Origin of the sequence: Halomonas sabkhae (assembly GCF_030409265.1) — a bacterium.
GTDB lineage: Bacteria > Pseudomonadota > Gammaproteobacteria > Pseudomonadales > Halomonadaceae > Halomonas > Halomonas halmophila.
This window is the reverse complement of the sequence record NZ_JAUFPM010000015.1, coordinates 168,696-223,177: the sequence shown is the minus strand read 5'-3', so window position 1 is coordinate 223,177 and position 54,482 is coordinate 168,696. Positions and strand designations below refer to the sequence as shown.

Below are 54,482 nucleotides of genomic sequence, written 5' to 3'. Positions count from 1 at the left end.
GGCCTGGTGGCAGCGACGCAGGACCCTGACAAGCGAGCCGAGCTGCAGCGGATCAACAGCGAGCATCGCCGTGAGCTCGAGCGTATGCGCCTTGATGCTGAGTCTGCCCAGGCCGCCGAGGTGACAGCCCGGCTCACCGAGACCAACAAGACGATGCGTGCCGAGCTGCAGCACGACGGATGGTACAAGTCGGGATGGCGTCCGCTTGCCGGCTACGCATTCACTATCTCGCTCTTCGGGCTAGCTGCGGTCGTTATCGCCGCCATTGCTCGTGACCCATCACTGCTCTCGGAGCAGTACGTCATGGCCGTGCTGGCCTGGCTGATCGGCACGCTGGGAGCCGCGGTCGGCATCAACGTGCGGGAGCGCTCGAAGGACAAGGCTCGGCAGCTGGGTCAGGCTCCTGGCGGCTTCATGGATGCGATCAAGGCCAAGTGAGATCCCGCGGCGATGATCTGCCGCCGCGCCCGCCCTTTGGGTCCTCCTGGCCGGGGCCATGCGGCCTACGGGGCAGCGCAGTCGCAGAATTTGGCTATTTACGAGCATTTTTCAGGGCGAGGTTGTTGTTTCGATGTCGAGGTCAGCGCAGCCCGCACCAGACCCTTCATGGCTGAACAAGAGCCAGATGGCGGCGAGCCTGGGAATCTCGGTGCAAGCCTTTGATAAATGGGGCGTTAAACCCGTCGCCAGGATTGGCCGAAGCGTCTACTTCGACTGCCGGTCAGTGCTCGATGCCAAGCTCGCCGAGCTGGAGGCAAAGCACCAATCATCGCAACCGGACGGTGCCGACGAGGGCGAGTTCGATCCATTGCTGGAACATAAGCGCGACCAGGAGGAATACCTGCTGACCAAGGAGCGTCGCATCGGCCAGCAGCAGAAGAACGAACTGGCCGCGCGGAAGGTCGTTCCCTCGGAATTCGCCATCTTCACCTTGTCGAAGGTCGCGGCGGAGATCGCCGCCATCCTCGACACGCTTCCGCTGGTCATGAAGCGCAAGCATCCCGATCTGGAGACACGACACCTCGACACCCTGATGCGGGAGTTGGCGCGCGCCCGCAATCAGGCCAGCGGCCTGGACGAGAAATTGCCGGAGCTGCTGGATGACTTCTTTGACAGTATCGACTCAGCAGCTTAGGGAGTGGCGCCGATCGGTTCGTCAGGGTCTGCTTGCGCTCTATCGCCCCGAGCCGCTCACGGCGGTGGAATGGGCTGATCGGAATTTCTACCTGTCGAGCGAGTCGAGCTACCACGAAGGCCGCTGGACCACGTTGCCGTTTCAGATCGCCATTCTGAACAGCATGGGCAACGACGAGATCCGCACGGTCAACGTCGTGAAGTCGGCCCGTCTCGGCTACACCAAGATGCTCCTGGCGGCAGCGGGCTACCTGCTGGAGCACAAGAAGCGCAACATCCTGACGTTCTCGCCGACCGACACGGACGCCGAGAGCTTCATGAAGACGCACCTGGAAACCATGGTGCGCGACGTTCCGGTGGTGCTGGACCTGGCGCCCTGGCACGGCATGAAGCATCGCGACAACACCCTGTCGGCCAAGCGCTTCGCCAACGGCAAGCAGGTGTTCGTGCATGGCGGCAAGGCCGCCCGCAACTACCGCGAGAAATCGGTCGATGCGGTGATCTACGACGAGCTCGCCGCCTTCGACGAGGACATCGAGAAGGAGGGCAGCCCGACCACTCTTGGTGACAAACGCCTTGAAGGGTCGACGTTCCCGAAGTCGATCCGTGGCTCGACACCCAAGGTGCGTGGTCAGTGCCAGATCGAGGCGGCGGCCGACGAGTCACCTCACCAGCTGCACTTCCACGTGCCGTGCCCTCACTGTGGCGAGGAGCAGGTGCTGAAGTGGGGCGGGCCGGACGCCGAGTTCGGTATCAAGTGGGACGAAGGCAAGCCAGAGACGGCCTTCTATCTGTGCGAACACAACGGCTGTGTCATCCGGCAACACGAGCTGCAGGACGAGAGTCGCGAGCACAGTATCAAGGGAGGCATCTGGGTGTGTTCGGAAACGGGTATCTGGACTCGAGACGGCATCGACTGGTTTGCCGCTGACGACGAGCCGATACCCACGCCGGACATCGTGGCCTTCTATCTCTGGACTGTTCTCAGCCCGTTCACGACCTGGGAGCGGATCGTCCGCGACTTCCTCAAGGCCAAGAGCTCACCATCGAAGCTCAAGACATTCGTGAACACCACTCTGGGCGAGACCTGGGAAGACGAGCTCGGCGAGAAGCTCGAGTGGGAAACTCTGTACGGTCGACGCGAAGTATTTCCGCGCGTACCGGATGCCGCCGTGGCCCTGACCGGCGGTATCGATACGCAGGACGACCGCTACGAGGGGCGTGTCTGGGCCTGGGGGCCGGATGAGGAAAGTTGGCTGGTGGATCGCTGGATCTTGTATGGCGACCCTGCTGGACCCGAGCTCAAGCGTAAGGCAGCGCAAAAGCTGCATCAGGGATACCAACGTCCAGACGGTAACTGGATGACCGTGATGCGCTGGGGCTGGGACGCCATGGGCCACTACACGGACGAGGTATACGCCATGAGCAAGCAGCAGGGCCTCTACTGGGTGGTCCCACTGCAGGGCGCCAACGTGGCTGGCAAGCCGATCGCCAATTTCCCGCGCAAGAAGAACACCAAAGGCGTGTTCCTGACGACAGTGGGAACGGACAACGCCAAAGAGCTGATCTATAACCGCCTGAAGCTGCAACCGCAGCCAGGCGAGGCCGTCCCGGGCTGTGTGCACCTGCCGGCCAATGATGACGTCTGCGACGAAGACGAAATCAAGCAGCTCACCGCCGAGATCAAGATCGCCAAGATCGAGAAGGGGCGGCGCGTCTATCGCTGGGATGCCGGCGGCCGGCGCAACGAGTCCCTGGATTGTTTTGTCTACGCCCTGGCCGCGTTGCGCATCAGCCAGCAGCGCTTCGGTCTGGACCTCAACGACACCGCCACGCTGGCGCCGCGACCCAAGCGACGCCGTAGCCGCGTGACCCGAAAGAGCAGCTTATGACCACCGAGACCTATACCGAACGCCTGGCCAAGGTGCGCGAGGCCATCGACCAGATTCTGGCCGGTTCGCAGAGCTGGATGCTGGGGAATAAGCAATATACCCGCGCTACCCTTAGCACGCTCTACGACATGGAGCAGCGCTACGCCAAGCTGGCTGAACGCGAGCAGGCGGCAGCCAACGGTCGGGGTGGACGCAGCCGCGTTCGCTACATCGGGATCTGATCATGGGACTGTTCCAACGACTGACCTCATCGAGCGGGCTGGATGCGCGGCGCGAGGAACTGGTGCGCCAGGAACTCGATAAGCTGGCGGAATCGCAAGGCACGACTCGGGCCAACACCGGCAGCGAGACCCGCCATCGCGGAGCTAGCCGCATGATCCGCTCGATGCTCAGCTGGCTACCCGGGCTCGGCAGCCCCAAGCAGGATACACCGACCGGCGAGCGCGAAACCCTGATCAGTCGCTCGCGTGATGCCTACCGCAACCACATGCTGGCGCGCGCGGCCGTCAATCGGGCTGCCACCAATGTGGTCGGCATGGGGATTACCGTCCGCCCCAATGTCGATGGCGCTGCCCTGGGGCTGAGCGACGAGGAAGCGGATGCGCTGAACGACCAACTGGCGCGAGGGTTCAGCCTGTGGGCCGAGAATCCGGCCGAGTGTGATGCTGAGGCCAGCCTCGACTTCTACATGCTGCAGCGCCTGGCGCTGATCAGCGCTCTGGTGAGTGGCGACGTCTTTGCGTCTACCCCAGATGACCAGCTTCCTGGCTGCCTGTTTGGTACCAAGCTTCAGCTGGTGGAGGCCGAGCGGGTGGGTAATCCGCTCAGTGTTCGCGACACACCGACCGAGATCGATGGCATCCGCGTCAATGGCCTGGGGCGGCCCACGCATGTGCGCATCTGTCGTGGTTATCCCAGCGATCATACGACCTCGCAGGAGTGGGATTGGCACGCCATCTTCGGCAGCCGCACCGGACGCCGCCGCATCCTGCAGCTGATGAACGAAAAGGGTCGCCCGGGGCAGGTGAGAGGCGTTCCCTACCTGGCGCCGATCCTCGAGGCGTTACAGAAACTGGAGCGCTTTACCCAGGCCGAACTGACCGCGGCGGTCATCAGTGCCATGTTCACCGTAGCCATCAAACACGACCCTACCGAAGACCCAGCGTCCTACTCTCCGGGACCGATGTGGACCGAGGACAGTGATGATCCCAACAAGCCGGAGCGGCCGGTAGTCACGTCCAATCGGGAGGAAGCCAGCGACGGTGACAACCTGACTCTGGGAGAAGGTGCCGTCTGGGACCTCGAGGAGGGGGCCGAGCCGGTACCGATCAGTCCGAATCGACCCAATGCTCAGTTCGATCCGTTCTTCGTGGCGGTGGTAAAGGAAATCGGCGCGGCCCTGGAGCAGCCGTCCGAGGTGCTGCTGATGCACTTCTCGACGAGTTATACCGCCGCCCGCGCCGCGTTCAATCAGCTCTGGAAATTCATCAAACAACGCCGACATCACCTGACTGTGCAGTTCTGCCAGCCGACCTACGAGCTGGTAGTCGATGAGATGGTGGCGCGCGGCATGGTCGATCTGCCGGGCTATCGCGACCCGGCCCGGCGTCGGGCATATGTGCGCGCTCTGTGGATCGGTGAGCCGCTGGGCAGCCTGAACGAGCAGATCGACGCCAAGGCCGCGACGGAACGGATCGCCAACGGCACCAGCAACGAGCACCTCGAGACCATGGCCCTGCACGGCGAAGACTGGGAAGACGTCCACCGTGACCGGGCTCGCGAGATCCGTCGCAAGAACGAAGACGGCGTGCCGCTCTACGTCGGCGGCCAGGTCCATGAGCCCGACGATCCGGACCCGAACCGCGCCAACGACGATACCGACTGACCCGCCATCCGGCGGGTTTTCACGAGGAGAGCATCATGCGCACCGCCTTCGATCTGGCGGCCAGCCGCAACTGGCTGATGACCGCCGAGGCGCTGGATACCCTGCTGGCCGTCGCCGATCGGCAGGGCGACGTCGAGGCCCTGGAGGCCCGCCTCGGCCGCCCACTGGACAACACGCGCAGCGTCAGCGTGCGCGACGGCGTGGCCGTGATTCCGATCACCGGCCCGGTCTTCCGCTACGCCAACCTGCTCACCGAGATCAGCGGGGCCGTCAGCACCGAGATGCTGGTCAAGGACATCCAGACCGCGCTCGATGATCCCAGCATCAAGGCCATCGCACTCAACATCGACAGCCCAGGTGGAGAGGCGACCGGCATCAACGAGCTGAGCGACCTGATCTACAACGCCCGCGGGCAGAAACCGATCAAGGCCTACGTCAGTGGCCAGATGGCCAGCGCGCTCTACTGGATCGGTAGCGCCGCCGACGAGGTGATCGTCGACGACACCGCCCAGCTGGGCAGCGTCGGCGTGGTGCTCAGCCTGCGCAAGCGCGAGGACCGTCCTGGCGAGAAGAGCTACGAGATCGTCTCCAGCAATGCGCCCAATAAGCGGCCCGACCCCGAAACCGAGGCCGGACGTGCCCAGCTGCAGGCGCGCACCGACGAGTTGGCTGCCGTGTTCCTGGACAAGGTAGCCCGTAACCGGGACCTGCCTCGCGACGAGGTCAACGATCGGTTCCGCCAGGGCGGGATCGCCACGGGCGCCCTGGCCGTGGAAGCCGGCATGGCCGACCGCCTCGGCTCCCTGGAATCCCTCATCGCCGAGCTGGCCGGCTCATCCGCCAGCAGCCAACCGAGGAGCAACATCATGACCACCGTGAAGACTACGGCCGAGCTGCAGGCCGCGATCGAGGCCGGCACCGACCCGAAGTCCATCAAGATCGCCGAGCCCGAGGCCGTCGATACCGACAAGCTCAAGGCCGAGGCCGCCGAGGCCGAGCGCACGCGCTGCAAGGGCATCCTCGACCTGGCCTCGCCGGGCTTCGAGAAGGAGGTGGCGACGGCCATCGACGAAGGCACCAGCGTCGAGGCCACTGGCCTGAAGCTGTTCAAGGCTGCACAGGATCGCGGTATCAGTCTGGATGGCATCCAGGGAGATGCCACCACTGCACATTCGGCCCCGCCACCGAGCGATGACAAAGAGGCCGAGGAGCGCAAGTCGGCTGTCTCGGCCATCACGGCTGCCTGGAAGTAACAGCGGCCGGCCCCTTCGCAACGATTAGAGGAACTCGATCATGTCTGGCATGACCACTACTGCTCATCCCCAGGTCGCTCGCCTGCTGGCCGGTGATTTTCCGACCCGCTTCATGACCGTGACCATCGAGGCCGGCCAGGTGCAGCCCGCTGGCGCTGCGCTCGGCGAAGTCACGGCTAGTTCGGAGTACAAGCTCTCTGCCACAGGCGCGGGCGATGGCAGTGAAACCCCCAGCGTCGTGCTGTGGGAAGACGTCGACGCGAGTGGCGGCGCCGTCGAGGCCGAGGTGCTGATCTGCGGTGATGTCCGTTTCAGTGAACTCACCCTCGGTAGCGGCCACACCGAAACCTCGGTAAAGAAAGCGTTTCGCAGTGTCTCGCTGTTCGTGCGTTAACCCATCCATCGCTGAGGCCGCCCCGGCCCTTCATCACCGACTCACTGACCCCAGGAGAATCCCATGGACCTGTTCGAAACTCGCACGATGCTGGAGGCCGTCGAGCAGATGAAGCGTGCCCGGCGCTTCCTCGGCAACACCTTCTTCGGCGGCGACCCGGTCAACTTCGTGACCAAGCACGTCGACATCGACATCTACAAAGGCCAGCGCAAGATGGCGCCCTTTGTCCGGCCCAACCGCCCCGGCATCGTGGTGGATCGCACCGGCGCCACCATGCGTAGCTATGAGCCGGCCTACATCAAGCCGAAGCTCGAGACCAATGCCGGCCAGCTGCTCAACCATCGCGGTGTCGGCGAGCAAATCTACTCCGGCCGCACCCCGCTACAGCGTGCCGGCGAACAGCTTGCCCGTGACATGCAGGACCTGGATGACCAGATCAACCGCCGCGAGGAATGGATGATCGCCCAGGCACTGACCACCGGGCAGGTCAACGTGGTCGGCGACGGCGTCGACGACGTTGTGGACTACCAGATGTCGTCCTCACACATCATCACCGAGGGCACGCCCTGGACCGACGCTGGTGGGACGCCAATCGCCAACCTGCGCAAGTACAAGCGTAAGATCGCCAAGGATAGCGGCCGCACCGGTAGCACTGCCGTGCTCAGCGTCGAAGCTGCCGATGCCCTGATCGACAGCGAGGACACCCAGAAGAAGCTGGATACCCGGCGCATCGACCTGGGCATGATTCAGCCCGATCAACTCCCGGACGGCGTGACCTATCTGGGGTATCTGCGCGACCCCGGCGTGGACCTGTTCGTCTACGAGGAGTGGTACATCGATGCCAGCGGAAACGAGCAACCGATGATCCCGGCCGGCGGCCTGATCATGGGCCCCACCTCCAGCCGCTGCACAATGCTCTACGGCGCCATCCAGGACATGGAGGCCATCGAGGGCGGGATGTTCGATGTGGCGCGCTATCCCAAGAGCTGGGTGGAGAAGGATCCGTCAGTGCGCTGGCTGATGATGCAGGCCGCGCCGCTGCCCGGATTCCACGAGCCCGACGCCTTCGTCTACGCCACTGTGGCGTAACCCGAGCCCCGCCACAGCGGGGCCAGCACATCATCGGCAGATCAGACAGGAGGCCGACATGGCCAAGTACATCGTGGCTCGAGGCGAGATCCACCGTGGCACCGAAGTGGTTGCGCGTGAGGGCAAGTCCTACACCCCCAAGAATGCCGCGGAAGAGGAGCGGCTGCTGGCGCGCGGCATCATCGTGCCCGAGCAGAGTGAAGAAGAGGAGGCCACCCAGGATGAGGGTGGCGCCGAGAAAGCACCTGCCAAGGGAGGTGGCCAGAAAGGCGGGAGGCAGCGTAGTAGCAGCGCAGGCGGGCAGGCTGGCGAATGAGCCGCTTCGATGACGATGTCCGCGTGGACCTGCGTGGCATCTATGCCGATGCCGGCGACATCGCGGACTACCAGGGCGCCTCGACCGCCCCGGGCATCCTGGTCGTGATCGACCGTGACTGGCAGGTCTACGACAAGGATCAATTGCCCATGCGGGTTACCACGATCAGCGTCATGAGCGCCGACGTCCCGCAGTCCGAGCAGGGCGATCAGATCAACGTTGCCTCGGACCGCACCTGGACCGTGCAGGAAGTGCTCGAGGATGACGGCCATGAGCGGCGGCTCTGGGTGTCCTGACAGGAGGTAGGTGAAATGCTGAACCTCAAGTACGACATCCGGGACTTTCAGGGCCTCAAGAAGCGCTTTGGGAAAGAGGGGGCCCAGAGCGTCGAGAAAGCACTGATCTGGTCTACCAATCGCATGGCCGATCGCGCGGCCACCTATATCTCGAAGGACCTGCGTGGCACCTATGCGATCAAGGCCCGGGAGATCAAAGGGCACCTCAAGATCCACCGGGTGCGCCGCGACCCGACCCGGGCGCTACTGTACACCGGTAAGCGGTTGCCCCTTGAGCAATTCGCGCCCAAGCAACGCTGGGTATCGGTCAGTCCGCGCCGCAAGGTTCGATCGGGGTCGCGCAAAGGCAAGCTCGCTCGACGTCGCGGCGTTTCAGTTCGCGTCCGCAAGGACAAGGGGCGGCAATTGGTGCCCGGTGGCTGGTACGCCAAGGACCATATCCTGAGGCGCGCCGATCAGGGCGATAACGACAGCCAGCCGCGCATTCAGTACGGCCCCTCGGTGCCGGGCATGGTGGCCTACCCAGAAACCATCGAGGGCGCGCAAGACCTGGTGAGGCGTGAGCTACCCAAGGAATTCAGCGGACGACTGGACTATCTCCTCAGCAAGAAGGCAGGGCAGTCATGACCGACCCCGACATCATCGATGCGATGCTCCAGCGCGTGCGTGACCAGTGCCCCGGCCTGGCCAACGTCGACGAGGCGTGGTTTGCCGCGCCGATCGACAATTTTGACGCCGACGTCCCGGCAGCGCTGATCTACCTCGCAGAGGACAGCGCCGCCGGCGAACCGGAAACCATCCGGCCCACCCAGCGCATCACTCTGAGCTACGGCATCTGGCTCGTCACCAAACGTTCCGATTTCCGTTCCCAGCGCCAGGCCTTGCGACAAGTATTGATGGGGTGGGAGCCGACCGAGGAACACGAGCCCGTGGCGTATCGCGGCGGACAGACAACCGACATCCGCGGCGAGCTCATCTGGTGGCGCGAATTCTGGAACGTCGACACTTGGCTGCGTGGCTGACGCCCACAGCTCTACTCACTCAACGGCCCGCCTCGTGCGGGCTTTTTCATGTCAGGAGGTTCTCATGCCCAACAAAGGCGGCCGTTACGAAATCCGTGGCGGTAAGCGGGTGCTCGTCGAACGCACCAAGCCCGCGCCCCGCCCCAAGGCCACAGCCCAGGCCGACGCCAAGCCCGACGCCAAGCCGGCGCCGAAGAAGTCCAGCAGCGACGTGACGGAGAAGAACGATGGCTAAGAAGTGGCGTAAGCGCTACGTCGTGGTCAAGGTCGAATCGGTCTACGGTGAACCCAGTGCCGACATGACTGATGCGACCATCCTCGAGGTGGTGATGCTCGACGGCGGCAACCCCTATGCCGGCGACACCGCGGCGCGCGAGCGCATGCGCAACGGTCTCGGCGCCTTCGAGCAGGTGAACACCGGGCCCTATGTGGAGCGGCAGGTCCGTGTGCCGTACGCCGGTTCCGGGACGCCCGGCGAACCTCCGGCCTATAGCCCGTTGCTGCGAGCCAGCCGGCTGAGCGAGGACATTACCGCCGACACCAGCGTGGTCTATCAGCCCGTCAGCGAGGATGAGGAAAGCCTCGAGATGTGGTGGATAGAAGACGGACAGATGCAGCATTCCAGTGGTGTCCGTGGCACCTGGTCGCTGACGGCGGATAGCCAAGGGCTGCCCTATATCCAGTTTGACCTCACCGGTCTATACAGGAAGCCCGAAGCTGTGGCGGATGCATCGATGGCAGACCAAGCGGTGCAGGCCAAGGAGCTGCCAATCAACAAGCAGAACACCACGGCCAGTGTCGACGGCCACAACGCCTGCATGTCCTCGCTGTCGTTCAGCATGGGCAACACGGTGGAGTACCGAAATCTGGTCAACTGCGAGAGCGTGGAGATCACCGGTGGAGAGTCCACAGGCTCTACCAATATCGAAGCGCCGAATCTGGCTACCAAGGACTATTTCGCCGCAGTGGAAAGCCACAACGGCGTGACCCTGGTGCCGGTTAATCTGACCCACAAAGATGCCTCTGGTGGCACCATCGAGCTCAAGGGCAACCAGGTGCAGCTATCGTCAATCTCACCCACCGACAACCAGGGCATCATGCATTACGACATCGGCCTGCGATTCCTGCCCACTGGCTCCGATGACAACGATTTCACCCTGACCTACAAGTAACCCGCTCACGCCGCCAGCGCGCGGCGTGCCAGGCGCTGATTCGATCAAGGACCCGACGCTATGACCTATGTGCTCAAGGACATTCCCGACATCTGGGTTGATGTCGAGATCCCCACTCCGGGCCTGGATGAGCCCGAAGCCCTGCAGGCGCGTTGGCGCCTCCACTCGTTCGACGACTACAAGGCCCGGGTCGAGCAGATCCAGGCCGGCGAACTCACTGACGAGCAAGTCGTCGAGGACGATCTCCTGGAGCTGTCGGGCGCCGAGACGGCAGACGGCAAACCGATGCCGCATTGCCAGGAGCTGGTGGATGACGTAATGAGCAAGACCTATGCCCGCAAGGCCCTGGTGCTCAGCTGGTACAAGGCGCAAGAGGGCAGGGCGGCCGCCGCCACAAAAAACTGAAAGCCGCCGGCCGGTGGTGGGCGGGCGCCGGTCAGGTGGAAGATGCCCGGGCCGCTGACGCTGAAGCGTTCGGCATAGCGCCCCCGGAGGACCCGGCCGACGAGACTCGCTGCGAGGTCTGGGCCGAGCACTGGTCTGCCCTGGAGCTGTTCATGGGACTGAGTACCCAGTGGCGCGTCGTCGCCGGCATGAATGGTGTCTTCATGTATGGCCTGGACTATCAAGCGCTATACGGCCACCCGCGCTATTCCCGGCTGGATTACGACGCCCAGGACGAGATGCTCGAGCAGATCCAGCAGATCGAGGCCGGAGCGTTGGAGGTGCTGAACTCCTAAAACGCTTTATACCCCCGCCTGCCTGTGTCGGCGGGCCCTATGACAGGACGCCCCATGGCGCCCTGCAATAGCCCGCACCCGTTCATGGGTAGTGCCTCGCCGCCGACTGCGCTAGCCTTCTCTGCTAGACGTCTAGTTGCAGGGGATCTTATGGCTAAGATAAAAGTGCATGCTGGTGATTTTTCGAAAATCAATGCTCAATATACTTTTGGCTCTTTCGTATTGAATGAACCAGGGAAGTGGACCTCTACTTCATATTCGTCCAATGATATAGAGGTGTTAGAGCAAGCAAGTGAGGAGAATGTAAAGCGTCTGGCTGGTACCGCTGGCTGGGGAGTGGCAGGCGCCGCGTTGCTTGGCCCGGTAGGTCTTCTTGCTGGCCTGATAGGTGGCGGGCGAGGAAAAGATGTGACGTTTGTAGTAAAGTTTAGCGATGGGAAAAAACTACTTGGGACAGTAGATAGCAAAGCATATACCAAAATGCAGGCTTCACTATTCTGACCTAGTAATCAACCCTTAGTACTAGAACCCGCTTCGGCGGGTTTTTTACTGCCTGGAAGATGAGGTAGACATATGGCCCGCCAGTACAAGACCGGCCTGATTATCACCGGCGATTCTTCCGGTGGCATCAAGGCCATCCAGGCGACCGAGAAGGAACTGGGCCAGCTCAACAAGGGGTTCGAGCGTGGCAGCCGGCGGGCCAAGCAGTTCGGGAAGGACGCCAACGAGACCAGTCGCGAACTGGAGTTCCTGCGCAACTCGGCGATGAGTGTCGGCACGGCCATCGCCGGCGCCTTCGCCGTCAACAACCTCGCAGGCCAGGCGCAGATGGTGGCGGAAACCGATGCGCTGGCGCGCGCCTTGAGCGTGTCCACCGGAGAGCTGCAGGCCTGGCAGTATGCCGGCCAGCAGGTTGGCATCCAAGGCGACAAGATGGGCGACATCTTCAAGGACACATCCGAGAAGATTGGCGACTTTGCTCGCACAGGCGGCGGCGAAGCGGTCGACCTGATTGAGCAGATGGGGCTCAGCATCCAGGAGTTGCTACGTCTCTCTCCTGATCAGCAGCTTCTCAGGATCGGTGAGGCCCTGCAGAATCTTTCGCCTTCTGAGCGGGCGACTTTCCTGGAGAGTCTCGCAGACGATGCTGTCCGGCTTCAGCCACTGCTGAAGAACAACGCCGAGGCACTTCGAGAAGCCCTGGATGAGGCCGATAAACTCGGTGTCTCCATGGAACGGGCGGATATTGAAGCTGCGATCGAGGCTAACCGCGCAATGCAGCGGCTGATGGCCACCGTACAGGGGCTTAGTAACGCGCTGCTGGCCGACCTGGGCCCGGGCTTTGCCGATTTCACCGGCGACCTGACTGATTTTATCCAGCAGGCCGGCGGGGCTGAAGAAATACTCGAAGGGGTGGGACAGGCTGCCGGCACTCTAGTGACAGTCTATCTGGCTCGCCGGCTGGGACCTGGTCTCCTGTCAGCCGGTGCCAAAGGCCTGACCATGGGGCGCAACATTGCTACCGGTCTGTACTTGGCCGCAGGTGCCACCGGCCCTCTGAACCGTGCCCTGGTCGTCACGCAAGCCCGTGTCGCAGCTACAGCGACGGCCGGCAGGGCTTTAAGTAGCGTGGTGACGTTGGTTGGTGGCCCGGCAGGCGCGCTGATGCTGGCGGCCGGCGCAGCGTACACGTTCCGCGATGAGTTGGGCCTCACCATCCCCAAGGTGGACGCCTCCTCTGAAGCGGTCCACCAGCTGACTGGCGAGCTCGACGACATGAGTCGGGCTGCCGCCGAGAACAAGCTCACGCAGCTGAATAATCAGCTCGCCGATCTCAAAGCCACTGCGGAAGACGCAGGGCAGGCCGCCCTGGACGTCGGAAAAGAGGACACCGGGCACGGCGGTGTCTTGGGTGCCGATGTTGCCGGCCAAGTCAAACAGCTGCAGGAGATCAGCGAGACCGCCAAGCCTGTGCGGCAAGACGTTGCCAACGTTGAGGAAGCGATCGGGCTCGTCGAGGATCGCCTCGAGCAGCTCAACGACACCGGCGACCGCACCCCGCCGACCCTGACCCGGATCAGCGAGGCATCCAAGGAAGCTGCCGAGCGAGAGAAACAATTCGCCAGTTCCCTGGCCACCCTCGAGGATCGCCTGTTCCCTGCCACGGCAGCCCAGCGCGACTTCCTACAGTCGCAGCTCCTGTTGCAGACAGGTTTGATGAAGGGCGAGATTGGCATCGATCGCTACCTCGAGGCTTGGCAGCGGCTGAACACTGAGCGGTCTCGCAATATCACCGGCGGATTCATGGAGAGAGTAGACACCGGTGGCCTGGCCAAGGAGGTCGAAGAGACCAGTGGTGCCGCCCGTGACTTGGGCCTGACATTCACCTCGGCGTTCGAGGATGCCGCGATTGAAGGCGAAAACTTCCGAGGCGTTCTCCAGGGGATCTTCGAGGACATTCAGCGCATCATCATTCGTCGATCCATTACTGAGCCTGCCGAGGACGCGATTTCCGGCGCGCTCGATGGGTTCAGTTGGGGTGATATTGGCAGCGCTATTGGAGGGATTCTCGGAGGCGGTGGCGCGACAGTCGACACCAGCGGCGTCTCCGCGATGGGTTTCAACACCGGGAGTTTTTCCGCCGGCGGTTATACCGGGGACGGCGGCACCCATGAGCCGGCGGGCATCGTCCACCGTGGCGAGTACGTAGTGAAGAAGAGCGTGGTAGAGCAGCCCGGCGTGTTGCCTATGCTCGAGCGGCTCAACCGCATGCCGGGCTATGCCGCCGGCGGCTATGTTGGCGGCCGGGCTATGCCGATGGCTAGTGGGGATCTGTCAGTCCATATCCACAACGAGGGCGGCGAAGCGATACAGGTAGGGCGCCGCGAGGAGCGACGTGGAGGCGATGGTCGCCGGGAGCTCCACTTGTGGGTCAATCGCGCAGTTGACCAGAGGATTGACCAACGATTCGCGGACGGCTCGCTAGATCGAACAATGCGGAACAATTACGGCGCCCGCCGACAATCGAAATAGGGAGGGATAATGCCCACATGGCCCGCCACGCTACCTGACTGCCCGGATTCCCCGGGCTACAGCGAGCAACCCCAGAGCCAGGTCACCCGTTCCCAGCCCGAGGTGGGGCCGGCGAAGACGCGACGGCGCTCCACCGCAGCGCCCCGCACCATTCCGGTGACCTATGGCCTGATCACCCGAGAGCAGGCGGATACTTTTGAGGCGTTCTTCGAGAACGACATCGGCGCCGGGGCGCTCCCGTTCGACTGGCCCCAGCCCCGGCTCGGTACCACGGTCTCGGCGCTGATCGTCGGCGACCCGCCGTATGAGCTCACTCCCGTAGGCAACGGGAAGAAATGGCGCCTAACCATGACCCTGGAAATCCAACCGTGAGGTGAAGCATGAGTGAACGAATTGACATGACACAAATTGAAGCGCTGTCGCTCACGCCGGATCAGCGCCTGCAAGCACAGATCGATGAGCAGAAGCGCTATATCGCAGCACTGGAGGAGCGGCTGAATGATCTGGAGATCGAGGCTCAAGCAGCTATCGATGCGCGCGCTAGTTTAGACAGCTCGCTCCGCGATGAAGTATCTCGACTTGAACGCGCAATCCAAAGCCCCGGGCGTTAACCCGGGGCGGGACTGTCAGATGTCTTTTTTAGCTTGTTCGGCTCCGATCTCTGCTAGTTGCTGGATCGTCATTTCCTGGAAATTCTCAGGTAGCTCAGGGGAAGTTCGGACAGCGGTGTGATCTCCGGCTCTGAACTCAACTGTTAGCCCATTCGCGCGTGATAAAGGCTGAAGCTGCATATTGATCAGTTTCCAGTCTTCCACGTAGCACTCTGACATATCTCACTCCATTAGCGATGTGCGAGCCCTGAGCCTCGCCCGGTGTAGCCGCGGCCATCAACTGGCCATTTCCACAGCCTGAACATCTATCCATACCCCGCCTCGAGCGGGGCTTTTTGTTTCTGGAGCCCCTATGTCCATCCGCCAGATCAGCGCCGAGGGGCTGCACGACATGTTCGCGCAGCACACCGACGCGGCGGTGTTCGCCCTGCTGACGTTCACCCATCCCAATATCGCCGAGCCGATCCGCCTGGTGAACAACACCGAGGCGATCACCTACGACGGCCAGACCTACGAGGGCTTTCCGTTCCACTTCACGCCGCCGGCCGAGGAAGAGGACCGCGAGGCGGTGGCCACCATCGAGGTCAGCAACGTGGACCGCCAGTTGATCGAGGCGTTGCGCACTATCCAGTCACTCGCCGGCGTCGACATCCAGGTGGTGCGCTGGAAACAGGGCACCGTCACCCGCGAGATGCACATCCCGGGCATGTACCTGATGGGCGCCGACATCAACGCCGAGACGGCGTCGCTCCAGATCTCGCACGCGTTCGACATCCTCAACGAGCCGGCCACCCAGGAAATTCTGTCGCCGGGAACCGCGCCCGGATTGTTCCAGTAGGCCCGCCATGATCGACGTCACCGAGTACATCGGCCTGCCGTTCGAGTCGGGTGGCCGAGGGCCACGCTATGACTGTTGGGGCATTTGCAGGCGCGTCTACGCCGACCACCTCGGCATCGAACTGCCCCTGCACACCGGCTACGCCGACACGCTGACCGACGACACGTCCCGGCTGATGGTCACCGCCCGCTCCGAGTGGCGCGAGGTCGCCGAGCCACAGCCCTACGACGTGGTGATGTTCCTCGTCGACGGCAAGCCCAATCACATCGGCCTCGTCATTTCTCCGGGTCTCATGCTGCACACGACCCGCCACAAAGACGCCTGTATCGAGAGTTACCGCGCCGCCCAGTGGCGCTCCCGCATCGAGGGATTTTACCGCTATGACCACGATTGTCGCCCACCCGAGCCCGGTTCGCTCTGACCTCTACACCGCTGAGATTCCTGACGGTACCAGTCTGGCCTCCGTCCTGGGCGACGTGCCGGAGAGCGTGCGGGCGCAGATAGACGGTGAGGCGATCCCGCGCGAGCGTTGGGAAGAGCCGCTGCCGGCTGATGCCCAGGTACTGATCACAGCAACGCCCGAGGATGATGGTATCGGGCGCGCTCTGGCGATGGTGGCCATCGCAGTGGCTGCCGCCTATACGGGCGGCGCGGCGGCAGGGGCGGCAGGTTTTGCGCAGGGTACGGCAGGCTATGCAGCCGTATCTGCCGCCACATCCGCTGCCGTCACCATGGCGGGCAGCCTGGCCGTCAATGCGCTGATCCCGCCGGAGATGCCCGAGCAAAACAATCCTGGCAGCGCGACGGTGCGCAAATCGATCACCGGTACCCGCAACCAGATCGACAAATATGGCGTCGTGCCGCGCGTCTACGGCAACCCGCGCTGGTATCCGAAGTTGGCGGCCAATCCAGTGACCGAGATCGCCGGCAACGACCAGTACATGCGCATGCTGCTGGTGCTGGGCTATGGGCCGCTGGAGATCGCCGGCAACCGCGTGGGCGCCGGGCATAGCGTGCTCCGCAACGCCGGCGTCGGTGATGCGATCACCATCGGCGAGACCAATCTCGACGAGTACGAGGACGTCGAATGGGAGATCGGCACGCCCGATCAGCTCAGCCTGATGTCCCCGGACATCGCCGAGGAGCAGGTCGGTGTCGCGCTCAACAAGACCGGCGAGGTGCGCGAGCATGAGTGGGTAGCCGATGATGTGCCGCCGGTAGTGCGCACCACGGCGCCGAATACGCGCGAAATCAGCATGGATCTCACGTTCCCGGCGGGGCTGTGGGTCACGACTGACAACGGCAAAACGCGTGGCTGCCGCGTTCGCTACTCGATCCGCTATCGCCGTACGGGTGAGAGTGCGTGGACGACGCTCGATGACAACTGGGTTATCAAGGACCACACGAAAGAGACGAAGCGGGTCAATCGCCGCTGGACCGTGCCGGTGGGGCAGTACGATGTCGAGCTGACCCGCGTGGCCACGTACCTGCGTGATGACAACTCCCCGCAGACCGACAGCACTTGGGCCGTGCTGCGCTCGGTGCAAGAAGGTCCGGCGTATACCGGCGATCATCTCCTGATGGCCCTGCGCATCCGCGCCACGGACCAGCTCAACGGCGTGATTGATCAGCTCCGCATCCGCACTCAAGCCGTGTTGCGCGTGTGGGATGGGTCCGCCTGGACGATGCAGGCCACCAGCAACCCCGGCTGGGCCTACATCGACGCGATGACAGGGGAGCAGGTCGGCAAACCGATAACTGACGACCGCCTGCATCTCGAGGACATCGCGGACTGGGCGGTTTTCTGCGGCGATCAGAATCTCGAGTATCACCACGTCCATGACGCCGATGAAACGGTGCTCGACCGTGCGCGCTCGATTGCCGCCGGCGGCCAGGGCTCGTTCGCGTTCCGCGACGGCAAGTTCGGCATCGTGTTCGACGATCCCAGTACGCCCACTGTGCAGGCCATCACGCCGCGCAACGCCAGCGGATTCAGCTCGAGCATCCAGTATAAAGACCTGCCGCACGCGATCCGCGTCAAATACGTGGACCCGGATACATGGTCCGATGCCGAGCGCATCGTCTACCGCGACGGGTACGATGCTACCAACGCCACGCGCTTCGAGGATTTTCAGCTCCAGGGCGTGGCCAGTGCTGACGAGGCATGGCACCACGGCCAGTATCATCTCCGCCAGGCCATCCTGCGCCCCGAAACATTCAGCGCATCCATGGACTGGGAGAACCTGGCGATCGTGCGCGGCAACCGCGTGCTGTACCAGTACGACGCCATTCTCGTCGGCCTGGGTAGCGCCCGGGTGAAATCCGTCAGCGGCACGACCATCGTGCTCGACGAGCGTCTGGAGTACACCGAGCAGCGTGCCTATGGCATTTCGGTGCGCGGCGTCGATGACGCCCAGGGCCGTGCCAAGCTCATCGCCAGCCAGGTCACCGGCGCCGAGATCGGCGAGACCGACACCTTCACGACCGTCGACAGCATCGATGTCGAGCCGGGCGACCTGGTGATCTACGGCGTGATGGGCCGCGAATCCATCGACGCCAAGGTCTCGAAAATCCAGCCTAACCAGGATTTCGGCGCCGACCTGACGCTCGTCAATGCCGCCCCGGACATCTACGACTACAGCTCCGCGCCGATTTTTGACCCGGGCATCACGCTGCCCATCGACCCTTCGAATCTGGCGCCGCCGGTGCCGCAGATCACGTCTGTGAGAGGCGATGAGACGGCGGTCAATGTCGACCCCAGCGGTACGCCGCAGCCCGTGCTCCGTGTGGCGTATGAGTTCCCGACCCGGGGCGGCTACCCGGCGCTGGACGTCGAGGCCCGCTATCGGCAGGACGACCAGACTCAGTGGGACTCATTCGGCCCCACCAGTGCCAGCGGTCATATGTCGATCCCCGGCATTGCCGACCAGGTGACGTACATCGTCCAGCTACGCTCCAGGCGCGGCGACCGTTATTCGGACTGGAGCGCCGAGGCAGCGTCCGGCGTGACCGGGCGCCCGGTGGCGCCCCCGGATGGCGTTGACGTCGAGGCCGGCAATTTCGTCATCACCCTGCGCCCGTACGGCCCATATCCTAATGCGCTGTGGGAGTTCTATCGTTCGCAGGCATCGCTAGCCCCTGAGAATGTCGAGTCCGCAGCGGTCCGGATCGGCGTCGGCTCCCAGATTACAGATAACGGCCTGCAGCCCGATACGACGTACTACTACTACGTGCGCGGGTGGAGTGCGTCGGCGGTCAGCGCCTGGTATGCGCTACAGGCAACGACCGATCTCAATATCAGCCAGATCATGGATGTGATCAGCGGCGAGATCCGAAAAGGCGATCTCTGGCCAGCGTTGCAAGAAGAAATCGACAGAATCGAAACGCATGAGAGTGAGATCAACGATGTTCAGGCTCGCGCCGATCAGCTTCGCAGTGATCTGACTGCCGAGGTGGGCCGCCTCGACGGACGGGCTGACGCCCTCTCCGGAGACCTCAGCACCGCTGTAGGGCGCATCGACGACATTGAGACAGATGTAGGGAATGCGGTTGACCGGATCACCAGTGTTGAGACGCTCGCGGAATCGAATGAGGGGGCGGTCAACAACCTGGCCCAGGATGTCTCGACGCTCGAGGGGCGCACCGACGATGCTGAGGCGTCGATCATCGAGACGCAGCGGATCGACGAGTTGAACGGCATTCTCGAAGCTGTCACCAGCTCGGTGTCGAGCGTTCAGAATGCCGTCGGCAGCGCATCCCAGTCCGTCGAGACGATCAATCGGATCAGCGAGGACGGCGTGCTGCTCCAGCGTCAGGAATTGCTGGAGGGTGAGTTCGAGGACGTCGACGGCCGGATCAATGACATCGTCAATCTCACGCTGTCGCCCGGCTCGGCACTGCTGACGCGGTTCGGTGAGATCGAGGGGAGTGTCGATAACGTAAACGGTCGCGTGACGAACGTCGAGAACCTCGACATCTCGCCCGATTCCGCGCTGATCACCCGGCTGAACGAGATCGAGGGCGAGGCCGGCAATGCCAGCGGTCTCGCGCAGGACATCGTCGACATGAACCTGGCCACCGACTCAGCGCTGGTCAGCCGATTCGAGACTATCGAGGGCACGGTCAACGACCCCGACACAGGCGTGGCGGCGGCCCATGCTGTCGCCCGCGATATTCGTCAGCTCAACTTGTCGTCCGCTACGGCATTGGTCAGTCGATTCGAGACCATCGAGGGCAATGTCAGCAATGCTCAGGGCTCGATCCAGGACATCCAGAACCTGGATCTCGCACCAGACTCTGCGCTGATCGAGCGGTTTAGCACCCTCGAGGGCACGGTCAACGACCCCGACACAGGCGTGGCGGCGGCCCATGCTGTCGCCCGCGATATTCGTCAGCTCAACTTGTCGTCCGCTACGGCATTGGTCAGTCGATTCGAGACTATCGAGGGCAATGTCAGTAATGCGCAGGGTTCGATCCAGGACATTCGGAATCTCAATCTCGCTACAGACTCCGCGCTGATTCAGCGGTTCGAGTCTGTTGAAGGCAGCGTAGGCAGCGTCGATGGGAGGGTCGACGAGATCATCAATCTGGATCTCGCTACGGACTCCGCGCTGATTGAACGCTTCAACACCGTCGAGGGTAGTGTTTCCGGGGTCGATGGCCGCATCGACGACGTTGTGTCGCTGAATTTCGCCGAGGGCGAAAACAATCTCGTGCAGCGTCTCAGTAATATCGAGGCATCTGCTGCCGACGGCATTAGTGCGGTTCGGTCCCAGATGGAGGCCGAATTGAGTCACCAGTCCCTCGTTACTGATGGCTCTTTCAGTACTGGCGATGGCTCGCTGTGGAACAACACTAGCGACGTCAATATCATCGAGCGCGACCCGAATGGGAGCAACGTTGTTGCAGGCTCTCCCGACAGATACTTCGCCCAGTTCCGGAATTACACGGCTGGCGGTAACCGCCACGTTTCCGGTCAATGGAGGTCTGCCTCCCCGGGCGATTCGTACACCGTAAAAATGGACTACTCGGCGCGGGCAGGGACTGATGGAATAGTGCGAATTTCCGTTCAGTGGCAAGATGCCAGCGGCAACAACATTGGCTGGCCAACGGCTGACACCGTTAGCATGGCGACTGCCTCCGACGGCGCATGGAGGACCACCACACCCGTTAGTCTTACTGCACCTGCCGGGACTACTCGGGGCAGGGTTATCGTCACGGCCCAAGAAACGACGTCGGGCAATCCGGTTTTCACTAATGTTGCGGCATCGATGGTGGACTCGGCTATGGCGAGCCGCGTAGACACGGTTTCGGCCCAAGCCAGTGATAACCAGGTCGCGATACAGACCGAAGAAACCGCACGGATTGACGAAGACTCAGCGCTAGCAGAACAGATCAACACAGTTCAGGCCCAGCTAGGGGATGATATTGCGAGCGTCGAGCAACAGGCGACGGCAGAAATAGACACCGAGAGAGACCGCATCAATGCAATGTGGACTCTCCGGACTGACGTAAACGGACATGTTGCCGGTATCGGTTTAGCAAATGACGGACAAGAGTCCGGGCTTGCTGTGCGCGCAGATCGGTTTTACGTCGCCCAGCCCGGTCTGCCGGATAGCGAAGTCATTCCGTTTATTGTCGATGGCGGCAACACATATCTGCGCGCGGCATTTATTCAGGAGGCCACAATTGGTCGCGCTAAGATCGCTGACCTCGCGGTTAATACATTCAAGATCGCTGACCAGTCTGTCATTATTCCGGTGTCGTCATTTACAGCCGCTAGGAGCCTGGTCCCCATTAATAACTGGGGTACTCTCGCGTCAGCAACAATAAATCCACGGGGCGCAAGAGTAGAGGTGATTTTTAATTTTATATGGGAGGCGCGTTACAATTCGCAAACGACGAGCGACAAGGTTTTCGGGAGTGACGTGGCTCATATGCAATACAGGCTTACACAGAATGGAAGCGAAATTACTAGCGGCGTGCTTGATAGAGCCAGCTTGGGCGTCGTGTCGTTTGCTTGGCTTACAGGCGTCCTTGATGGAAACCAAACATTCAGGCTTGAGGTCATGGGCGGATTAACTGGCGACGGTTGCAGGCATTTTATCATGCGTCGATATACTGGCTTAAAGGCGGTTCGAAAATGAGTGATCATATTCGTGAAATTGTTATTGCTATCTATGATGATTCGGGAGAAATTTCATCTATCCGGCGGTGCGGCGAGAATCAGGCAGATATGCAATGTAGCCCGGGAGAGCTGTGGGTCGAGGTCGATAAAAACGTCTCTGACGAGACGCACTATATCGACGTGTCTACCAGCTCTCATCAACCAACTCCGCGCGAGCCAATTTATCCCAGCTATAGCGTCGACGGCCTTGCTGTCACGTTTTCCAGCCTGCCGATTGGCGCTGTCATTGGCGTGGCGGGGCAGGAACTGATCGCGGATGGTGATGACGAGGTCGAGTTCGACGTGCCGGGCACATACCGCATCGCGCTGTCGCATCCGCGCTATCTGGGCGAAACACTGGAGGTGACCGTTGGCTAAGCTCTCTGTTCGTCGTCACGCCGACCGCGACGCCGCCGAGGCGCACTACCTGGATGCCGTGGACCGGACCACGCCCAGCATCCCGCCATTGATCACTGCCCGGCGCGATGCCAAATGGCAGGAAGCCCAGGAATGGGGCGGCCCGATCCTGAGTGCCGAGGCCCAGGCACTGGGCTGCTCGATACAGAGCGTGATTGACAGCGTGACGGCCGCTCGGCGCGAATGGTGCGAGTCTGAGGCAGCGCAGGAGGCCGCCCGCATCCGAGCCAAGAGCCGCATCCGAAACGCTGGCACACCCGCTGAAATGCACCGCGCCTACACCGACTACCAAGCCGCCATCGAGCGGCTTTTTTCATGCCTGGAGGAACGATAAATGGCATACGACACTGTAGATCAGGCGAACCAGCACACTATTGAGACGCTCGAGGAACTGGAGCGCCGGGCGCGTGATCTCGTTAATATCCTGAAAGGGGGGATCGACGTTGGGCAAAGCGGCACGCTGGGTGACCTGGCGCTATTAGATAATGCGACACAGATTCCGAAGTTTGCAAATGCATCGCGCTCCGAAATGCAGAAATTCGGAGTCGGTGCCGGCGGCGACTCGGCCGTCAGCCCGCCGATAATCAATGATGCGAGCGCCGACGTGACATCACCCTCTGGGCTATACAAGTACCCTACAGATACGCCCGGGCTCGCGGGTGCGGGGGTTATTATTCGCGGGTACTGGAATGCTAACCAGTTTGTTGATATTGCGGTTCAACATTCCAGCGGTAGCGAGCGGGGGCAGATGCGTACTCGCGCATACCAGAATGACGAGCTCACCCCGTGGCGCAAACACTGGGACACAGGCAACGCCACCGTCGACAGCAACGGATTCATCAAACGGGCATCCCCGATTTTCCGGCTCGGCTCCACTGCCGAAGACGGCCAACACAAGCTCGCGGGAGCGGGCGCTGCGAACGACGAGGCCCGGGGCGTCTCGGCGGAGCATGTTGAAACAGGCATCTACCGCGTCAGCGGCGCCCTGGGTTTTGCTGCCGAGGACTGGCGGGCCGAACTGCCGCGCGGCGGAGACGGGAGCAAGCTCTGCTTGATCGAAACCGAGACCAGTGCTGATGGCACGATCACAGTCCGCGTCTACAGCATCGTGACTGATCCGCTCGGAAACCGTGTCGCGCATGAACTGATAGACGTGCCGGACGGCGCATTCGTCACGCTACGTTTGCTCATGCCGACGACAAAAACGATCGATGAAGAGGGTAACGAGATCGAGGTCGAAACGACCGCCGAGCCCCAGGCCGACATCACTGTCGATCATCTGCGCTCGGCGACGTACAAACTTGACGTCTGGGACCGCATGACCGATGACGAGGCCGAGGTTTTCGAGACCGAGTTCGGCAACGTGGGCGCAAAGCTGCGCGGGATGTGGCGCGACTGCCGCTACGTCGATCACGACAGTCCGCTGTTCTCGACGCTGCGAGGGATGATTGTTGAGCAGTGGGGCGAGACCCGTGCTGACGAGCTGTTGGCGCCGAGCCTGTAGGCGGTGACGCCAATCTCTCACACGCTGAGCTATTCATCTCGCACAGCAGCCTACTGCGAGTGGACTATGCTGTAGCCCGGGTGACGCCCACAGCATGCGACGCACACGGAGTGCGCCGCCGCCAGGGACGGCATGTCGCGTCACGCCTTGCTCCCCGCTACCATGGCTATGCCATCAACGGACCATGGGGAAGCAATGACAAAGGGAATTACTGTAGCGCTCGCCGTCGCGCTGGGCCTGCCGACGACAGCCGCGGCGAACATGACAATCGGAACATGGAACCTCGAGCATTTGGGGTGGGATAACGGCAAGAGACTAGATGATGTCGCTCATATAGCGAAAGGCGGAGATCTCTGGGCTCTGACGGAGGTTATGGACGAGGCTGCCGTATCGCAGCTTGAGAGCGAGCTCGAGGCCCAGACGGGAGAGAGCTGGTCGTCGATGACATCCCACGAAGTGGGGCGCTCGTCATACCAGGAGAGTTATGCTTACCTCTGGCGCGACAGCCAGGTCGAGTACACCCAGGGTGCCGTCGTCTACATGGACCCCGGCGACGAGTTCGCTCGCGAGCCGTACCTGGCCGAGTTCCGCGATGTCGAGACGGGCGACAAGGTGGCCATGGCGGCGGTGCACATCGTCTATGGCGACAGCCGGGCGGACCGCACGCCCGAGATCAAGCAGCTCGCCGAAATCTGGGACTGGATGAGGGAGGTCTACCCTGATTCGGCTCGTATCATTGCCGGCGATTTCAACCTCGAGCCGGATCATGAGGCGTGGCAGTTGCTGCGTGACCAGAGTGCGTCCCCGGCAATCACGTCAGGCGCGACGACCCTGGGCACCACGGACGGTGACTATGCCAACCTCTACGACAACCTGTGGTTTGACCAGGATGCTCTCGACTTTACCGGCAGCGGCATCGTGCGGTTCCCTGAGCTACTAAATCTCACGCATGAGCAGGCCCGCGATGTTGTCTCGGACCATGCCCCTGTCTATATCGGTGTTGGCGATGTCGGCATCGTTGATCTGGATGAAACGACCAGTACGGACTCCGGCCCTCGGTGCATCGACATCAATGAGGCGACTGTCAGCCGGCTCGACGAACTGCCCCAGGTCGGGCCGGCCAGGGCTGACGACATCATCGACGCCCGGCCGTTCGAATCCATCGATGGCCTGACCCGCGTTGACGGGCTCGGTCCAGCGCGCGTCGAGGACATCGAGGCCAGCGATATGGTGTGCAGTCTGTAGATCGAGGAAGGCGTGACGCTGATCTCATACACGTTGAGCCGCATATCTCCTACAGCATAGCCCGACCGCGGCGGGCTATGCTCGGGGTGTGACGCCTACAGTATGCGACGCACACGGAGTGCGCCGCCGCCAAGGACGGCATGTCGCGTCACCCCGGGACCCGCCTCGCAATCCCTCCCTTGGGTCCGGCATCGGACGATGCCCAGCGCCAGACCCCATCAACGATCCCGTACCGCCGCTCGAGCATGCAGACGAGCGATTCCTCGACGTACCAGTCTTCTTTTCTGTAGTCGCTCAGTTCGCATCGCCCGCTGTACAACCAGCCCCGGCTGATGACGTGATACTCGATGAGCGCATGGCGCGGTGGCGCCGAGCGCTGCAGTCCGATCCACCCACGACGCTCGAGCCTCTTACGCCACTGCGTGATCTGGTGCCGCGTGGCCACGTCACACCTCGGCCGGTACCCAACTGACAAGCCAGCCCTCGTCGGTCCTGGTCACGTCGACATTCTCGTTCTCGCTGATCTCATCGATCAGCCGATCCCAGTCGTCGGGGCTGTCCTCGTCCTCTGGCTGCAGATGGACCTGGCGCTGCTCGCGCCGGTTCGCCGCCATAATGGCAACCTGGACGCGCTGGCCCAGGAGTTCGTATGAGGTGGGGCGGTGCTTCTTCGCCATGGTGTGGGCTCCCTGTCGATAGCTGTGTATATATACAGTATCAACAGGGAAGGCGGGGATGGCAAATGGTGGGTGGTCAGTCGCTATGCTTATTCCGTCGATCGCGCTCTTCTCGAGCACTGACGAAGATGCGGCGGTACTCATCATCACTCAGCGCGTGATACCAAGCCCGCTGCCTTCGCAGGTGTTCAGCGTGTGCGTCGGGGTCTGAGTGGATCCGTTCAAGTCGGCGCTGCTCCGCTTGCTGGGCTCGCATGCGGTATTTGCCGCGCAGCTCAGGGTTTGCAAGCTGTCGCTCGCGCCAGTCGCGGACGGCTTGGCGCCGAGTCTCGCGAACTGACTCGGCAAGCTCGGGGTCGGCGGCCATAGTGGCATCGAGGCGCCGCAGGTAATCGGCGCGCTTCGCTTTGAAGTCGTCGGTGTCCTTGATTTGATCGTAACGCTCGCGCTCCCGGCGGGCCGCACGCACTGAGCGGCATACTTCTGAGCACGTCTTCGCCGGCATCCGCCCCTTGTGGGGGATGATCTTGCCGCACTCCTCGCAGGGCGAGCCAAGGCACCAGGGGCAGGACTTCGGCCCTCGATATGACGGCTTAGTAATTGCCCGGGGATAGCTGCCCTCTAGCCCGCACTCGCAGCGGCATTGCAGTTGTGCGCCACCATGATCGGCGATGACGGTCAGCTTGCCGAAGGTCCGGCCTGTGCGGTCAGTTGCTGGCATTGCTACACCAACGTCACCAGGTTGCTGGCATACAGTTCTGCCACGGCAGATTGATGCACCCGCCAGGGCAGCGCGCCCTGGTCGGGGTGGTCTTCCTGAAAGCTGGCCAGAGTGTGGTAATACGGAACTTTGAGCCGGTCCCCGTGCTCGCCCTGGGGATCGCCGCCGTGATCTTCGATGTCTTGCTCGAGGCGGTCGATGACGTCTTGCCGAAGCGTCAGGGCGCCATTCATCTTGTCCTCGACATCATCCGGTACCGGGCTGCGCCCGGCTTCCCAGTATTGCCAGCTGCGCCTCGACACGCCCCCGATGATCTCGGCGGCCTCGCTGACATCAAGCATCAGGAACTTGCGAAGGGCCTGCAATTCGGATGCAGTCATATCGGCTCCAGAGGAATGCCCCGCCGATAGGCGGGGCTGGTTGAAGTTATTCGGCGTCTGCTGCAGCGATTTTCATGCCGTGCTCGATAGCGGCTTGCTCATCAAAGATGGCACCTGCCTCGCTCAGGTATTCCAGTTGACCTTCGATATGGTATTCAGTGATCTCGCCATCATCCGCTTCTTTAGCGGCCTGCCAGGCATACTGTCCGGCGAGCATGTCGGATGTGAACTCGATGCCTTCCATGCCTTCGCATGTGCCTTCGTTGACGTGCTCGACGACTTGCTCGAGTGAAGTGGCGTTGGCAATGGCGTTGCTGAGGTAGATAGTCATTTTGCGTCTCTCTCTTTAGAGGCGGGTCGAGCCGATCTCGAACCCTACGCTTTAAATTCTAGTTCGCGTTCGCGAACAAGTCAAGCATTATTTGCGCGGTTAGGTGAGGACGCTGATGGCCCTTGGCCAGTAGCCTGTCGGCGCCGGGCGGCGCGAGCGTGAGACAGTCGGCGATTCGCGAGACAGCGGGGCGGGTAGGGTGTTGATCGGGCAGGGGATTCGAGCCGGGTGTGGCTCTACCATTGAGCTACACCCGCAGCTTTCCCCAGTATATCCAGTGGTTTAATGATTACAAGCCTGGCCGTCAGGCACGCGGGCCGGGCGGCATTGCCGCCGGAAGCGAAAAAAATTGTGACCTCGTCGAACTTTCTCGCTCAGCGCTGTCACAAAAGGCACAGACATCATCATTGCGGTACGCGATGGCAGTCGCTAGCAATGTTATTCTGGCTTGCAGAATCGATCCTTGTCGCCCCAATGCACTCGAATGCATTCGGGGCGTTTTTTTGTGTGCCCGCACTACATCCAAGACCGACACCCCGCAGGGTGCCGGTCTCGAGTCGTTGGTCGCTGGCGCTCGCCGCGTTATGGCGTCAGCGGTGACGCATGCGCAGCAGGGCGTTGAGCACATCCCGACGCGTCACGATGCCCACCAGCCTGGATTGCTCGGTGACCGGGTAGACCTTGGGCTTGGCACCCAGCATTTCCTGGGCGAGGTCGGTGATGCTCTTGTTGGGCGTTACCGTCAGCACTTCATTGCGCATCAATTCCTGGACTAGAGGCGGCTCATCATTGAGGTAGGCGCTTTCCAGCACCTTGCCGAGGACATCCTGCTCGGAAATGAAGCCGATCAGGTGGTCATGTGCATCGACCACGGGCGCACCGGGCAGACGATGCAGGGACAGACCCTTGGCCAGGTTGGAGACAGAGGTCTTGCCGGAGACCCGATAGCAGTCGCGGGACATGATCTCGCGGACGATGGTTGGGGCCTTGTTGGGCATGGCGGTTCTCCTTGTGCCGGCGATGGTGAGCCTTCCCGAGTGGCCTGCCGGGACGGCAGGTGTCGTGCAGCCGGACGCGTTCGGCTGTCCATCGGGTTGTCTCAGTTTCATCATAGCGCGACTGGTGCCGAATGCGATGCGCGCATGTGGTTGGAACCGCTATCGGGCCCTTCCACTCCAATATGTCACAATGGTGCCAATAAATCCGTCCCGTGGGCGGTCTGTCAAATCTTGTGGAGGTAGCCTCATGGATGCCCGTGAATACCTGGCCCGTAAGGGCCTGGATGGAGAGCGTGACAAGGAGCGTCCCAACACGCTGGAAGAGAAGGCGTGGTCGCGTGCCCGGGAGTCCGGTGATCATCGTCCCAGATCCGGCACACCCCATGACTGGGAAGACTGGGAACGCTACCACCAGACCCTGGCCGAGGGCGCCGAAGCCATCGAGCAGAAAATCGATCATGAGGCCCATCAGGCCGAAGCGCCGGAGCAGAGTGCCTTTTTGAGCGGGGCGTCCGAGGAGGCTTCCAGCGCGGTGGGGCACTTTACGCCGGCCGACGCCGAACCGTCGCAACCGACTGCTGCCGGCAGGGAGCTGCCGGCGGATGCGGCATCCGACGCGGCGCGCGTCCAGGCGGAGTCCCATGCCGGGTCCCGGGCGCCGGCCGAGGCCACGCCGAGCCGCCCGGAGCCCTTTGCCGCCATCATGCTGCTGGCGGTCCTGCTGCCCCCGTTGGCCCTGGCCCTGGCCGGTGCCGCGCCCCGGCGCATCCTGCTGTCGCTGGTGCTGATGTTGCTGGGTTGGGTGCCCGGGGCCGTGTATGCGGTCGTCTGGTTGCGGCGGCGCTGAGGTCCGATCCCCGCTTTGCTGTGACGCCGAAGTGCGTATAATCCCGTCAACCCTACCAGCAAACAGGAGTTGACCATTGGGCTATCTCGTCGGTGTCACGGTGTTGTGGGCCTTTTCCTTTTCCCTGATCGGCGTCTACCTGGCCGGGCAGGTGGACAGTTATTTTGCCGTGATGCTGCGCATTGCCCTGGCGGCCCTGGTCTTTCTGCCGGTCTTGCGGCCCAGCCTGCTGAGGGGACGGCAAAGGCTGGCGCTGATGGCGCTCGGAGCCGTGCAGCTGGGCGTGATGTATATCTTCTTCTATCAGTCCTTTGAGCTGCTCTCGGTCCCCGAGGTGTTGCTGTTCACCGTTCTCACCCCGTTGTATATCGCCCTGCTCGATGATGCGCTCTTCAGGCGCTTCACACCGTTTCATCTGCTGACGGCGGCACTCGCCGTGCTGGGCGCCGCGGTGATTCGCTTCAAGGGCCTGACCGATGACTACTGGGTCGGCTTTCTGGTGGTCCAGGGCGCGAACATCTGCTTCGCCCTGGGGCAGGTCGGCTATCGACGCCTGTCGGCCAGCCTGCCGGATGAGCTGCCACGCCTGTCGGTGTTCGGCTGGTTCTATCTGGGGGCCCTGGCGGTGGCGCTGCCGGCGTTTTTGGTACTGGGAGACGCCTCGGCGCTGCCCACAACCGGCGTGCAATGGGGCGTCCTGGCCTGGTTGGGGCTGGTGGCCTCCGGCGTCGGCTACTTCCTGTGGAATCTCGGCGCCGTGCGGGTCGATGCCGGCGCCCTGGCCATCATGAACAATGCCCTGGTGCCGGCGGGGCTGCTGGTCAATCTCGTGATCTGGAATCGCGACGCCGATCTGCTGCGCCTGGCGCTGGGCGGCGGCATCATCGTGGCCTCCCTGGTGCTCAATGACTGGTGGCAGCGGCGCACGCCGGCCACGGCCTGACGTCGGCCCTGTAGCGGGGCCACGGCGGGGCGCCAGGGTTTGCCCCCTGGCCGCTGGCTGGCCATAATGGTCCGTCGCGAAGCGAGGGACCCGCGCATGCAAGCCTTTCAAAACATTGGTCTTATCGGCCGCCTGGGGAGTGCCCGGGTGGTCGAGACCCTGAAGCGCCTGAGCCGCTTTCTCGACGCTGCCGGCTATCACGTCATCATCGAGGACCGCACGGCGACCGTGCTGCTCGATCATGGTCATGCCGAAGCCAGCCGGCGCCTGCTCGGCGAGCTGTGTGACCTGGTGATCGTGGTGGGCGGCGATGGCAGCCTGCTGGGCGCGGCGCGCACCCTCTGCCACAGCGGCACCCTGGTGCTCGGCGTGAACCGGGGACGCCTGGGGTTTCTCACCGACATCTCGCCGGATGAGCTCGAGGACAGGGTGACGGAAGTGCTCAACGGCCATTACGAGGTCGAGGAACGCTTCCTGCTGGATGCCGAACTGTATCGAGAAGGGGAGCCCGTGGGCAATGGGGATGCGCTCAACGAAATCGTGCTGCACCCCGGCAAGGCGGTGCGCATGATCGAGTTCGAGCTGTTCATCGACGACCACTTCGTCCACAGCCAGCGCAGCGATGGCTTGATCATCGCCACGCCGACCGGCTCGACGGCCTACGCGCTCTCCGGTGGTGGTCCGATCCTGCATCCCCGGCTGGAGGCGATTTCACTGGTCCCGATGTTTCCGCACACCCTGTCGAGCCGGCCGATCGTCATCGATGCGGACAGCGAGATCCGCATTCATATCGGCGAGACCAACCAGACCTATCCGCACATCAGCTGTGATGGGCAGACGCGCGCGGTGGCCAAACCCGATGATGTGCTGGTGATACGGCGCAAGCCGCAGCGGGTGCAACTGGTGCATCCGCCGGGCCACAATTTCTACGAGATCCTGCGCAGCAAGCTGGGCTGGAGCAATCGGCTGGGAGACTGAGGTGAACGAGGCACCCGCCGCGCAAGGCTATGACCTGATCGGTGACGTCCATGGCTGTGGCGCCACCCTGGCGGCGCTGCTCGAACGGCTGGGATATCATCAGGAAGACGGCGTCTATCGCCATCCCGGTCGCAAGGTCATCTTTCTCGGCGACCTGATCGATCGTGGCCCGCGCATCCGCCTGGCCGTGTCGATTGCCCGGCGCATGGTCGAGGCCGGGGAAGCGCACATGGTGCTGGGCAATCATGAAGTCAACGCCCTGGCCTATTGCCATCGCGCGCCCGCGACATCCGGGCATCAGTGGCTGCGCCCGCATACACCACGTCACAATCGCATCGTCCAGGCAACCCTGACCCAGTACCGGGATCATCCCCGCGAGTGGCAACAGACACTGGACTGGTTCCTGGAGATTCCGCTGTGCCTGGAGTTCGCGGGCCTGCGTGTCGTGCATGCCTGCTGGGACCAGGCACTGGTCGACCGGCTGCGCGCCCGACGCGCGGATGCCTGTCTCGATCTCGACTTTCTCGCCGCGGCGATGCGTTCCGGCACCGACGAAGCCCGGATCCTGGACCGCCTGACGCGTGGCAATCATCTTGTCCTGCCTGAAGGCATGGACATTCATTCCGAGGACGGCGCCATTCGTCGTACGGCTCGGGCGCATTTCTGGGCCCGACACCCGCGCACCTGGGGAGACGTGATCTTCCAGCCGGATAGCCTGCCGGCGTCGCTGGAGGCACGCGAGCTGAGCGAGGACGAACTGGCGCGGCTCAGTCACTATGCCGCGGATCAGCCACCGCTGTTCGTCGGCCACTACTGGTGCGAGGGAGTGCCGGCACTGCCGGCGCCGAATATTGCCTGTCTGGACTATAGTGCCGTCAAGTTCGGCCGGCTGGTGGCCTATCGCTGGAGCGGCGAAGCGACCCTGAGTGCCGACAACTTCGTGTGGGTCGATGTGCCCCAGGACGAGTACGCCCGGGCGATGCCCTGGGAAATCGATTTCGACTGACACATTATGTTACATAAATGGCCGGCCGGCTGGGGAACTCATGGCGCTCCGGGGCGTCTGACGAAGTGTTCCCTTGAATGATCCCTTGCTTTGTCCGGCGGCCCCCTCCGCCGGATTTTTTCGTGTCCGGCAGTCTGATGCGGCCGCTGGGCGGTCGGTCGTCGCGGTGACAGCCTGACGGAGGTCCCATGTATCGGGTAATACTGCTGCCCCTTGATGCCGACTTGAGCGCCCTGCGGCAAGCGCTCTGGGCGCACCGTATCGGTCATCGCATCACCGAGGAGCGCGAAGGGCAGGTGCTGTGGCTGGTCGATCCCGCCCAGCAGGAAGCCATGCTGACCCTGCTCAATCGATGGCAAAGGGGCGAGTCCCTGATGCCCGAGGAAGGGGCAGTTCCCCGCGGTGCGCGCGGGCCCAGTGTGTCTCACGGGTTGGCGCTGCTGCGTCAGCTGCCGGTGACGACGCTGACACTGGCGTTGTGCGTCCTGGTGTTTGCCGTCCTGGGGCTGCTGGGTGATGCCGCGATTACCGCACTGGCGATCGTGCCGGTGGGCATCGTCGGCGGACAGCCGGTCCCCGAAAGCCTCGGCGCCGGGCTTGCCTCCGGCCAGATCTGGCGGCTCGTCTCGCCGGTGCTGCTGCATTTCGGCTGGATGCACCTGATCTTCAATATGCTCTGGCTGTGGGTGTTCGGCCGGCAGGTCGAGGCACTGCACGGCAGCCGGCGCATGCTGCTGGTGGTGCTGCTGGCGGCCCTGGGCGGCAACCTCGCGCAATATGCCACGGGTACGGTGTTGTTCGGCGGCATGTCCGGCGTCGACTTTGCCCTGCTGGGCTATGTCTGGCTGATGTCGCGTCGATCGCCGGGCAGCGGCTTCTTCGTGCCGCAGATGCTGGTCGTGCTCATGCTGGCCTGGATGGTCTTCACCATGACGGACATGGCCGGGCTGGTCGGCTTCGGCAACATTGCCAATGAGGCCCACCTGGGCGGCCTGGTCGTGGGCCTGCTGTTGGGCTGGTATTATTCTCGCCACGCCAGGCGTCAGCCCTGAACACAGGATTCAACGGGAGACTCGCGATGAGCGACATGACCTTCGAACGCATGATCCAGCAGATGACGCCCACCATCTACGAAAGCCTCAAGCAGGCGGTGGCTCTGCGCAAGTGGCCGGACGGGCGCTTTCTTACCGCCGAGCAGACCGAGCTCTGCCTGGAGGCGGTGATGCGCTATGAAGCCGAGAACAACGTGCCCGCCGAGCAGCGTGTCGGCTATCTGGAGCGTCGCACCTGTGGCGCCGACAGCAGCGGCAGCGATGTGTCGCCGGAGCAGGCCGGCCTGGGCCAGGACGTGAGCCGTGGCTGAGCCCCTGGCACGTGGTTGCCTGAGCAAGATGGCCGTCGAGCCGGGCCTCCCGGCACGCTATACCCTGATCGCCGGCGCGGACCGGGTGCCACTGGCGGACTGGCTCGGCGCCACCCTGCGGCTCGACTGGACCGGCGCCATTGCCTGCACCCACTGCGGTCGTGCCACCCGCAAGAGCTTCGGCCAGGGGCATTGCTATCCCTGCTTCAAGAAGCTGGCGCGCTGCGACACCTGCATCATGAAGCCCGAGCTCTGCCACTACTTTCAGGGCACCTGCCGTGAGCCGGAGTGGGGCGAGGCGCACTGTTTCCAGCCGCATGTGGTCTATCTGGCCAATGCCTCCGGCCTGAAGGTCGGCATCACGCGCCGCACCCAGATCCCGACACGCTGGCTCGATCAGGGCGCCACCCAGGCCCTGCCGATTCTCGAAGTGGCCTCGCGTCAGCAGTCGGGGCTGGTCGAAGTCCTGTTCAAGGGAGTCGTTTCGGACCGCACCAACTGGCGCACCATGCTCAAGGGCGAGGCGCCGGTGCTGGATCTGGCCGCCGAGCGCGACCGCCTGCTGGCCCGGCTCGGCGATGGCCTGGATGAGCTGCGCCAGCGTTTTGGCGAGGTGGCCATTCAAGAGCTCGATGCCGAGGCGTACCGCTTCGACTATCCGGTGCTCGAGTTCCCGGGCAAGGTGACCTCGCACAACTTCGACAAGCAGGCCGAAGTGAGCGGCCGCCTGCTGGGGATCAAGGGCCAGTATCTGATCTTCGATACCGGCGTCATCAATCTGCGCAAGTTTACCGGCTATGAGGTCGAGCTCCGCGCTGTCGACCCGTCACTGGCCGGCCCCGCCACGCCCGGGCTGTTCTGACCCGCATGCCGGGGCTGCCCCGATTTGCTTTTGAGAGAGGTGCTTCGATGATGCGACTGCATATCGCCAACAAGAACTACTCCTCCTGGTCGCTGCGCCCCTGGGTGCTCATGCGTCAGCTGGGCATTGCCTTCGAGGAAGTGCTCACGCCCTTCGACACCGGGTCGAGCTGGGCGAGCTTTCGGGCCTTTTCGCCCACCGGCAAGGTGCCCTGTCTGGAGGACGGGGAACTGGCGGTCTGGGAATCCCTGGCGATCGTCGAATATCTGGCCGAGCAGCATGCCGGCGTCTGGCCGCAGGACGCCGCGGCCCGCGCCTGGGCTCGCGCCGCCAGCGCCGAAATGCATGCCGGCTTCACCGCGCTGCGTGATGAATGCCCGATGAGCTGTGGGGTCCGCGTCCGGCTCGCGGCGCCATCCGCGGCACTCAAGCAGGAGCTAATCCGGCTCGACGAGCTCTGGCAGCAGGGGATGTCACGCTTCGGCGGTCCCTTCCTGGCCGGCGAGGCCTTCACCGCCGTGGATGCCTTCTTCGCCCCGGTGGCCTTTCGGGTGCGCAGCTTCGATCTCGAGCTCAGCGAGGCGTCGCGTCGCTATGTCGAGCAACTGCTGGCGCTGCCGGCCATGCGGCAATGGGACGCCGACGCCGTGGCCGAACCCTGGCGCGAGCCGGAGCACGAGGAGGACCTGCTGGCGAGTGGCACTCTGCTGGAGGACAGGCGCGTCGGTTCGTCCTGAATGGCGTCAGGGCGCAAACAGGTCTCCCTGTGCGCCCGGTGGTCGAAATGCCGAGGTATCCAGACTGATGTCACCCTCGAAGCCGAGCTGGTAGTAGCACTTGGCGAAGCGCTGGGCGAGCAGTTCGGCGAAGACACCCTGGCCGCGCATACGGTGGCCGAAGCGTGAGTCGTAGGTCTGGCCGTCGCGACATTGGCGCATCAGGCTCATGACCCTGGTGGCCCGCTCCGGGTAGTGGGTCTGCAGCCAGTCCTCGAACAGGGGTGCCACTTCCCGCGGCAGGCGCAGCAGCATCCAGGACGCACTGCTGGCGCCGGCCGCGTGGGCGGCCTTCAGCAAGGCTTCCAGTTCGTGATCGGTCAGGCCGGGAATCACCGGCGATATCAGGGTGCCCACCGGCACGCCGGCCGCGCTGAGCCGGCGGATGACTCTCAGCCGTGCCTCGGGCGAAGCGGTTCTGGGTTCCAGGGTGCGTTTCAGGTCGGTGTCCAGACTGGTCAGGCTGATCATCACGCGCACCAGCCGGTGCTCGGCCAGCTCGGCCAGCAGATCGAGATCACGCAATATCAGGGCTCCCTTGGTCACCAGGGTGACGGGATGGCGATGCTTGAGCAGCACCTCCAGCAGCCGGCGGGTGGTCCGACGCTCGGCCTCCAGCGGCTGATAGGCATCGGTATTGCCGGACAGGTTGATCGGGCGGCAGACATAGCCCGGTCGGGCCAGCTCTTCCTCCAGGCGCTCCACCAGCCCCTCGCGGGCGATCAACCGGGTCTCGAAGTCGAGGCCGGGGGAGAGGTCCCAGTAGGCGTGACTGGGGCGGGCATAGCAGTAGACGCAGCCATGCTCGCAGCCCCGGTAGGGGTTCAGGGAACGGTCGAAGGGCAGATCCGGCGAGCGGTTCCAGGACAGTGCGCTGCGTGACGACTCGGTGGTGACCTCGGTGGCCAGGCGCTCGGGCACCGCGTCCTGCCACCAGCCATCGTCGACCGCCTCGCTGACAGTCGGCGCGAAGCGGTTGGGCGGGGCGAAGGTCGCGCCCCGGCCACGATAGGGTCGCGGTTGAGCGGGATCGAACGGCGTCATGGCGGCCCTTCCTCCTGATGTCTTTAGCTGTATATTAATACAGTATAAGGCATGGCGCCTGACCTGCAATCGCGCTGCGCTGGCAGGGCCGGGGTGCCCCGGGCCTCGGCCCGCGTTGACGGGCCGTGACCGGGTTGCTAGCTTACGCGCACTCTCAGGTGTCGCGGCCCTTGCCATGAAGGGCCCGATGAAACGGGAAGTCGGTTCGCTCATGGCGTATCAATCCGACGCTGCCCCCGCAACGGTGATCGAGCCAAGAACTGCCCTATGCCACTGTGCCCGGCTGCACGGGAAGGCGGTAGTTCCCAGCCACAGGCTTGCTCGTCAGCCCGGAGACCGGCCTGTGAGCCAATGCCACGCTGCGTCGGATCGCCCCGTGGCTCGATAAAACCGACAAGCCGTGCGGGTGAGCACGGTGAGCAAGGATTCCCATGAACAAGCTCGATACCTCTCGCGGCCTGGCGGCCTTCGCCCTGGCCGCCCTGCCGCTGGCCGTCCAGGCCCAGAACGACGTTTCCGCCGCGGCCGATGACGCTGCCTCCGAAACCCTCAACCCCGTGGTGGTGACTGCCGCCCTGGCTCCGCTGACGGCTGACGAGAGCCTGGCCTCGGTCACGGTGATCGACGAGGCGCAGCTGCGCCGTCAGGACCCGACGGACCTCACCGATGTGCTGCGTGCCCAGCCCGGCGTCGACGTGTCGTCCAACGGTGGCTTTGGCAAGAGCACCGGCGTCTACCTGCGCGGCACCGGCAGCCAGTCCACGCCGCTGATGATCGACGGTATTCGCCTGCGCTCCGCGACCGCCGGCGCGCCGGCCTGGGAGTTCCTCGAGCCGCGCATGTTCGAGCGCGTCGAGGTGGTGCGCGGCCCGCGTGGCAGCCTCTACGGTGCCGATGCCGTGGGCGGCGTGGTCCAGCTGTTCACGCCCCGCGGTGAGGGCGCGCCGAGCCCGCATCTCAGCCTCGGCGCCGGCAGCTTCGATACCCGCCGCGCCAGCGCCTCCTTGTCCGGCAGTGAGGGCGGCACCCGCTATTACATGGCCGCCAGCCGCCTGGAGAGCGACGGCTACGAAATCGTCGAGGGCGAGGGGGACAAGGGCTATGACAATACCACCGGCCTGATGAAGCTCTCGCATACCTTCGCCGACGGCGCCGAGCTGGGCGTGCTGGCGCTGCGGGCGCGCGGCAATACCGAATTCGATTCCTTCGGCTCGCCCCGCGACACCGATTATGTTCAGCAGGTGGCCGGCGTCTATGGCGAGCTGCCGGTCACCGAGGCCTGGACGAGTCGCCTGACGCTCAGCGATGCCCGCGACGAACGCGAGACCCACGGCGGTCCCGGCGTGTCGGTCTTCGATACCCACACTCGCACCGCCCGCTGGGAGAACACCCTGTCCCTCGGCCGCCACGAACTGGTCGCCGGGGCCGAGCATTCGCGCGATGACGTCGACGCCAGCATCGACTATGACGAGGACAGCCGCGACAACACGGCCGTCTTCACCCAGGCACTGATGGACTTCTCGCCGCTGACCGTCCAGGCCTCGCTGCGCCACGACGACAACGAGGCCTTCGGCGAGGAGACGACCGGCAGCCTGGCACTGGGCTATGATCTGGACGAGCACCATACCCTGCGTGCCAGCTATGGCACGGCCTTCCGCGCGCCGACCTTCAATGAGCTCTACTATCCCGATTTCAGCAATCCCGATCTCGACCCGGAAACCTCGGAGAGCGTCGAGCTGGGCCTGCGGGGGCAGTTCGGTCGCGGCTTCTGGGACCTGGCGGTCTATCGCAGCGAGGTCGACGACCTCATCACCAATATCGATACCGACGGCGATGGCTTCGTGGATACACCGCAGAACGTGGAGCGCGCGCGGATTCGTGGCGTGGAAGTCGCCACCGGTGCCGAGGTCGACGACTGGACGCTGCGCGCCGCCCTGACCTACACCGACCCCGAGAACCGCGAGACCGGCAAGCACCTGGTAGGTCGCGCCTCGGAGAGCCTGCGCTTCGACGCCGACCGCGCGCTGGGCGACTGGACGCTGGGTGGCTCGGTGATTGCGCAGGGCGAGCGCTACGATGATGCCGACAATACGCAGCGCCTCGGCGGCTTCGCCACCCTCGATCTCCGCGCCGGCTGGGACTTCGCGCCGGGCTGGTCGGCCCGTTTGACACTGGAAAACCTGTTCGACAAGGCGTACCAGACCGTCGGCGGCTACGACAGCGCCGGGCGCACGGCCTTCTTCAGCGTGAGCTTCGGTGACCAATGACACGCCTGTTGGCCGTTCTCGGCGTGGTCGCGCTGGCCCTGGGGGCAGGGGCGGCGTCCGGCGAGGCACGCGCGGCGAAGTGCGTGACCGATGATACCGGCCGGGAGATCTGTGTGGAGCGCCCGGCCGAGCGCATCATCGCCCTGTCGCCGGGGGTGACCGAACTGCTGTATGCCGCCGGGGCAGGGGAGCGGCTGGTGGGCGCGGTCAGCTTCAGTGACCATCCCGACGCGGCTGCCGAGCTACCGCGTGTCGGCAGTTATGATCGGCTGGACCTCGAGGCCATGCTGGCGCTGTCGCCGGATCTGGTGGTGGCCTGGTCGGGTGGCAACCCTGAAGAACAGGTCGAGCGCCTGATAAGCCTGGGGATACCGGTCTTCTACTCCGATGCCGATGACTTCGCCACCATCGCCTCCAACCTGGAGCGGCTGGGCGCGCTGGCGAATACCCGATCCACGGCGCATCAGACAGCGAGTCAACTGAGGTCAGAAGTGGCAGCGCTGCGCCGCCGTCATGCGGATGCCGAGCCGGTCAGTGTCTTCTATCAGGTCTGGCAGTCGCCCCTGATGACCATCAATGGCGAGCATTGGATCAGCCAGGCGCTGGCCCTGTGCGGCGGCGTGAATCTCTTCGCCGAGCAGTCGGCGCTGGTGCCGCGCATCGGCGTCGAAGCCGTGCTCGGTAGGGATCCGGAGGCCATCATCACCGGTGGCAGGGGCAAGGCCGACGCCGCCTGGCTGGATGCCTGGCGCGAATTCCCCGACATGACAGCGGTGCGGCAGGATAACCTCTTCTTCATCAACCCGGATCTGGTGCAGCGCGCGACACCGCGTCTGGTGGAGGGCACCCGGGATATCTGTCGCCACCTGGAGGCGGTGCGTGAACGACGCTGACTTTCCGTTCCGGGGACGGGCAGGGCGCATGCCACCCCTGATCTGGCTGTTGCTGGCGGCGCTGCTGTCCCAGGCGCTGGCGCTGGTACTGGGCAGTGTTGCCATCCCGCTGGATGCCCTCGGCGCGGTTCTCGCCGGGGGCGGCGAGTCACTGCATCGCACCCTGGTACTCGAACTGCGCCTGCCGCGTGCCCTGGCCGCTTTCGGCACGGGGGGCCTGCTGGCGCTGGCCGGCGCGCTGATGCAGGTGCTGTTGCGCAATCCGCTGGCCGACCCCTATGTGCTCGGGCTCTCCGGCGGGGCCTCGGTGGCGGCCCTGCTGGCCATGTTGGCAGGGCTCGGCACCAGCCTGGTCGCCGGCTCGGCCTTTGCCGGCGCTCTCGCCTCGACGCTGATCGTGTTCGGCCTGGCCCACGGCACCGGCAGCTGGACGCCGACCCGCATGCTGCTCACCGGCGTGGTGATGGCGGCGGGCTGGGGCGCGCTGATCAGCTTCCTGCTGACGGTGAGCCCGGTCGAGCAGCTGCCCGGCATGCTCTACTGGCTGATGGGCGATCTGGCCTATGCCGACTCTCCCTGGCTGGTGCTGGGCGTAGCGGCCGCCAGCCTGCTGGTCATGCTGCCGCTGGGTCGCACCCTCAATGTGCTGGCCCGCGGCGGTCTGCAGGCGGCCGTGCTCGGTGTCAACGTGCGCCGCATGGAGTGGCTGCTGTACCTGCTGGCCAGCCTGTTGACCGCCGTGGCCGTGACCACGGCCGGCAGCATCGGCTTCGTCGGCCTGATGGTGCCGCACATGCTGCGCCTCAAGCTCGGCAACGACCAACGCCTCATCCTGCCGGCCAGCCTGCTGGCCGGTGGTACCCTGCTGACCCTGGCCGACACCCTGGCGCGTACCATGGTGGCGCCTCAGCAACTGCCCGTGGGGGTCATTACCGCCCTGCTGGGCGTGCCCAGCTTCCTCTATCTGCTCTACCGGAGCCGCTGATGGCAAGCCTCGAGACCCATCAGCTGCTCATCGATGTGCCGGGCCGCGCCGACGGCCGTTGCCTCGACCTGCGGATGCAGCCCGGCGAGCGCTGGGGCGTGCTGGGCCCCAACGGAGCCGGCAAGACGACGCTGCTGCATACCCTGGCGGGGCTGCGGGCGCCGCGGGCCGGCGAGGTATGGCTCGACCAGCGCGAGCTTGCGCGCTGGCGACGTCACGAGCTGGCCCGCAGGCTGGGCGTGGTCTTCCAGGAGCGTCACGACGACTTCCCTGCCACGGTCATGGAAACCGCCATGATCGGCCGACATCCCTACCTCTCCCCCTGGCAGCGCGAAAGCGAGGCCGAGGTGGCGCTCGCGCAGGCGGCGCTGCGGCGCCTCGACCTCGAACATCTCGCCTCGCGCCTGGTCTCGACCCTGTCCGGGGGCGAGCGGCAGCGCGTCAGCCTGGCCACGGTGCTGACCCAGGCACCCCGCTGGTGGCTGGTCGATGAACCGACCAATCATCTCGACCTGCATCACCAGGTGGCCACCATGCGCCTGCTCGAGGAGCAGGCCAGCGCCGGGTGCGGCGTGGTGATGTGCCTGCATGACCTCAACCTGGCAGCGCGCTGGTGCAGCCACCTGTTGCTGCTGTATCCCGATGGCGAGGCCTGCTGGGGCCCGGCGGAGGCGATGCTGGAGCCCGCGGCCCTGGAGAAGCTCTACGATCAACCGCTGACACTCGTCGAGGCCGACGGCGCGCCGGTCTTCGTGCCGCGCCGCTGACTTCCTGTCCTGATGCGAAGAGGCGTTGCCGCCCCGAGCGCCACGCGGTAGGCATGTCGCCCGAGCAGGACATCACGGACGAGCCGACAAGGAGAAGGCGTCTTGCTGGTGCTCACCGGCCCCGACAAGGGCAAGAGCCGTCTGGACGCACGGCAAGGCTGGTTCTGTGCAGCCTGGTTACCGTCCTGGCGGCCACTCGTCATATGACGGCTGGCTATCATCGAAGGTCAGCCAGGGCAGGTCATGGGACCGCCAGATATGCTGGACGGGGCGTTCCCCGGGGTCCTCGTCCAGAGTGGCGACGCGCAGGATGACGTGGGGTTGTCCCGTCCGCTCCGCCATGAGGTGCGTGCCGCATGCGGAACAAAACCAGCGTCGTTTCCCCGGAGACGATGCGTAGCAGGAGAGGCCATCCTCACCGGAGGTCCAGCGAAAATGCGGGCGCTCGACACCGGCTGTGGTCGCGAAGGCCGCGGCATGTGCCTTCTGGCAGGTTCGACAATGGCAGTGTCCGATCGGCATATCGAGCCGGTCGACCTCATACGTCACGACACCGCACAGACAGCTACCCTTCATGATCACCTCGCGTGATTGGCCTGGAATCCGGGCCCCGTCTCGAAATCGTCTGCCCCAAGCTGACGGTCATGTCGTGCGCTCGATCAGTTCGACCTTCCTGCCGTCGGGATCCCGGGCAATATGGACCACCTCACCGAGGATAGAATGCCGGGTCATCGTCTCGATGTGCGGAACGATCTCCTCGAGGTTCGGTACGCTAAAGCCAAGGCGTGTATGGTCCGCAACGTCTCCTTCGAGCAACGGATACAGCTCGAACACCATTCCTGCCTCCTGTGAGGCGTAGTGGATCGGGCCGTCGCCATGCTGTTCCTTCACGAAGCGAAACCCTAACCGCTCATAGAATCGCCTACTGACCTCCAGTGCCTGGCAGCGCAGGACGAGGAGGTTGAGCTGCAGGGCAGGCCTGTCCCTTTCCGGTGATGTCTCAATCATGCACTTCGATAAACCATTTGGGTTTCATGCGCCCGAAGTCCCGTCGGACGTGGGATGTCAGGCGCTTCCTGGAGTCGAGGACGAAGGCGCGCTCGCCTTGCCTGACGAATACGACCCAGTGCCAGAATGGCCTGCCACCTTCCAGGTGCCACTTGATGGCAAGCAGGGCCTTGTCCGGCAGCGCTTCCCAGGACTCGAATGGCGTCTCCTCCGGCGCTGTGGTTACCCGGAAGGCCTCGAGCAGGGTTCGGACATGCTGGGTGTCCGACCACAGGGCCTTGTCTTCGGCATGAATCCCCAAACCATTGGCGACCCGCTTGGCTTTCGGGTAGGACACGCCGGCAAGTGCCGCACTTGCAGCAATACCGCAGCCCGACAGTTCTTCCTGGATAACAGGTTTCATTGCACTCCCCGAAACAGCGAGTAACGAATCATGGCATGTCCTGGTGGAGAGTCGATAGGGCATTCGGCGGCGACCCGGTCAGGGGCGGCATCTTGCATGACGACGCTGAGGAGCCAGGGCTCCACCCCGGGGTCGGGAAGACCTCGCTGGTGACGGGGCGTGTTGGCTGCTGGTCCGGTGGCGGTGGTGCTTTTCAAGCAGGAGCCTCGAAACGCGTCGGGTCATCGCTGATCACGCCGCTAACGCCCCATTGCCAGCGTGGCGCGAAGGCGACGGGGTCGTTGGCGGTGTAGCACAGCAAGGGGTAGCCCGCCTGAGTGATCTCGCCAGCCCGGGCGGCCCGCAGGCGCCGCCAGTCGGTGTGCACACTGTAGGCGTCGATGGCCTCACAGCGGCTCGCCCAGTCGCCGGGGATGCGCTCGAAGAGGGCGCCCAGCGGCAGTCGCTCCGGCGGGGCATGGCGACGAGCGCGCTCCAGGGCCGGGGCATGGAAGGACGAGACGATCAGGCGCTGAGCGGGGCGGGCCTCGAGCAGCATGGGCAGCACGCCGTCGGCCAGTGCATCGGGGTCGCGGCCGCGATTGACCTTGAGCTCCAGATTGAGGCCCATATCGAGGGCGTCGATCAGCTCCAGCATCTGCGTCAGGGTAGCCATGGGTTCGCCGGCAAAGGCCTCGCCGAACCAGCCGCCGGCATCCAGATGAGCGGCGGCGTCGCGGCTCAGGTCGTCGAGGCGGCCGCGGCCGTTGCTGCAGCGCTTGAGGTCGCGGTCGTGCCAGATCACCGGCGTGCCGTCGCCCAGCAGCTGGACATCCAGTTCCACCCAGTCGATGCCGGCGTCGTGGGCCGCGCGTACGGCCGCCAGGGTGTTCTCCGGCGCCTGCGCCGAGAGACCACGATGGGCGATCAGGCGTGGCGCATGGGTCATGAGACGGTCTCCGGCGCGGCCAGGCGGTGCCCCTCCTGCGGGTCGAAGAGGTGCAGTCGCTCGGGGTCCGGGCGTAGATAGAGCCGGTCGCCCTCGGCAATCTGCTGGGCGCCATCCAGACGTGCAACCAACAGTTCCGCCTGACCGTCGAGCCTCACATGTGCCAGGGTGTCGGCCCCCAGGGGCTCGACCAGTTCGACCTGCGTGGTCAGGGTGGTGTCATCGCCCTGGCTGACTTGCACCAGATGCTCCGGTCGCACTCCCAGACAGACCGCATCGCCGACGTCGGCCGATGACCCGTCCCGCAGCAGGAGGTGCGTGCCACAGGGCAACGTGAGGACGCCATCGGCATGTCGAGCCTCGATGAAGTTCATCGACGGCGAGCCGATGAAGCTGGCCACGAAGCGGCTGGCCGGCTGGTCATAGAGGTGCATGGGCGTGCCCACCTGCTCGATGTGCCCGCCGTTCATCACCACCAGGCGATCGGCCAGGGTCATGGCCTCGACCTGGTCATGGGTGACGTAGACCGCCGTCACGCCGAGCCGCTTCTGCAGGCGGCGGATCTCGATGCGCATCTGCACGCGCAGCTTGGCATCCAGGTTGGACAGCGGCTCGTCGAACAGGAACACCTTGGGCTCGCGGACGATGGCCCGGCCCATGGCCACGCGCTGACGCTGGCCACCGGACAGCTGCTTGGGACGCCGGTCGAGCAGGTCCTCCAGACCGATCAGGCGCGCGGTTTCCTCGACCTTGCGGCGCCGCTCGGCCCTGGGCACGCCCTGGTTCTTCAGCGCATAGCCCATATTGTCGGCCACGCTCATGTGCGGGTAGAGGGCGTAGTTCTGGAAGACCATGGCGATATCCCGCTGGGCGGGTTCCAGATCATTGACGCGCCGGCCATCGATGGCGAGCGCGCCGCTGCTGATCGACTCCAGGCCGGCCAGCATGCGCAGCAGGGTGGATTTGCCACAGCCCGATGGGCCGACCACGACGACCAGTTCACCATCGTCGATGGTCAGGTCAACGCCATGCAGGGCGGTGACGCCATTGGGGTAGGTCTTGCTCAGGGCGTCCAGACTCAGGGTTGCCATGGGGGTGCGATCCATCCAGTCATAGGGTTATTTCTCGGCATCGACCAGGCCTTTCACGAAATAGCGCTGCATCAGCACGATGACCGCCACCGGCGGCAGCATGGCCAGCAGGGCGGTGGCCATCACGGCCTGCCAGGGCACCAGGTTGTCCGCCGAGGACAACAGGCGCTTGAGGCTGACGACGATGGTCATGTAGTCCGATTCGGTGGTGATCAGCAATGGCCAAAGATACTGGTTCCAGCCGTAGAGGAACATGATCACGAACAGTGCCGCGATATTGGTCTTCGACAACGGCAGCAGGATGTCCTTGAGGAACCGCCAGGGGCCGGCGCCATCCACGCGTGCCGCCTCGAGCAGTTCTGGCGGAACCGTCATGTAGAACTGGCGGAACAGGAAGGTGGCGGTGGCGCTGGCGATCAGCGGCAGGATCAGTCCGGCATAGGAATTCAGCAGGTTGAGGTCGGCGGCGATCTTGTAGGTCGGCATGATGCGGACCTCCACCGGCAGCATCAGGGTGATAAAGATCAGCCAGAAACACAGCCGCCGCAGAGGGAAGCGGAAGAAGACGATGGCATAGGCGGCGAGGATGGCAATGAAGATCTTGCCGCAGGCGATGCCCAGGGCCATGACCGTGGAGTTGAACAACAGCCGCGCGACGTCAGTGCCCAGCCGGGCCACCGGCTCGCTGAGAATGGCGCGAAAGTTGTCCAGCCCCTGGTCGCCGAACCACAGCGGGGCCGTGCCCGTGTACAGCGAAGACTGATCGTGCGTGGCCGCGGTAATAGCCAGCCATACCGGAAGGCAGAAGGCGATCAGGGCCAGGATCAGTAGCACATGGCTGGCAATGTCGAGGCCGGGGCGGCGATAGCGCATCGTGACGGGTCTCCGGAGTCAGTACTGGACCTTGCTTTCGAGGTAGCGGAACTGCAGCAGCGTCAGCAGCCCCACCAGCAGCATCAGCAACACCGACTGGGCCGCGCTGGAACCCAGGTCATAGCCGATGAAACCGTCTTCATACACCTTGTAGACTAGGGTGCGCGTCGCGCCGCCGGGTCCGCCCGCCGTGGTGGCATCGATGGTGCCGAAGGTCTCGAAGAAGGCATAGACGCTGTTCATGACCAGCAGGAAGAAGCTGGTCGGTGACAACAGCGGGAAGGTGATCGTCCAGAAGCGTCGCCAGGGGCCGGCGTTGTCCATGGCCGCGGCTTCCAGCAGGCTCTTCGGAATGGCCTGCAACCCGGCCAGGAAGAACACGAAGTTGTAGCTCATCTGCTTCCAGATCGAGGCCATGATCACCAGTGCCATGGCCTGTCCGCCGTTGAGCTGATGATTCCAGTCGATGCCCATGGCCTCCAGCCAGGCGCTGATCAGGCCGAGCTCCGGGTCCAGCATGAAGACCCACAGGACTCCTGCCACGGCGGGCGCCACGGCATAGGGCCAGATCAGCAGGGTCTTGTAGCCGTGGGCGCCCTTGATGACCCGGTCGGCGAGTACCGCCAGCAGCAGCGCCAGGGCCATGGCGCCCAGCGCCACGCTGATGCTGAAGGTGATGGTGATGCCCAGGGCCCGGTAGTACTCGGCAGAGGCGAGTACCCGGGTAAAGTTCTCGAAAGCCACGAAGACGCGGCCCAGGCCGAAGGGATCCTCGACATAGAAGGCCTGAATGACGGCCTGAGCCGCGGGCCAGAAGAAAAATATCGCGACGATGGCCAGCTGCGGGGAGAGAAGCAGCCAGGGGGTGAGGCGGTGACGTTGAAAGGTCGCCATGATCGTCCGTTACCGAGAAAGAGAAAACGCCGGAACGCCCGCGGGGCGTTCCGGCGCGCGACCGGGTGATCAGCCGTTGGCTTGCTGGAAGCGCTCCAACAGCTCGTTGCTGCGGCGCACGGCTTCATCCAGGCCTTCCTGGACCTCGACGTCGCCGTTGAAGATCTTCTCCAGTTGTTCCTCGATGGTATCGCGAATCTGCGGCATGTTGCCCAGGCGCAGGCCCTTGGAGTTTTCGGTCGGGGTGGCGCCGGTCATCTGCTCGATGGAGACGGCACTGCCCGGGTTGTCGTCGTAGAAGCCCTGCTCCTGGCCCAGGTCGTAGGCCGCCTGGGTGATCGGCAGGTAGCCGGAGAACTGGTGCCAGTCGGCCTGGACTTCAGCCGATGACAGGTAGTCGAAGAACTCGGCGGTACCCTGATAGACCTCGTCGCTCTGGCCTTCCAGGACCCACAGCGAGGCTCCGCCGATGATGCTGTTCTGCGGCGTCTCGATGACCTCGCTGGAGTAGGGCAGCGATTCCACGGAGAACTCGAAGCCTTCGGCATTGGAGCGCACGCCGGCCAGCGAGGCGGAGGAGGCCATCAGCATGGCGCAGCGGCCGGTATAGAAGGACGGTGCAGCCTCGTCGAAGCGACCGCCGTAGGCGAAACGGCCATCCTGCTGCCAGTCGGCCAGGCGCTGAATGTGATCGACCGCTGCGGTTTCATTGATTTCGAGGCGGGCATCCAGGCCACCGAAGCCGTTCTGCTCGCTGGCGAAGGGGATGTCATGACGGGCGGAGAAGTTCTCGAGCTGGATCCAGGACGGCCAGGTGGTGGTCATGCCGCATTCGGCGGCGCCGGACTCGACGATGGTGCCAAGCGCTTCGCCCAGGCCTTCCCAGGTGGCCGGCATCTCTTCCACGCCGGCCTCGGCCATGACGTCGCGATTGACATAGACCACGGGGGTCGAGGAGTTGAAGGGCATGGACAGCATCTTGCCGTCTGAGGTGGTGTAGTACCCCGTGACGGCCGACAGGAAGGCATCCGGGTCGAAGTCCAGGTCCGACTTGGCCATCAGCTCATGGACCGGCACGATGGCCCCTTCGGCATTCATCATGGTGGCCGTGCCGACTTCATAGATCTGCACGATGGCCGGTGCCTCGTTGGCACGGAAGGCGGCAATGGCGCTGGTCATGGTTTCGGAGTAGTTGCCGCGAAACGATGGCTTGACGACGTATTCGTCCTGGGACTCGTTGAAGTTGGCGGCGATCTCGTCGACCTTGTTGCCCAGTTCCCCGCCCATGGCGTGCCACCAGGCGATCTCGGTGGCGCTCTGTGCCGAGAGTGACAGGCCGGCGGCGGCCATGCCCAGCGTCAGTGCTCCCAGATGATGGATACGCAGCATCGCTTTCTCCTTGTCTTGTCGGGTCAGATTCCATTATCAGACGTGGCTGATGACAGTTGCATGAAAGTTAGATCATGGTTGTCGCCGACGCCATGCTGCATATGCGAGCCACGAGCCACGAGCCACGAGCCACGAGCCACGAGCCACGAGCCACGAGCCACGAGCCACGAGCCACGAGCTATGAGCTATGAGCTATGAGCTACGAGCTTCGAGTCGCGAACTGCGAGAAACGGGCTGTGGGCTACCAACCGCTCGTTTCTCGCCGCTCGTTTCTCGAGCGGCGAGCCGGGGTGGGCGCATGAGCCGGGAGTGCCAAGTGTGGTAGGCTGCGCGGTTTCTAGCGTGGTGAGCGACGGACGAGGGAGAAGTCGATGCGGGTGATGCATATCAAGAACGAGGCGCAGCGCGAGGCCTGCCTGGCGCGGTTGTGTGCGGAAGTCTACGGCCATCAGGCGGGTCTGGCACCGCTGTCGGTATTTGCCGGTGTGCTGGGCGTGTTGATCAAGCAGGAGGCGGCTCGCGTGCTGGCGCTGGTCGATGACGACGCTCGGCCGATTGCACTGGCACTGCTGGCGATGGATGAAACGGGCCAGAGCATGAACGTCATGCAGGTCGCCTCGCTCGTCGAGGCGGACGGCACCGACCCCGGCATGCGGCTGATCGCCGAGCTGGCAAGCCGCGCGCCGCTGCGCGTCGACGCCATGAACGAGGCCCAGCAGCAACGCTTCGAAGCGGCCGGTATCACGCGCTGGCTGGACGGCAAGAGCGGCGTGCGCATCGGCCTCGGCCCCAAGCATCCGACCCGTGATCTCAGTGATCCGCCCCGCACCCTGACGGTGGACGAGCAGGCCGTGGCGCAATCCTTCAAGCGTGACCCCGAGGCCTTCGAGGACTACAAGCGCCGCTTCATCCGTGGCCTGGAGTCCTTTCCCGCCACGCTGTGAGCGTCATTCCTGGACCCGGAAACTGCCCTGCATGGACGCGAAGTGCCCGGGGAAGGAACAGAAGAAGGTCAGGTCACGTCCGGCCAACCCCGCGGTCTCGAAGGTGATGCGGGTGCTCTCGCCGCCGCCGATGATCTCGGTGGCGGCGATCACTCGGTTGTCTCCCTCCGGTAGATAGTCGGCATCCGGGCCGGCCCGCATGCCGTCCATGGCCAATGCCTGGGCATCCGCCGTGGCCGCCAGTACCCAGTTGTGTCCCATGGCATCGGCGGGCATGGAGCCCGTGTGTTCCAGCGTCAGGGAGACGCTGTCGCAACTGGCCGGCACGCTCAGCGAGTCGCGGTCGAACTGCAATTGGTCGTTGCTCTCGATGGTCAGCTGGCAGGCGTCGTCACTGGCCAGCGCCGGTGTGCCGATCAGGCCGGCGGCCAGGCCGGCAGTCGCCAGGAGTCCCTTGATTATCGTCATGAGTGCCTCGTGTCTCACTGGGTGAATATCCCCTCGGACACCATGATAACGTCCTGGTTGCGTTTGTCTTGCGCGACATGTCGGACATGGCCTCGCCAGTGCCGGCTTGACCCGGCGCCCGTCAAGCGATTGACTGAGCCGAACAAATAGTTGGCCAATCAAGGAATCCGCTCATGGCACAGCGTATCGAGTTTTCGCAAACGGGTGGCCCCGAGGTGCTGCAACTGGTCGAGACCTCCGTTGCCGCCCCGGGGGCGGGAGAAGTGCGCGTTCGGCATCATGCCGTCGGCCTGAACTTCATCGATATCTATTTCCGTACCGGCCTCTACCCGGCGCCCTCGCTGCCTTCCGGCCTGGGCACCGAGGCCGCCGGTGTCGTTGAGGCGGTGGGCGAGGGGGTCGAACATCTGGCCGTCGGCGACCGGGTCGCCTATGCCCAGGGGCCGCTGGGCGCCTATGCCGAGGAGCGTGTCATTGCCGCGGATCATGTGGTGGCGCTGCCGGATGGCGTCACTTTCGAGACGGCGGCGGCGGCCATGCTCAAGGGGTTGACCGTCCAGTATCTGCTGCGCCAGACCTACCCGCTGCAGGGCGGCGAGACCATCCTCTTTCATGCGGCGGCCGGCGGTGTCGGCTCGATCGCCTGCCAATGGGCGCGAGCACTCGGCGTCAAGCTCATCGGCACGGTCAGTTCCCCGGAGAAGGCGGCGCTGGCCGAGCGCAACGGCGCCTGGGCGACCATCGACTATACCCGCGAGGATGTCGTCGAACGAGTGCGCGAACTGACCGCCGGCGAGATGTGCGATGTCGTCTATGACTCGGTGGGCAAGTACACCTGGGAAACCTCGCTGGACTGCCTCAGGAAGCGTGGCCTGATGGTCAGCTTCGGCAACGCCTCCGGGCCGGTGGAAGGCGTCAACATCGGCATCCTCAACCAGAAGGGCGCGCTGTACGTGACGCGGCCGAGCCTCAACGGCTACGCCGATACCCGTGAACGCCTCGAGTCGATGTGTATCGACCTGTTCGCCATGCTGGAAAGCGGCGAGGTGACCATCGACATCGGTCAACGTTTCCCGCTGGCCGACGCCGGCAAGGCCCAGCAGGCGCTGGCCGATCGTCAGACCACCGGCTCGACCATTCTGCTGCCCTGAGCGAGCCCGGGGCGTCTACAAGGATGCATCGAGCTCGCCGATCAGCCGCTCGCGGCGCTTGAGGGCTTCCAGGCCGGCATTGCCCAGGCGGTTGGCGGTTTCGCTGAGCAGCCCCTCGGCGAGCAGCATGAAGGCGCACATGCTGTTGCTGAAGAACAGGCTCTGGTCGGGTACCACGAAGTGGTATTTCGCCAGCCCGGCCAGGGGCGAGGCGGGCGAGTTCGTCAAGGCGATGACCTGAATGCCCTGACGCGCCGCGACCTCGGCAGTGGCCAGCACGCTGGGGGTATAGGGGAAGCCGCTCGCCACCACCAGGACGTCGTCTTCATCCAGCTGGGCCAGGGCGTCGGCGGCGCCATGGCGGGCCGCATCCAGCATGGCCGCATCGCCACGCAGCATGCCCAGCCCATAGGCCATGAAGGACGCCAGGGAGGCAAACTGGCGCATGCCGTGCACCCGGACCCGCGGCGCCTCGGCCAGTAACCCGGCAGCCTGCTGGAATGTTCGCGCGTCGAGGCCCGCCAGCAGGTCTGCCAGGTTGGCGCCTTCCTGCTTTTCCAGCCGCGACAGCCGCTCCATGCCGCCATTTTCCGGCTGGTCGGCCAGCAGGCGCGAGACCTGGTCGCTGTAGAAATGCCGGCCCTGGGTGACGTGACGACGAAAGATACCCTGCAGGCCGGCGAAGCCGCCGAAGCCCAGGCGCTGAGCCAGGCGCGACAGAGTCGAGGGGCTGACGCCGAGGCGCTCGGCGAGATGGCTGATCGACGACACCGCGGTCTCCTGGGGCGCCGCGACCAGCGCCGCCAGCACCTGACGCGAGCGCTTGCCGAGGCGAATCGGACTGGTGTCATCGGCCAGCTCGCTCAGCAGCCTTTCCAGATCTTCGAGGCTGGTCGGGCAGGGCGTGTCGGTGGGCGACATGAGGGCATCCTGGAGAGTCGGTGAGCGGTATCGTGTGGCACCATGCTGCCATATATTGCAAATATTATTCCATAAGTTGAGAATGGCAATGATATTTGCAAAATCCGGGAAGTCACCATGAGCCATGTGTTTCATCGCCAGCTGTCACACGCCTACCCTACCGCCGTGGCCGGCGAGGGCGCCTATCTGATCGATGCCGAGGGGCGGCGCTACCTGGATGCCAGTGGCGGGGCCGCCGTGTCCTGTCTGGGCCACAGCGATACCCGGGTGATCGACGCCATCCAGCAGCAGGTCGGGCAGCTGGCCTATGCACATAGCTCCTTCTTCACCACCGAGCCCATGGAGGCGCTGGCGGACTTCCTGATCGAGCGGGCGCCCGCCGGCTTTTCCTCGGTCTACTTCGTGTCCGGTGGTTCGGAGGCGATCGAGGCCGCGCTGAAGATGGCGCGTCAGTACTTTCTCGAGCGCGGTGAACCGGGGCGCCACAAGCTGATTGCGCGCCGTCAGAGCTATCATGGCAATACGCTCGGCGCACTGGCCACCGGCGGCAATGCCTGGCGCCGTCGCCAGTTCGAGCCGCTGCTGTCTGACGTGAGCCATGTCAGCCCCTGTTATGCCTACCGGGGGCAGGCGGCCGACGAGTCCCCCGAGGCCTATGGCGAGCGCCTGGCGATGGAGCTGGAAGAGGAGATCCAGCGGCTCGGCCCCGAGACGGTCATGGCCTTCGTCGCCGAGCCGGTGGTCGGGGCGACCCTGGGGGCGGTGCCCGCCGTGCCCGGTTACTTCAAGCGCGTGCGCGAGATCTGCGACCGGCACGGCATCCTGCTGATTCTCGACGAGGTCATGTGCGGCATGGGCCGCACCGGCAGCCTGTTTGCCTCCGAGCAGGAAGGCGTCACGGCCGACCTGACGACCATCGCCAAGGGCCTGGGCGGTGGCTACCAGCCGATCGGTGCCACCCTGGTCAGTGACGAGATCCGTCGGACCATTGCCGAGGGCTCGGGATTTTTTCAGCATGGCCATACCTACATCGGTCATGCCACGGCCTGCGCGGCGGCCCTGGCGGTACAGCGAACCATCGAAGAGCGCGACCTGCTGGCGCGAGTACGCAAGCTCGGGGAAGGCCTGCAGGACCGGTTGGTCGAGCACTTCGGCGAGCACCCCCATGTCGGCGATATTCGCGGACGCGGGCTCTTCCGCGGACTCGAACTGGTTGCGGAGCGTGACCGCAAGACGCCCTTCGACCCCTCGCACAAGCTGCATGCCGCCATCAAGCGCACGGCCATGGACGCCGGCCTGATGTGCTATCCCATGGGCGGTACCCTGGATGGGCGGACCGGCGATCATATCCTGCTGGCGCCGCCCTTCATTCTGGAAGACGCTCAGCTGGACGAAATCGTCGACAAGCTCGACGCGACACTCGAACGCGTTCTGCCGCTGCGCTGAAGGAGGCCTCGCATGAAGATCGAATCCCGCTTGTCGCCTCTGCAGCAGGAACACATGGATGCCGAGCAGCGTCGTGTGCTCGAGGAAATTCTCAGCGGTCCACGGGGTAATCTGGATGGCCCCTTCCTAGCCTGGGTGCACAGCCCCGGCCTGGCCGATCATGCCCAGCGACTGGGGGCCTTCTGCCGCTACGGCACACGCCTGCCGCTGCGTCTGACCGAGCTTGCCATCCTGGTCACCGCGGCCTGGTGGCAGTCCCAGGCGGAATGGCAGATTCACGCCCCGATCGCCCGTGAGGCGGGCGTGTCCGAAACGCTGATCGAGGCCCTGCGCGAGGGGCGGGCGCCGGATGTCGAGCATGATGACGAGGCGCTGGTGGTGCGCCTGGGACAGGCCATCTACCGCCACAAGCGCGTCGATGACGGGCTCTATGCCGAAGCGGTCGCGGCCCTCGGCGAAGCGGCGGTGGTCGAACTGGTCGGGGTGTTCGGCTACTACGCCCTGGTCGCCATGACCCTGAACGTCTTCGAGGTGCGTCGCGGCAGCGAACCCCTGCCATTCGCCGAGCCGCCACAAGACTGACGCGCCGCGGCCTGACGGTACAAGCTGTCCTCCGGGGCGGAAATGCGGCTATGCTGGCGTCACCTCGCATTTCATGGATGATTCGCCGGCATGACCGATAGCACCCTGGTTTTCACGCTGCTTGGACTGACACTGGTCGCCTTCATCTGGGGGCGCTTCCGCTATGACCTGGTGGCGCTGGCGGCGCTGCTGGCCGCCGTGCTGCTGGGGCTGGTGCCAGCCGAGGAGGCGTTTCTTGGCTTCGGTCACCCGGCGGTGATCACGGTGGCCGCGGTGCTGGTGCTCAGCCGTGGCTTCGAGCGCTCCGGGCTGGTGGACCTGATCGCCGAGCAGACGCTGCGCGTCGGCGAGCGGCTGGTGCCCCAGCTGCTGGTCCTGACCGGCACGGTGCTGGTGCTGTCCGGTGTGATGAACAATGTCGGTGCCCTGGCGCTGATGCTGCCGGTGGCCATCCGCATGGCACGCGAGCACGATACTCCGCCTTCCGTGCTGTTGATGCCGCTGGCCTTCGGTTCCCTGCTGGGCGGGCTGACCACCCTGATCGGTACGCCCCCCAATATCATCATCTCGAGCTACCGGGGCTCGCTGACCGGTGAGTCGTTCGGCATGTTCTCGTTCTTTCCGGTGGGCGCCGTGGTGGCCGTGTGTGGCCTGGCCTTCATCGTGCTGCTGGGCTGGCGCCTGGTGCCCAGGCGGGCCGGCAGCGCGTCCACCGAGGACATGTTCGATACCGCCCATTACCTGGTCGAGATGCGGGTTCCCGAAGCGGCCAATGCCGAGGGCTGGACCCTGCTGGAGCTGGGCGAGGCCGTCGAGGAAACCCTGCCCGTGCTGGCCGTGGTGCGCGATGACAAGCGCCACGCCGGGCACACCTTCCGGGGTGTGCTGCGTAAGGGCGATATCCTGCTGGTGGAAGCGGGCCCGGATGACATGAAGCTGCTCGAGGACAAGGCAGGGCTGGAGGTCGGGCCGACGCCCGACGAGGATGACGAAGCATCCGAGGACGGCGCGTCGCGCGTGGACACCGAGGGGCTGCAGCTGATGGAAGCCGTGGTGCGCACGGATTCCATGATGGTCAACCGCACCGTGGCGCAGTTGCGCCTGCATCATCAGTACGGGCTGCATCTGGTGGCGGTGGCCCGCGATGGTGGCCGCCTCAATCAGCGCCTGCGCGATATCCGCTTCCGCCCCGGTGATGTATTGCTGCTGCAGGGCGGCGAGAACGAGTTGACCGAGAGCCTGACGACCCTGGGCTGCCTGCCGCTGGCGCAACGCGAACTGGGCATCGGCCAGCCACGCCTGCTGCTGGTCTCGCTGGGCATCTTCGCCGTGGCCATCCTGGCCATGGTCATGGACTGGCTGCCGTCGTCGGTGGCCCTGACGGCCGCGGCGCTGGTGTCTCTGTTGGCGGGCGTACTGCCCCTGCGCGAGGGCTATCAGGCCATCGACGGGCCGGTGATCGTGTTGCTGGGGGCCATGATCCCGGTGGGGCAGGCACTGGAAACCAGTGGCGGGGCCGGGCTGATCGCCGAGTCGATG

The 54,482-nt window shown here is 64.2% G+C and carries 61 protein-coding genes and 1 riboswitch (2 of these 62 cut by a window edge); of the genes, 44 read left to right on the top strand and 17 right to left on the bottom strand.

Annotated features, from left to right (window positions below; all coding sequences use genetic code 11):
- The 20 genes from QWY79_RS10270 to QWY79_RS10175 all read left to right on the top strand — a co-directional run.
- Window positions 1-438, top strand: partial view of a 3TM-type holin gene (locus QWY79_RS10270; RefSeq protein WP_290272412.1) — the 3' portion only. The gene continues 144 nt to the left of window position 1, outside the view; only the last 438 of its 582 coding nucleotides appear in the window; its start codon lies off the left edge, out of view; it ends in the stop codon at window positions 436-438.
- A 187-nt stretch (window positions 439-625) separates the two neighbouring features.
- A complete protein-coding gene (locus tag QWY79_RS10265; protein ID WP_435389781.1) occupies window positions 626-1,135 on the top strand; it encodes a terminase small subunit in 510 nt (169 codons plus the stop codon).
- A complete protein-coding gene (locus QWY79_RS10260) occupies window positions 1,101-3,026 on the top strand; it encodes a phage terminase large subunit family protein (RefSeq protein WP_290272408.1) in 1,926 nt (641 codons plus the stop codon). The genes QWY79_RS10265 and QWY79_RS10260 overlap by 35 nt, the downstream gene beginning before the upstream one ends.
- Window positions 3,023-3,247 (top strand): DUF6148 family protein, encoded by a 225-nt coding sequence (locus QWY79_RS10255; protein ID WP_290272406.1) that lies wholly within the window; start codon window positions 3,023-3,025, stop codon window positions 3,245-3,247. The genes QWY79_RS10260 and QWY79_RS10255 overlap by 4 nt, the downstream gene beginning before the upstream one ends.
- A gap of 2 nt (window positions 3,248-3,249) precedes the next feature.
- Window positions 3,250-4,911 (top strand): phage portal protein, encoded by a 1,662-nt coding sequence (locus QWY79_RS10250; protein ID WP_290272404.1) that lies wholly within the window; start codon window positions 3,250-3,252, stop codon window positions 4,909-4,911.
- A 35-nt stretch (window positions 4,912-4,946) separates the two neighbouring features.
- A complete protein-coding gene (locus tag QWY79_RS10245; RefSeq protein WP_290272402.1) occupies window positions 4,947-6,164 on the top strand; it encodes a S49 family peptidase in 1,218 nt (405 codons plus the stop codon).
- Between the two features lie 40 nt (window positions 6,165-6,204).
- Window positions 6,205-6,558: a head decoration protein gene (locus tag QWY79_RS10240; protein ID WP_290272400.1), complete on the top strand. Its 354-nt coding sequence runs from the start codon at window positions 6,205-6,207 to the stop codon at window positions 6,556-6,558.
- A 63-nt stretch (window positions 6,559-6,621) separates the two neighbouring features.
- Entirely contained in the window at window positions 6,622-7,647 is a 1,026-nt protein-coding gene (locus tag QWY79_RS10235) for a major capsid protein (protein ID WP_290272398.1), read from the top strand.
- Between the two features lie 58 nt (window positions 7,648-7,705).
- Window positions 7,706-7,963 (top strand): hypothetical protein, encoded by a 258-nt coding sequence (locus QWY79_RS10230; RefSeq protein ID WP_290272397.1) that lies wholly within the window; start codon window positions 7,706-7,708, stop codon window positions 7,961-7,963.
- On the top strand, window positions 7,960-8,259 hold the full coding sequence (locus tag QWY79_RS10225) for a head-tail joining protein (protein ID WP_290272395.1): 300 nt from the start codon (window positions 7,960-7,962) through the stop codon (window positions 8,257-8,259). Before QWY79_RS10230 ends, QWY79_RS10225 begins: the two co-directional genes overlap by 4 nt.
- A 15-nt stretch (window positions 8,260-8,274) precedes the next feature.
- Complete coding sequence (locus tag QWY79_RS10220; protein ID WP_290272393.1) at window positions 8,275-8,886, top strand: phage tail protein; 612 nt, start codon at window positions 8,275-8,277, stop codon at window positions 8,884-8,886.
- Window positions 8,883-9,281, top strand: coding sequence for a phage tail terminator protein (locus QWY79_RS10215; protein ID WP_290272391.1), 399 nt, complete (start codon window positions 8,883-8,885; stop codon window positions 9,279-9,281). Before QWY79_RS10220 ends, QWY79_RS10215 begins: the two co-directional genes overlap by 4 nt.
- Window positions 9,282-9,345: 64 nt before the next feature.
- Entirely contained in the window at window positions 9,346-9,516 is a 171-nt protein-coding gene (locus QWY79_RS10210; RefSeq protein ID WP_290272389.1) for a hypothetical protein, read from the top strand.
- Window positions 9,509-10,453, top strand: a complete 945-nt coding sequence (locus tag QWY79_RS10205) for a phage tail tube protein (protein WP_290272387.1) — start codon at window positions 9,509-9,511, stop codon at window positions 10,451-10,453. The genes QWY79_RS10210 and QWY79_RS10205 overlap by 8 nt, the downstream gene beginning before the upstream one ends.
- A 60-nt stretch (window positions 10,454-10,513) precedes the next feature.
- The gene (locus tag QWY79_RS10200) at window positions 10,514-10,858 is read left to right on the top strand and encodes a hypothetical protein (protein WP_290272385.1); all 345 of its coding nucleotides are present in this window, start codon (window positions 10,514-10,516) and stop codon (window positions 10,856-10,858) included.
- A gap of 35 nt (window positions 10,859-10,893) precedes the next feature.
- Window positions 10,894-11,193: a DUF1799 domain-containing protein gene (locus QWY79_RS10195; RefSeq protein ID WP_290272384.1), complete on the top strand. Its 300-nt coding sequence runs from the start codon at window positions 10,894-10,896 to the stop codon at window positions 11,191-11,193.
- A 150-nt stretch (window positions 11,194-11,343) separates the two neighbouring features.
- Complete coding sequence (locus QWY79_RS10190; RefSeq protein WP_290272381.1) at window positions 11,344-11,694, top strand: hypothetical protein; 351 nt, start codon at window positions 11,344-11,346, stop codon at window positions 11,692-11,694.
- Window positions 11,695-11,766: 72 nt separating this feature from the next.
- Window positions 11,767-14,226, top strand: a complete 2,460-nt coding sequence (locus QWY79_RS10185; protein ID WP_290272380.1) for a hypothetical protein — start codon at window positions 11,767-11,769, stop codon at window positions 14,224-14,226.
- A 9-nt stretch (window positions 14,227-14,235) separates the two neighbouring features.
- Window positions 14,236-14,598 carry a hypothetical protein gene (locus QWY79_RS10180; protein WP_290272378.1) on the top strand — a complete coding sequence of 121 codons (363 nt, stop codon included), beginning with the start codon at window positions 14,236-14,238 and terminating at the stop codon, window positions 14,596-14,598.
- An 8-nt stretch (window positions 14,599-14,606) separates the two neighbouring features.
- Window positions 14,607-14,837 carry a hypothetical protein gene (locus QWY79_RS10175; RefSeq protein ID WP_290272376.1) on the top strand — a complete coding sequence of 77 codons (231 nt, stop codon included), beginning with the start codon at window positions 14,607-14,609 and terminating at the stop codon, window positions 14,835-14,837.
- A 15-nt stretch (window positions 14,838-14,852) separates the two neighbouring features.
- Here the strand turns inward: QWY79_RS10175 and QWY79_RS10170 are convergent, their stop codons facing one another.
- Window positions 14,853-15,056, bottom strand: coding sequence for a hypothetical protein (locus QWY79_RS10170; RefSeq protein ID WP_290272373.1), 204 nt, complete (start codon window positions 15,054-15,056; stop codon window positions 14,853-14,855).
- Window positions 15,057-15,189: 133 nt separating this feature from the next.
- Between QWY79_RS10170 and QWY79_RS10165 the strand changes: the two genes are divergently transcribed.
- From QWY79_RS10165 to QWY79_RS10135, 7 genes are all read left to right on the top strand, one after another.
- On the top strand, window positions 15,190-15,675 hold the full coding sequence (locus QWY79_RS10165) for a DUF1833 family protein (RefSeq protein ID WP_290272371.1): 486 nt from the start codon (window positions 15,190-15,192) through the stop codon (window positions 15,673-15,675).
- Between the two features lie 7 nt (window positions 15,676-15,682).
- A complete protein-coding gene (locus tag QWY79_RS10160; protein WP_290272370.1) occupies window positions 15,683-16,096 on the top strand; it encodes a C40 family peptidase in 414 nt (137 codons plus the stop codon).
- On the top strand, window positions 16,056-21,821 hold the full coding sequence (locus QWY79_RS10155) for a host specificity factor TipJ family phage tail protein (protein ID WP_290272369.1): 5,766 nt from the start codon (window positions 16,056-16,058) through the stop codon (window positions 21,819-21,821). The genes QWY79_RS10160 and QWY79_RS10155 overlap by 41 nt, the downstream gene beginning before the upstream one ends.
- Window positions 21,818-22,219 (top strand): hypothetical protein, encoded by a 402-nt coding sequence (locus tag QWY79_RS10150; RefSeq protein ID WP_290272368.1) that lies wholly within the window; start codon window positions 21,818-21,820, stop codon window positions 22,217-22,219. Before QWY79_RS10155 ends, QWY79_RS10150 begins: the two co-directional genes overlap by 4 nt.
- Window positions 22,212-22,592: a hypothetical protein gene (locus tag QWY79_RS10145; RefSeq protein ID WP_290272367.1), complete on the top strand. Its 381-nt coding sequence runs from the start codon at window positions 22,212-22,214 to the stop codon at window positions 22,590-22,592. The genes QWY79_RS10150 and QWY79_RS10145 overlap by 8 nt, the downstream gene beginning before the upstream one ends.
- Window positions 22,593-23,762: a phage tail fiber protein gene (locus QWY79_RS10140; RefSeq protein ID WP_290272366.1), complete on the top strand. Its 1,170-nt coding sequence runs from the start codon at window positions 22,593-22,595 to the stop codon at window positions 23,760-23,762.
- 195 nt (window positions 23,763-23,957) lie between these two features.
- Window positions 23,958-25,007: a helix-hairpin-helix domain-containing protein gene (locus tag QWY79_RS10135; RefSeq protein WP_290272365.1), complete on the top strand. Its 1,050-nt coding sequence runs from the start codon at window positions 23,958-23,960 to the stop codon at window positions 25,005-25,007.
- A gap of 446 nt (window positions 25,008-25,453) precedes the next feature.
- Here the strand turns inward: QWY79_RS10135 and QWY79_RS10130 are convergent, their stop codons facing one another.
- From QWY79_RS10130 to QWY79_RS10110, 5 genes are all read right to left on the bottom strand, one after another.
- Window positions 25,454-25,684 (bottom strand): DUF1654 domain-containing protein, encoded by a 231-nt coding sequence (locus QWY79_RS10130; RefSeq protein ID WP_290272364.1) that lies wholly within the window; start codon window positions 25,682-25,684, stop codon window positions 25,454-25,456.
- Between the two features lie 76 nt (window positions 25,685-25,760).
- On the bottom strand, window positions 25,761-26,405 hold the full coding sequence (locus tag QWY79_RS10125; protein ID WP_290272363.1) for a hypothetical protein: 645 nt from the start codon (window positions 26,403-26,405) through the stop codon (window positions 25,761-25,763).
- 2 nt (window positions 26,406-26,407) lie between these two features.
- A complete protein-coding gene (locus QWY79_RS10120) occupies window positions 26,408-26,785 on the bottom strand; it encodes an Aca2/YdiL-like domain-containing protein (protein ID WP_290272362.1) in 378 nt (125 codons plus the stop codon).
- Window positions 26,786-26,831: 46 nt separating this feature from the next.
- Window positions 26,832-27,116 carry a hypothetical protein gene (locus tag QWY79_RS10115; RefSeq protein WP_290272361.1) on the bottom strand — a complete coding sequence of 95 codons (285 nt, stop codon included), beginning with the start codon at window positions 27,114-27,116 and terminating at the stop codon, window positions 26,832-26,834.
- A 590-nt stretch (window positions 27,117-27,706) separates the two neighbouring features.
- Window positions 27,707-28,114: a CBS domain-containing protein gene (locus QWY79_RS10110; RefSeq protein ID WP_141318458.1), complete on the bottom strand. Its 408-nt coding sequence runs from the start codon at window positions 28,112-28,114 to the stop codon at window positions 27,707-27,709.
- A 247-nt stretch (window positions 28,115-28,361) separates the two neighbouring features.
- Between QWY79_RS10110 and QWY79_RS10105 the strand changes: the two genes are divergently transcribed.
- From QWY79_RS10105 to QWY79_RS10070, 8 genes are all read left to right on the top strand, one after another.
- Window positions 28,362-28,961 carry a YqaE/Pmp3 family membrane protein gene (locus tag QWY79_RS10105; RefSeq protein WP_290272360.1) on the top strand — a complete coding sequence of 200 codons (600 nt, stop codon included), beginning with the start codon at window positions 28,362-28,364 and terminating at the stop codon, window positions 28,959-28,961.
- Between the two features lie 76 nt (window positions 28,962-29,037).
- Window positions 29,038-29,904 carry a carboxylate/amino acid/amine transporter gene (locus QWY79_RS10100; protein ID WP_290272359.1) on the top strand — a complete coding sequence of 289 codons (867 nt, stop codon included), beginning with the start codon at window positions 29,038-29,040 and terminating at the stop codon, window positions 29,902-29,904.
- Between the two features lie 96 nt (window positions 29,905-30,000).
- The gene (locus QWY79_RS10095) at window positions 30,001-30,882 is read left to right on the top strand and encodes an NAD(+) kinase (RefSeq protein ID WP_290272358.1); all 882 of its coding nucleotides are present in this window, start codon (window positions 30,001-30,003) and stop codon (window positions 30,880-30,882) included.
- 1 nt (window position 30,883) lies between these two features.
- The gene (locus tag QWY79_RS10090; protein ID WP_290272357.1) at window positions 30,884-31,888 is read left to right on the top strand and encodes a metallophosphoesterase; all 1,005 of its coding nucleotides are present in this window, start codon (window positions 30,884-30,886) and stop codon (window positions 31,886-31,888) included.
- 188 nt (window positions 31,889-32,076) lie between these two features.
- Window positions 32,077-32,940 (top strand): rhomboid family intramembrane serine protease, encoded by an 864-nt coding sequence (locus QWY79_RS10085; protein ID WP_290272355.1) that lies wholly within the window; start codon window positions 32,077-32,079, stop codon window positions 32,938-32,940.
- Window positions 32,941-32,966: 26 nt separating this feature from the next.
- Window positions 32,967-33,251, top strand: a complete 285-nt coding sequence (locus QWY79_RS10080; RefSeq protein WP_141318471.1) for a YeaC family protein — start codon at window positions 32,967-32,969, stop codon at window positions 33,249-33,251.
- Between the two features lie 28 nt (window positions 33,252-33,279).
- Entirely contained in the window at window positions 33,280-34,113 is an 834-nt protein-coding gene (locus QWY79_RS10075) for a DUF2797 domain-containing protein (protein WP_290272558.1), read from the top strand.
- A gap of 47 nt (window positions 34,114-34,160) precedes the next feature.
- Entirely contained in the window at window positions 34,161-34,850 is a 690-nt protein-coding gene (locus tag QWY79_RS10070; RefSeq protein ID WP_290272353.1) for a glutathione S-transferase family protein, read from the top strand.
- A 6-nt stretch (window positions 34,851-34,856) separates the two neighbouring features.
- Here QWY79_RS10070 and QWY79_RS10065 read toward each other — a convergent pair whose 3' ends face one another.
- Window positions 34,857-35,933, bottom strand: coding sequence for a PA0069 family radical SAM protein (locus QWY79_RS10065; RefSeq protein WP_290272351.1), 1,077 nt, complete (start codon window positions 35,931-35,933; stop codon window positions 34,857-34,859).
- 139 nt (window positions 35,934-36,072) lie between these two features.
- A riboswitch (cobalamin riboswitch) is annotated at window positions 36,073-36,292 on the top strand.
- Window positions 36,293-36,364: 72 nt separating this feature from the next.
- Here QWY79_RS10065 and QWY79_RS10060 point away from each other — a divergent pair.
- Genes QWY79_RS10060 through QWY79_RS10045 form a run of 4 tightly spaced genes read left to right on the top strand, consistent with a single transcriptional unit; the run spans window position 36,365 to window position 40,845 of the window.
- Complete coding sequence (locus QWY79_RS10060; RefSeq protein WP_290272348.1) at window positions 36,365-38,200, top strand: TonB-dependent receptor domain-containing protein; 1,836 nt, start codon at window positions 36,365-36,367, stop codon at window positions 38,198-38,200.
- On the top strand, window positions 38,197-39,093 hold the full coding sequence (locus QWY79_RS10055; RefSeq protein WP_290272346.1) for a cobalamin-binding protein: 897 nt from the start codon (window positions 38,197-38,199) through the stop codon (window positions 39,091-39,093). Before QWY79_RS10060 ends, QWY79_RS10055 begins: the two co-directional genes overlap by 4 nt.
- Before the next feature lie 28 nt (window positions 39,094-39,121).
- Entirely contained in the window at window positions 39,122-40,078 is a 957-nt protein-coding gene (locus QWY79_RS10050) for a FecCD family ABC transporter permease (protein ID WP_290272556.1), read from the top strand.
- Window positions 40,078-40,845, top strand: a complete 768-nt coding sequence (locus QWY79_RS10045) for an ABC transporter ATP-binding protein (RefSeq protein ID WP_290272345.1) — start codon at window positions 40,078-40,080, stop codon at window positions 40,843-40,845. The genes QWY79_RS10050 and QWY79_RS10045 overlap by 1 nt, the downstream gene beginning before the upstream one ends.
- 177 nt (window positions 40,846-41,022) lie before the next feature.
- On the opposite strand, the gene QWY79_RS10040 is transcribed toward QWY79_RS10045, so the two are convergent.
- The 8 genes from QWY79_RS10040 to ugpB form a co-directional block, all read right to left on the bottom strand.
- The gene (locus QWY79_RS10040) at window positions 41,023-41,421 is read right to left on the bottom strand and encodes a GFA family protein (RefSeq protein ID WP_290272343.1); all 399 of its coding nucleotides are present in this window, start codon (window positions 41,419-41,421) and stop codon (window positions 41,023-41,025) included.
- A 66-nt stretch (window positions 41,422-41,487) separates the two neighbouring features.
- Window positions 41,488-41,853, bottom strand: a complete 366-nt coding sequence (locus tag QWY79_RS10035) for a VOC family protein (protein WP_290272341.1) — start codon at window positions 41,851-41,853, stop codon at window positions 41,488-41,490.
- Window positions 41,846-42,256, bottom strand: a complete 411-nt coding sequence (locus QWY79_RS10030; RefSeq protein ID WP_290272340.1) for a hypothetical protein — start codon at window positions 42,254-42,256, stop codon at window positions 41,846-41,848. Before QWY79_RS10030 ends, QWY79_RS10035 begins: the two co-directional genes overlap by 8 nt.
- Window positions 42,257-42,449: 193 nt before the next feature.
- A complete protein-coding gene (locus QWY79_RS10025) occupies window positions 42,450-43,184 on the bottom strand; it encodes a glycerophosphoryl diester phosphodiesterase (protein WP_290272338.1) in 735 nt (244 codons plus the stop codon).
- On the bottom strand, window positions 43,181-44,275 hold the full coding sequence (locus QWY79_RS10020; RefSeq protein ID WP_290272336.1) for an ABC transporter ATP-binding protein: 1,095 nt from the start codon (window positions 44,273-44,275) through the stop codon (window positions 43,181-43,183). The genes QWY79_RS10025 and QWY79_RS10020 overlap by 4 nt, the downstream gene beginning before the upstream one ends.
- Before the next feature lie 27 nt (window positions 44,276-44,302).
- The gene (gene ugpE, locus QWY79_RS10015; protein WP_290272334.1) at window positions 44,303-45,148 is read right to left on the bottom strand and encodes a sn-glycerol-3-phosphate ABC transporter permease UgpE; all 846 of its coding nucleotides are present in this window, start codon (window positions 45,146-45,148) and stop codon (window positions 44,303-44,305) included.
- An 18-nt stretch (window positions 45,149-45,166) separates the two neighbouring features.
- Window positions 45,167-46,042, bottom strand: a complete 876-nt coding sequence (gene ugpA, locus QWY79_RS10010; RefSeq protein ID WP_290272332.1) for a sn-glycerol-3-phosphate ABC transporter permease UgpA — start codon at window positions 46,040-46,042, stop codon at window positions 45,167-45,169.
- 69 nt (window positions 46,043-46,111) lie between these two features.
- The gene (gene ugpB, locus QWY79_RS10005; protein ID WP_290272330.1) at window positions 46,112-47,431 is read right to left on the bottom strand and encodes a sn-glycerol-3-phosphate ABC transporter substrate-binding protein UgpB; all 1,320 of its coding nucleotides are present in this window, start codon (window positions 47,429-47,431) and stop codon (window positions 46,112-46,114) included.
- Window positions 47,432-47,802: 371 nt separating this feature from the next.
- On the opposite strand from ugpB, the gene QWY79_RS10000 reads away from it, so the two are divergent.
- Window positions 47,803-48,375, top strand: a complete 573-nt coding sequence (locus QWY79_RS10000; protein WP_290272329.1) for a hypothetical protein — start codon at window positions 47,803-47,805, stop codon at window positions 48,373-48,375.
- Window positions 48,376-48,378: 3 nt separating this feature from the next.
- On the opposite strand, the gene azu is transcribed toward QWY79_RS10000, so the two are convergent.
- Window positions 48,379-48,843: an azurin gene (gene azu, locus QWY79_RS09995; protein WP_290272327.1), complete on the bottom strand. Its 465-nt coding sequence runs from the start codon at window positions 48,841-48,843 to the stop codon at window positions 48,379-48,381.
- 173 nt (window positions 48,844-49,016) lie between these two features.
- Here azu and QWY79_RS09990 point away from each other — a divergent pair, with 173 nt between their 5' ends.
- Window positions 49,017-49,994 (top strand): NADPH:quinone reductase, encoded by a 978-nt coding sequence (locus QWY79_RS09990; protein WP_290272325.1) that lies wholly within the window; start codon window positions 49,017-49,019, stop codon window positions 49,992-49,994.
- 15 nt (window positions 49,995-50,009) lie between these two features.
- Here QWY79_RS09990 and QWY79_RS09985 read toward each other — a convergent pair whose 3' ends face one another.
- On the bottom strand, window positions 50,010-50,915 hold the full coding sequence (locus tag QWY79_RS09985; RefSeq protein WP_290272323.1) for a MurR/RpiR family transcriptional regulator: 906 nt from the start codon (window positions 50,913-50,915) through the stop codon (window positions 50,010-50,012).
- Between the two features lie 117 nt (window positions 50,916-51,032).
- Between QWY79_RS09985 and QWY79_RS09980 the strand changes: the two genes are divergently transcribed.
- The 3 genes from QWY79_RS09980 to QWY79_RS09970 all read left to right on the top strand — a co-directional run.
- The gene (locus tag QWY79_RS09980) at window positions 51,033-52,361 is read left to right on the top strand and encodes an aspartate aminotransferase family protein (protein WP_290272321.1); all 1,329 of its coding nucleotides are present in this window, start codon (window positions 51,033-51,035) and stop codon (window positions 52,359-52,361) included.
- A gap of 12 nt (window positions 52,362-52,373) precedes the next feature.
- Entirely contained in the window at window positions 52,374-52,943 is a 570-nt protein-coding gene (locus QWY79_RS09975; protein ID WP_290272319.1) for a carboxymuconolactone decarboxylase family protein, read from the top strand.
- 90 nt (window positions 52,944-53,033) lie between these two features.
- Window positions 53,034-54,482 carry the 5' portion of an SLC13 family permease gene (locus tag QWY79_RS09970; RefSeq protein ID WP_290272318.1) on the top strand. 345 nt of this gene lie beyond the right edge of the window, so 1,449 of the gene's 1,794 nt are visible here — the first part of the coding sequence; its start codon is at window positions 53,034-53,036; the stop codon falls past the right edge of the window.

Bases quoted from the DNA above. Each gene is read 5' to 3' on its own strand.
- QWY79_RS10265 (WP_435389781.1), top strand. From the start codon at position 626: ATGGCGGCGAGCCTGGGAATCTCGGTGCAAGCCTTTGATAAATGGGGC.
- QWY79_RS10260 (WP_290272408.1), top strand. From the start codon at position 1,101: ATGACTTCTTTGACAGTATCGACTCAGCAGCTTAGGGAGTGGCGCCGA.
- QWY79_RS10255 (WP_290272406.1), top strand. From the start codon at position 3,023: ATGACCACCGAGACCTATACCGAACGCCTGGCCAAGGTGCGCGAGGCC.
- QWY79_RS10250 (WP_290272404.1), top strand. From the start codon at position 3,250: ATGGGACTGTTCCAACGACTGACCTCATCGAGCGGGCTGGATGCGCGG.
- QWY79_RS10245 (WP_290272402.1), top strand. From the start codon at position 4,947: ATGCGCACCGCCTTCGATCTGGCGGCCAGCCGCAACTGGCTGATGACC.
- QWY79_RS10240 (WP_290272400.1), top strand. From the start codon at position 6,205: ATGTCTGGCATGACCACTACTGCTCATCCCCAGGTCGCTCGCCTGCTG.
- QWY79_RS10235 (WP_290272398.1), top strand. From the start codon at position 6,622: ATGGACCTGTTCGAAACTCGCACGATGCTGGAGGCCGTCGAGCAGATG.
- QWY79_RS10230 (WP_290272397.1), top strand. From the start codon at position 7,706: ATGGCCAAGTACATCGTGGCTCGAGGCGAGATCCACCGTGGCACCGAA.
- QWY79_RS10225 (WP_290272395.1), top strand. From the start codon at position 7,960: ATGAGCCGCTTCGATGACGATGTCCGCGTGGACCTGCGTGGCATCTAT.
- QWY79_RS10220 (WP_290272393.1), top strand. From the start codon at position 8,275: ATGCTGAACCTCAAGTACGACATCCGGGACTTTCAGGGCCTCAAGAAG.
- QWY79_RS10215 (WP_290272391.1), top strand. From the start codon at position 8,883: ATGACCGACCCCGACATCATCGATGCGATGCTCCAGCGCGTGCGTGAC.
- QWY79_RS10210 (WP_290272389.1), top strand. From the start codon at position 9,346: ATGCCCAACAAAGGCGGCCGTTACGAAATCCGTGGCGGTAAGCGGGTG.
- QWY79_RS10205 (WP_290272387.1), top strand. From the start codon at position 9,509: ATGGCTAAGAAGTGGCGTAAGCGCTACGTCGTGGTCAAGGTCGAATCG.
- QWY79_RS10200 (WP_290272385.1), top strand. From the start codon at position 10,514: ATGACCTATGTGCTCAAGGACATTCCCGACATCTGGGTTGATGTCGAG.
- QWY79_RS10190 (WP_290272381.1), top strand. From the start codon at position 11,344: ATGGCTAAGATAAAAGTGCATGCTGGTGATTTTTCGAAAATCAATGCT.
- QWY79_RS10185 (WP_290272380.1), top strand. From the start codon at position 11,767: ATGGCCCGCCAGTACAAGACCGGCCTGATTATCACCGGCGATTCTTCC.
- QWY79_RS10180 (WP_290272378.1), top strand. From the start codon at position 14,236: ATGCCCACATGGCCCGCCACGCTACCTGACTGCCCGGATTCCCCGGGC.
- QWY79_RS10175 (WP_290272376.1), top strand. From the start codon at position 14,607: ATGAGTGAACGAATTGACATGACACAAATTGAAGCGCTGTCGCTCACG.
- QWY79_RS10170 (WP_290272373.1), bottom strand. From the start codon at position 15,056: ATGTCAGAGTGCTACGTGGAAGACTGGAAACTGATCAATATGCAGCTT.
- QWY79_RS10165 (WP_290272371.1), top strand. From the start codon at position 15,190: ATGTCCATCCGCCAGATCAGCGCCGAGGGGCTGCACGACATGTTCGCG.
- QWY79_RS10160 (WP_290272370.1), top strand. From the start codon at position 15,683: ATGATCGACGTCACCGAGTACATCGGCCTGCCGTTCGAGTCGGGTGGC.
- QWY79_RS10155 (WP_290272369.1), top strand. From the start codon at position 16,056: ATGACCACGATTGTCGCCCACCCGAGCCCGGTTCGCTCTGACCTCTAC.
- QWY79_RS10150 (WP_290272368.1), top strand. From the start codon at position 21,818: ATGAGTGATCATATTCGTGAAATTGTTATTGCTATCTATGATGATTCG.
- QWY79_RS10140 (WP_290272366.1), top strand. From the start codon at position 22,593: ATGGCATACGACACTGTAGATCAGGCGAACCAGCACACTATTGAGACG.
- QWY79_RS10135 (WP_290272365.1), top strand. From the start codon at position 23,958: ATGACAAAGGGAATTACTGTAGCGCTCGCCGTCGCGCTGGGCCTGCCG.
- QWY79_RS10130 (WP_290272364.1), bottom strand. From the start codon at position 25,684: ATGGCGAAGAAGCACCGCCCCACCTCATACGAACTCCTGGGCCAGCGC.
- QWY79_RS10125 (WP_290272363.1), bottom strand. From the start codon at position 26,405: ATGCCAGCAACTGACCGCACAGGCCGGACCTTCGGCAAGCTGACCGTC.
- QWY79_RS10120 (WP_290272362.1), bottom strand. From the start codon at position 26,785: ATGACTGCATCCGAATTGCAGGCCCTTCGCAAGTTCCTGATGCTTGAT.
- QWY79_RS10115 (WP_290272361.1), bottom strand. From the start codon at position 27,116: ATGACTATCTACCTCAGCAACGCCATTGCCAACGCCACTTCACTCGAG.
- QWY79_RS10110 (WP_141318458.1), bottom strand. From the start codon at position 28,114: ATGCCCAACAAGGCCCCAACCATCGTCCGCGAGATCATGTCCCGCGAC.
- QWY79_RS10105 (WP_290272360.1), top strand. From the start codon at position 28,362: ATGGATGCCCGTGAATACCTGGCCCGTAAGGGCCTGGATGGAGAGCGT.
- QWY79_RS10095 (WP_290272358.1), top strand. From the start codon at position 30,001: ATGCAAGCCTTTCAAAACATTGGTCTTATCGGCCGCCTGGGGAGTGCC.
- QWY79_RS10085 (WP_290272355.1), top strand. From the start codon at position 32,077: ATGTATCGGGTAATACTGCTGCCCCTTGATGCCGACTTGAGCGCCCTG.
- QWY79_RS10080 (WP_141318471.1), top strand. From the start codon at position 32,967: ATGAGCGACATGACCTTCGAACGCATGATCCAGCAGATGACGCCCACC.
- QWY79_RS10075 (WP_290272558.1), top strand. From the start codon at position 33,280: ATGGCCGTCGAGCCGGGCCTCCCGGCACGCTATACCCTGATCGCCGGC.
- QWY79_RS10070 (WP_290272353.1), top strand. From the start codon at position 34,161: ATGATGCGACTGCATATCGCCAACAAGAACTACTCCTCCTGGTCGCTG.
- QWY79_RS10065 (WP_290272351.1), bottom strand. From the start codon at position 35,933: ATGACGCCGTTCGATCCCGCTCAACCGCGACCCTATCGTGGCCGGGGC.
- QWY79_RS10060 (WP_290272348.1), top strand. From the start codon at position 36,365: ATGAACAAGCTCGATACCTCTCGCGGCCTGGCGGCCTTCGCCCTGGCC.
- QWY79_RS10055 (WP_290272346.1), top strand. From the start codon at position 38,197: ATGACACGCCTGTTGGCCGTTCTCGGCGTGGTCGCGCTGGCCCTGGGG.
- QWY79_RS10050 (WP_290272556.1), top strand. From the start codon at position 39,122: ATGCCACCCCTGATCTGGCTGTTGCTGGCGGCGCTGCTGTCCCAGGCG.
- QWY79_RS10045 (WP_290272345.1), top strand. From the start codon at position 40,078: ATGGCAAGCCTCGAGACCCATCAGCTGCTCATCGATGTGCCGGGCCGC.
- QWY79_RS10040 (WP_290272343.1), bottom strand. From the start codon at position 41,421: ATGAAGGGTAGCTGTCTGTGCGGTGTCGTGACGTATGAGGTCGACCGG.
- QWY79_RS10035 (WP_290272341.1), bottom strand. From the start codon at position 41,853: ATGATTGAGACATCACCGGAAAGGGACAGGCCTGCCCTGCAGCTCAAC.
- QWY79_RS10030 (WP_290272340.1), bottom strand. From the start codon at position 42,256: ATGAAACCTGTTATCCAGGAAGAACTGTCGGGCTGCGGTATTGCTGCA.
- QWY79_RS10025 (WP_290272338.1), bottom strand. From the start codon at position 43,184: ATGACCCATGCGCCACGCCTGATCGCCCATCGTGGTCTCTCGGCGCAG.
- QWY79_RS10020 (WP_290272336.1), bottom strand. From the start codon at position 44,275: ATGGCAACCCTGAGTCTGGACGCCCTGAGCAAGACCTACCCCAATGGC.
- ugpE (WP_290272334.1), bottom strand. From the start codon at position 45,148: ATGCGCTATCGCCGCCCCGGCCTCGACATTGCCAGCCATGTGCTACTG.
- ugpA (WP_290272332.1), bottom strand. From the start codon at position 46,042: ATGGCGACCTTTCAACGTCACCGCCTCACCCCCTGGCTGCTTCTCTCC.
- ugpB (WP_290272330.1), bottom strand. From the start codon at position 47,431: ATGCTGCGTATCCATCATCTGGGAGCACTGACGCTGGGCATGGCCGCC.
- QWY79_RS10000 (WP_290272329.1), top strand. From the start codon at position 47,803: ATGCGGGTGATGCATATCAAGAACGAGGCGCAGCGCGAGGCCTGCCTG.
- azu (WP_290272327.1), bottom strand. From the start codon at position 48,843: ATGACGATAATCAAGGGACTCCTGGCGACTGCCGGCCTGGCCGCCGGC.
- QWY79_RS09990 (WP_290272325.1), top strand. From the start codon at position 49,017: ATGGCACAGCGTATCGAGTTTTCGCAAACGGGTGGCCCCGAGGTGCTG.
- QWY79_RS09985 (WP_290272323.1), bottom strand. From the start codon at position 50,915: ATGTCGCCCACCGACACGCCCTGCCCGACCAGCCTCGAAGATCTGGAA.
- QWY79_RS09980 (WP_290272321.1), top strand. From the start codon at position 51,033: ATGAGCCATGTGTTTCATCGCCAGCTGTCACACGCCTACCCTACCGCC.
- QWY79_RS09975 (WP_290272319.1), top strand. From the start codon at position 52,374: ATGAAGATCGAATCCCGCTTGTCGCCTCTGCAGCAGGAACACATGGAT.